Source organism: Bradyrhizobium sp. SZCCHNS3052, from assembly GCF_032484495.1.
In the GTDB taxonomy this organism is placed as follows: domain Bacteria; phylum Pseudomonadota; class Alphaproteobacteria; order Rhizobiales; family Xanthobacteraceae; genus Bradyrhizobium.
Genome location: NZ_JAUETB010000008.1, coordinates 168853 through 226523 on the forward strand (window position 1 = coordinate 168853; position 57671 = coordinate 226523).

Sequence of the window (57671 nt, forward strand, 5' to 3'; positions counted from 1 at the left end):
CGATCAAGCAGCTGGCGGACCTCGCGATCGGTAGGAAGGTCTTCCTGCACATCAACAACTCCAATCCGGCGTGGCTGCACGCCTCACCCGAGCGGCAAACGTTGGAACGCGAGGGATGGGAAATCCCCGCTGAAGGGATGGAGATCGTACTGTGAGTGAGGTCAATCTGAGCGGAATGACGGCGCTGTCGATCGGACACGGCGTGACGCTGAACAGTGCAAGCGAATTGGAAGCAGCACTTCGCCATATCGGCGCGACGCGCTATCACAACCACCACCCGTTTCATAAGCTGCTGCACGGCGGCAAGCTCAACAAGGGCCAGGTGCAGGCCTGGGCGCTCAACCGCTACTACTACCAGTCGACGATCCCGCTGAAGGACGCGATGGTGATGACGCGCTTCCGCGACCGCGCCACGCGGCTGGAATGGCGGCACCGCATCGAGGATCATGATGGCGATGTCGGCAGCGAGGGCGGCATCGAGCGCTGGATCAAACTGACCGAAGGCCTCGGCCTCGACACGGCCTACGTCGAATCGACCGAAGGCATCCTGCCGGCCACCCGCTTCGCGGTCGAAGCCTATGTGCATTTCTGCCGCGACCGCTCGCCGCTGGAGGCGATCGCCTCGTCACTGACCGAGCTGTTCGCGCCGAGCATCCATGAAGAGCGCATCTCCGGCATGCTCGAGCACTACGATTTCGTCAACAACGATACGATGAGCTACTTCAAGCGCCGTCTCACCCAGGCGCCGCGCGACGCGAACTTCGCGCTGCATTACGTCAAGGAGCACGCCACCACGCCGGAGCAGCGCGCCGCCGTGTGCAACGCGCTGATCTTCAAGACCAACGTGCTGTGGGTGCAGCTCGACGCGCTGTATCACGCCTATGTCGAGGGCCACATCCCGCCCGGCGCCTTCGTGCCGAAGGAGGGCTGAGCGTGGTCTTCGCGGCTCTCTCAAGGGTACCGGTGCCACCCTCCCCTGGAGGGGGAGGGTCGGCTCGCGCAAAGCGCGAGGCGGGGTGGGGTGAAGCCACCTGCCGCGGTGCGTATGGAGAGATCACCCCACCCCGTTGCGCATCGCGGGCGATGCGCAACGACCCTCCCCCTCCAGGGGAGGGTGGGCACCGCCGATGCCGCGGCATCGGACAGAACGCAACAATCATCGGCTAGAGACCCGCCATGGCCCCGCGTCACATCCAAGTTGCCGAGACCAGCCGCGTGGTGCTGCCGCGGCATGCCAAGCTGAAGTTCGACGAGACCCGGCAGGTCTGGGTGATCCTGGCGCCGGAGCGCGTGCTGGCGCCGGACGAGATCTCAGTCGAGGTGCTCAAGCTGTGCGATGGCGCGCGCAGCGTTGCTGATATCATCGACGAGCTCGCGGCGAAATATGCCGCGCCTCGCGACGTCATCGCGACCGATGTGGTTGCCATGCTGCAGGATCTCGCCGACAAGGGATTCCTGACCGAGGTTCGGGAGACGACATCATGACCGAGCTGACCGACACCTCACCGCCCATCGACAGCAATGACGGCCTCGCCGTGCTGGAGCGACGCGGTTCCGTGGCCGAAACCTACGGCATTCCGCTCGCCGTACTGCTCGAACTCACGCATCGCTGTCCGCTGCAATGCCCCTATTGCTCCAACCCGCTGGAGCTAGATCGCGCCGGACAGGAGCTGACCACCACGGAATGGAAGAAGGTGCTGTCAGAGCTCGCCGAGATCGGCGTGCTGCAGATCCACTTCTCCGGCGGCGAGCCGACCGCGCGCAAGGATCTGGTCGAGCTGGTGCAGCATGCCAACGACGTCGGCCTCTACACCAACCTGATCACCTCGGCCGTGCTGCTGACGCGGGAGCGGCTGAAGGAGCTGGCCGATGCCGGGCTGTCCCATGTCCAGATCAGCTTCCAGGGCAGCGAGGCCGGCATCGCCGACCGCGTCGGCGGCTACAAGGGCGGCCACGTCAAGAAGCTCGAGGTCGCGCGCTGGACCCGCGAGCTCGACCTGCCGCTGACGGTCAACGCCGTGATGCACCGGCAGAACCTGCATCAGCTGCCCGACATCATCCAGATGGCGGTCGATCTCGATGCCGACCGGCTCGAGGTCGCCAACGTGCAATATTACGGCTGGGCGCTGAAGAACCGCGCCAGCCTGATGCCGACCTATGCCCAGCTCGAAGAGACCGACCGTCTGGTCGAGGAGGCGCGCGAGCGGCTGAAGGGCACGCTGACGATCGACTACGTCGTGCCGGACTACTACGCGCTGCGGCCGAAGAAGTGCATGGGCGGCTGGGGCCGGCAGTTCTTCAACATCTCTCCCTCGGGCAAGATCCTGCCCTGCCACGCCGCCGAGAGCATCACCGGGCTCGACTTCATGTCCGTGCGGTCGAACCATTCGATCGCCTGGATCTGGCAGAACTCCGAGGCCTTCAACCGCTACCGTGGCACCGGCTGGATGAAGGAGCCGTGCAAGTCCTGCGAGTTCCGCGAGATCGATTTCGGCGGCTGCCGCTGCCAGGCGTTCGCGCTGACCGGCGATGCAGGGAATACCGATCCGGCCTGCACGCTGTCGCCGCTGCACGAGAGCATCTTCAAGCAGGCCGAGCGTGACGCGGCCTCGGGCCAGGACCGCTTCCTCTATCGCAACTTCGCCGGCGGCACGCCTGAGAGCAATGATGCCTGACGCCGAAGCCGGCCGCGCGTCCGCGCGCCGCAGCGATCCGTTCGCGCCGCTGACGTCGGAATGGCTGGATGTCTCCGGCGGTCACCAGATCTATGTCGAGAGCAGCGGCTGCGCTGGCGGCATTCCCGCGGTCTATCTGCATGGTGGGCCGGGCTCCGGATGCCAGCCGGATCACCGCCGACTGTTCGATGCCGAGCGCTTCCATGCCGTGCTGTTCGACCAGCGCGGCGCCGGCCGCTCGCGTCCTGCGCGCAGCCGCGACAACAACACCCTGCCCGACCTGATCGCCGACATGGAGGCGATCCGCGAAAAGTTCGGTTTCGACCGCTGGATCGTCGCCGGCGGCTCCTGGGGCGCCACCTTGGCGCTGGCTTATACGCAGGCGCACCCGACGCGCGTCACGGGGCTGGTGCTGCGGGCGACGTTCCTCGGCACCCGTGCGGAAGTGGAGACGGCATTCGGCGAGACGCTGGCGCGCTTTCACCCTGCCCTGCACCGCGACTTCCTGGAGATGCTGCCGGAGAACGAACGCGCCAACCCGTGCGACGCCTATTTCCGCCGCATCCTCGATCCCGATCCGGCGATTCATGGCCCGGCTGCGCGCGCCTGGCACGACACCGAGCGGGCGCTGTCCGAGATCAAACCCGCCCGCGCCCATCTGGATCGGCTCGCCATCCGCTCCGGCACCGCCTTGCCGGCGACGCCGTTCATGGAGGCGCATTACTTCTCGCAGGACAGCTTCATGGCGAAAGGCCAGTTGCTGCGTAATGCGAGCAGGCTGAGCGGGATTCCCGGAATCATCGTGCAGGGCCGCTATGACCTGCTCTGTCCGCCCTCCACCTCCGCGCGCCTGGCCGAAATCTGGCGCGACGCCGAAATCCGTGTCGTCGAAGCCGCAGGTCACAATCTTTATGATCCCGGCATCCGCGATGCGGTCATGAAAGCCATCTGCGATATGGCGACGCGCACGACTGCGCCTTAAACACATGGTCATCTCTCCTCATCCTGAGGAGCCATGCGCGGCATGGCGTCTCAAAGGATGAGGCCCCAGACATCCCCCCGCCTCATGGTTCACCGGGCAATGCGCAGCATTGTCCGGGAGACGCGCCAAGTGACGCCCTCACCATGAGGAATTGGCCGCTGAACAAGGACATCTGCAATGCCCATCGCCGGGAAAGGCATGCTTTTGACATCGATGAACATCGATGCTGAGCATGAAGCCGATTTCAACAATTGGTATGACAGCGAACATCTCGAAGAGCGCGTGGCCATCCCCGGCTTCATCGAGGCGCGACGCTATGTCGCCGAGCAGGGCAGCCCGAAATATCTCTGCCTGTATTCGACCGAAACGATCGACGTGCTCGACAGCGCGGCCTACCGCGCCCGGCTGGAGTCGCCGACGGAATGGTCGAAGGCGGTGATGGCGCGGTTCAAGAACATGATCCGCAGCGTCGCGCGCATCACGATCTCGATCGGCGCCGGTCGCGGCGCCGTGCTGGGCATCATCCGCCTGCGGCCCAAACCCGGGCAGGACAAAGCGTTGCGCGACGCGCTGCAGATCGAGCTCGACCCAAGCAAGCTGAGGGGCATCATCTCGATGCATCTGCTCGAAGGCGATGCCGACCTCTCCGGTCCCGCCGCTGGAGTTCCTGCGAGCTCGCGCGATGCCGACTGGTTCATCCTCATCGACGGTACCGACAGTCATGCCATCGCCACCTTGATGACCACCCGCTTCGCGGCGATCGACGGTCCGCTGGCGACGCAGATCTCGGCCGGCATCTATCGCCTGATGTGGGACTTGAGCCGCGCCGACATCGCGGCGGCGAAGTGAGTTAGATCCCGCCTCTCTCCACATCGTCATGGCCGGGCTCGTCCCGGCCATCCACGTTGTGCGGCATCCTGGGAACGACGTGGATGCCCGGGACAAGCCCGGGCATGACGGCGGAGTGCGTGGCAGCCCGCGTGCTCCACCCTCCATTCTTTAATTTATCGTCATCCTCGCAATCTATCGTCACCGAAAATGCCGCATCGCAACACGTGGCAGCATCAGGCCGGCAATGCGGCGCCGCACACTGTGCATGAGGGGCAGCTTTGCAAATTTGCCTTTGTGCGCGCCTTGGAATGGCTCTAGTCTGATAAGACTATTCAATTGAGCCATTCAAAAAACAGAAGGGCGACGAACAGGACCTGCTCCGGACCCACATCGATCCCTAGCCGATCCTGAACAAGCAGTCGTCCTCACGTCAGGAAGGCCGCGCGCTCATGGTTCGCCGCGCGGACAGGGTATGAATGAGAGCGACTGATATCTCGGCCCCCGACTACTTTCACAAAGTGGTCGACTGCCAATGGGCTTGTCCCGCACACACTCCGGTCCCTGAATACATCCGCCTGATCGCTGAGGGTCGCTACAGCGACGCCTACATGATCAATTGGAAATCGAATGTATTCCCGGGCATTCTCGGACGCACCTGCGATCGCCCTTGCGAGCCCGCCTGCCGACGGGGGCGTGTCGAGGAAAGCCCGGTCGCGATCTGCCGCCTGAAGCGCGTTGCGGCCGATTTCAAGGACGACATCCATCAGCGCCTGCCGCGCCCTGCCCCGAAGAACGGCCGGCGCATCGCGCTGGTCGGCGGCGGCCCGGCCTCGCTGACGGTGGCGCGCGATCTCGCGCCGCTCGGCTATCACTGCACCGTGTTCGATGCCGACCCAAAGCCCGGCGGCATGATGCGCTCGCAAATCCCCAAATTCCGCCTGCCCGACAGCGTCATCGACGAGGAGACGGGCTACGTGCTCGGCCTCGGCGTCGACTACAAGGCCGGCCATCGCGTCGACAGCCTCAAGACGCTGCTGGCCGAGAACTATGATGCCATCTTCATCGGCTCCGGCGCGCCGCGCGGCCGGGAGCTGAACATTCCCGGACGCAAGGAAGCCGCCGCGAACATCCATCTCGGCATCGACTGGCTCTCCAGCGTCTCGTTCGGACACACCGACAAGATCGGCAAGCGCGTGATCGTGCTCGGCGGCGGCAACACCGCGATGGATTGCTGCCGCACCGCGCGACGGCTCGGCGGCGAGGACGTCAAGGTCATCGTGCGCTCCGGCTTCGAGGAGATGAAGGCGTCGCCCTGGGAGAAGGAGGACGCGCTGCACGAGGACATTCCGATCCTCAACTATCTCGTGCCGGTCGCCTTCAATCACGACAATGGCAGGCTCACCGGCGTCACCTTCCAGAAGGTGAAGGCCGAATATGACGCCAGCGGCCGTCGCTCGCTGGTGCCGTCGGGCGAGCCCGATGTGACCTATGACTGCGACGACGTGCTGGTCGCCGTCGGCCAGGAGAACGCGTTCCCCTGGATCGAGGCCGATTGCGACATCGCGTTCGACAAATGGCACATGCCGGTGGTCGATCCGACAACCTTCGTCTCGACCAACCCGAAAGTGTTCTTCGGCGGCGATGCGGCGTTCGGTCCGAAGAACATCATCTGGGCGGTCGCCCAGGGCCACGAGGCCGCGCTGTCGATCCACCGCCTGCTGTCCGGCGAGGACATCACCGAGCGGCCGCTGCCCGAGGTGCATGTCTCCTCGCAGAAGATGGGCATCCATGAATGGAGCTATGACAACGACGTTTCGTCCGAGAAGCGCTTCAAGGTGCCGCACCGCGACAAGGTGGTCGCGCTGAAGGACATCCGCGCCGAGGTCGAGCTCGGCTACGACGTCAAGCTTGCGCTCGGCGAGGCGCATCGCTGCCTGAATTGCGACGTGCAGACGGTATTCTCCGACACGCTGTGCATCGAATGCGACGCCTGCGCCGACATCTGTCCGATGGACTGCATCACCTTCACCGACAACGGCGAAGAGGCGGATCTGCGTTCGCGCCTGAAGGCGCCGGCGCCGCATCCCGACCAGAGCCTCTACGTGTCCTCGGATCTGAAGACCGGGCGGGTGATGGTGAAGGACGAGGACGTCTGCCTCCATTGCGGCCTGTGCGCCGAGCGCTGTCCCACCGGTGCGTGGGACATGCAGAAATACTTCATCGAGACGACTCACGCAGGTAACGCATGTCCCAGCAAGCGCCGCTCAGCAGCGTAAACGACTTCGTCGTCCGCTTCGCCAACGTCAACGGCTCCGGCTCGGCCAGCGCGAACGAACTCTTCGCGCGCGCCGTGCTCCGCCACGGCGTGCCGGTCAGCCCGCGCAACATCTTCCCGTCGAACATCCAGGGCCTGCCGACCTGGTACGAGGTGCGCGTCACCGAAGCGGGCCATCTCGGCGCCCGCGGCGGCGGCACTGATCTGATGGTGGCGATGAACCCGCAGACCTGGGACAAGGACGTCGCCGGTATCGCGCCGGGTGGCTATCTGTTCTACGATTCCACCAAGCCGATGCCGGCAACCAAGTTCCGCGACGACATCACCGTCATCGGCGTCCCGCTGACCGCGATCACCAACTCGACCTATTCGGATCCGCGCCAGCGCCAGCTGTTCAAGAACATCATCTATCTCGGCGCGCTCTCAGCGCTGCTCGACATGGATCCGAAGCTGATCGAGCAATTGATCGGTGAGCAGTACAAGGGCAAGGAGAAGCTGCTCTCCTCCAACGTCCACGCGCTGCATCTCGGCCGCGACTGGGCGCTGCAGAATTTGAAGTGCCCGATCGGCCTGCGCATCAAGAAGGCCGACAAGGTCGGCGACCGCATCTTCATCGAGGGCAACAACGCCGCCGCGCTCGGCGCCGTCTATGGCGGCGCCACGGTCTGCGCCTGGTACCCGATCACGCCGTCGTCGTCGCTGGCCGAAGCGTTCAGCAACCACTGCAAGAAACTGCGGCACGATCCGGAAACCGGGCAGGCCAAATACGCGATCGTGCAGGCCGAGGACGAGCTCGCCTCGATCGGCATGGTGGTTGGCGCGTCCTGGAACGGCGCCCGCGCCTTTACCACGACATCGGGCCCCGGCGTGTCGCTGATGACCGAGTTCATCGGCCTCTCCTACTTTGCCGAGATCCCGGCCGTGATCATGAACGTGCAGCGCGCCGGCCCCTCGACCGGCATGCCGACGCGGACGCAGCAATGCGACCTGATCGCCTGCGGCTATGCCTCGCACGGCGATACCAAGCATGTGATGCTGTTCCCCGAAGATCCGGCGGAGGCGTTTGAGTTTGCCGCTGCGGCGTTCGACCTCGCCGAGCGGCTACAGACCACGATCTTCCTGATGCTCGATCTCGACATCGGCATGAACCAGCGGCTGTCCCGGCCGCTGAAGTGGGACGACGCCAAGCAGTATGACCGCGGCAAGGTGATGACGGCGGAAATGCTCGACGAAGGCCGCGACTTCGGCCGCTATCTCGACGTCGACGGCGACGGCATTCCGTTCCGCACCTACCCCGGCACGCATCCGACGAAGGGCTCCTACTTCACCCGCGGCACCTCGCGTGACCGCTACGCGCGCTATTCCGAGGAAGGCGCCGTCTATGCCGACAACGTGCAGCGCCTGCTGCGCAAGTTCCAGACCGCGCAGGACATGGTGCCGCGGCCGCTGCAGGCCAATGCGAGCAAGCCGACCAGATATGGCGTGATCTATTTCGGCTCGACCGCGCCGGCGATGGACGAGGCAATCGGACTGCTAGAGGCGCGCGGCTGTCAGCTCGACCGCCTGCGCATCCGCGCCTTCCCGTTCCATTCGAGCGTGGCGAGCTTCATCGCCGAGCACGACTTCGTCTATGTGGTCGAGCAGAACCGCGACGCGCAGCTGCGCCAGCTGATCGTCACCGAGAACGGCATCGACCCGGTCCGGCTGGTGCCGATTCTGCATTATGACGGCACGCCGATCACGGCGCGCTTCATCGCCGATGCGATCGGCGACCACCAGGACCACATCAAGGTCACACCGCTGCGCAAGGCGGTGTCATGACTTTACAGCCACTCTCTCCACGGTCATGCCCGGGCTTGTCCCGGGCATCCACGCCTCTCTTTCCTCGGACTCCCACGTGGATGGCCGGGACAAGCCCGGCCATGACGGCACTGGGCGACAGGGTGCTCTCATGACCTACATCGCAAAGCCGAAATTCCAGCATCCCGGCATCAAGAAGAACGCACTCGGCTACAGCCATCGCGACTACGAGGGCAAGATCTCGACCTTGTGCGCCGGCTGCGGCCACGATTCGATCACGGCCTCGATCATCGAGGCCTGCTTCGAGCTGTCGATCGAGCCGCATCGGGTGGCAAAAATCTCCGGCATCGGCTGCTCGTCGAAGACACCGGACTACTTTCTCGGCAATTCGCACGGCTTCAACACCGTGCACGGCCGCATGCCCTCGGTGCTGACCGGCGCCAACCTCGCCAACCGCGAGCTGATCTATCTCGGCGTCTCCGGCGACGGCGATTCCGCCTCGATCGGCTTCGGCCAGTTCGCCCACGCGATCCGGCGCGGCGTGAACATGACCTATATCGTCGAGAACAACGGCGTCTACGGCCTGACCAAGGGCCAATTCTCGGCGACCGCCGACCGCGGGTCGAAGTCGAAGAAGGGCGTCACCAACACCGACAATCCGATCGACCTGGTCGGCATCGCGCTGCAGCTCGGGGCCACCTATGTGGCGCGGTCGTTCTCCGGCGACAAGAAGCAGCTGGTGCCGATCATCGAGGGCGCCATCCGGCACAAGGGCGCGGCGTTCATCGACGTCATCAGCCCGTGCATCGCGTTCAACAATCACGCCGGCTCAACCAAGAGCTTCGACTATGTCCGCGAGCACAACGATGCCGTGAACCGGTTGGACGTGCTGACCGGGCGCGATCCGATCGAGATCGACCAGGATCCGGGCACGGTGCAGATCGTCGAGCAGCACGACGGCTCCAGGCTGGCGCTGCGCAAGATCGACGCCGACTACGACCCGCACGACCGGCTCGGCGCCATGACCTTCCTCCAGAAACATGCCGCGCAAGGCCAGATCGTGACCGGCCTGCTCTATGTCGACCCTGAGGCCGACGATCTGCACAGCCACCTCAACACGGTGGAGCGACCGCTCAACCGGCTGGAGGCAGCGGATCTGTGCCCTGGGCAGGCCGCGCTCGACAAAATCAATGCGAGTCTGCGCTAGGCAGACCGCTGCGTGGAAAGCGTGTGCTCTGTAGCCGTCCATCGAGACGCCCGCCTCCGGCGGGCTCCTCAGGACAAAGGTGGAGTGCATTGCGCCCGCTTCTGGCGGGGCTATCGCATTTCACAATCGGAGCTTTGCGCTTGTCTATCTCCACGTCATGGCCGGGCTTGTCCCGGCCATCCACGTCGTTCGGCACGCTGATAACCACGTGGATGCCCGGGACAAGCCCGGCCATGACGGAGTAACTAACTGTCAGATCGTTCGTTGCGACAGCTCGGCATATCCTGGTGAGCCGCGCCCTCGCTCCTCATCATGAGGAGCGCCGCAGGCGCGTCTTGAACCATGAGGCCCGTCATCGTTGATGACGATTACGCCCGCAACGCGCTTGCCCAGACGCGATCGAGCTGCGCGATCGCCTCGCGCAGCGGCAGCGCGGACAGCGCGTCATCTCCGCCGGTCACAAGGCCGAACTCCCGCAGCCTGATCAAGGCCTCCTCGACATTGAACGCGCGGCTCAATCCAAACATCTGCTGCAGCAACTCCTCGACATGGCTGCACAATGCTGCACGCGAGAGCGGCACCGACGCCAGCAGCAGGCCGCCATAGGCCAGCATCGCTTCCTTCCAGTCCTGGTCCTCGGCCTCGCCGATCAAATAGTTGAAGATGCCGGAATTGTTGTTGACGTTGCGGAAGTAGATGTTGTCGGTGACCTGCTTCTGATGGATCAGCGACTGGCGATGGAAGTTGCCCCATTGCCGCAGGATGAAGGCGCCGAGCGCGAACAGGCCCGACAGCGCCGCCAGCGCCTGCTCCGTATCGTTGTCGTGCACGGTGCCGCTGAGGCCGAGATAAAAGCCGGCGACGATGAACAGCACGGTGAGCGTCGAAGCCAGCTTGAGCAGGATCGGTACGCCGCCGACCAGCGCCGGCACGCCCAGCGTCAGTTGCTCGCGCAGGCCCATGACGACGCGGACGTTCGGCAGCAGCGCCTCGAGGTCGAAGCGCGCGATGTGGCGGAAATATTTGAACAGCACCGCGCCGCCGCGGATCTTGTTGCGGCCACGCCAGGCGGCGGTCTTGCGCTTCTTCTGAGACGGCTCGTCTGGCCTGGTCGCGACCATCAGGATGATGTCGTCGTAGACCTCGATCTCCTGCTTGCGCCTCCGCAGGCCATACAGCATGGGGACCTCGATGGTCTCTTGATGCGTGCCGCGCCGGAACATGCGGACGGCGCGAAAGTCGGAGACCGGCGCCCTCAGCTTGACCCTGACAAGCGCGTGCTCGGCGAAGGCGCGCTCGATCTCATCGTGGCTGATCTCGATGAAGTTCGCTTCGCTCAGCACCCGGACGAATTCGTCGGTGAGGTTGCAATAGGCGGTGTCGAGCTCCTGAGCGGAGCGATGGCGGCCGGCGGGGACCTCGGGATCGAAGTCGAAATAGACGTCGCGCAGCCGATCGAGCTCGTCGAAATATTCGTGGTGCAGGATGGCGCCGAGCATGTGCGCCAGCTGGCGCAGGTCGGCCGCCAGGGCGTCATCCAGGCCGCCATGCGAAATGACGGTGTCCAGGACGTCGGACTTGCGTATCGGAATGAACCGGTCCCGCCGATCCGTTGCCGCCGTCTCCTTTGGTCCAACCACGCGCCTTACGCCCGAGCTTTGATCATCGTCCGCAACGGCCGGCTGCAACCACCCGGCCAACGGCGGGCACCATAGCGGGCTCATCAGCCTTGCGCCACTCGACGCGGGATGGAAAAGCTTGGTGAGGCCGGCCGGGAGGGAGAGATCGTGACCAATGATGTAAAGAGGGTGTCCGCATTTCGCGCCATTCGCGCCATCGACTACACGGTGATCCTCGCCCGCGACTGGGACGTCATGCGGCAGTTCTACGAGGAGGTCCTGGGCTTTCCGCTGCTCCGGGAACTGTCGCAGGGGTGGATCGAATTTCAGATCGGCTCCAACACGCTCGCGCTCGCTCGGCCGCAGCGGCTGACATCGCACCAGCCGACACCGCCGGGAAGCGCGGCGCTTCAACTCGCCTTCAAGGTGGGACGCGTCGACGTCGACCGCTGCGCGGCCGAGCTGACGGAGAAGGGCGTCGCGCTCCTGGAGCAGCCGAGGGACCAGCCCTTCGGCCATCGGACGCTGTTCTTCAGGGATCCCGACGGCAATCTGCTGGAGATCTTCGCGGAAATCTGACGTCGCTCAGGGCTTGGCGGCCGCGCTAGGCGGCCGCCGGTTGTATCCGGGGATTGAGCACGTACTCCTTCAGCACCTTGTCGGTGGCGGCGTCGACTTCGACCAGCGACACGTCGTAGCTCCAGAGATCGGCGAGATGCTGCAGCACGCGCTTGGTGTCGGTCTCGTTGAGCTGGGCGCCCTTGACCACCGTATGTCGCAGCATCAGGCGGCGATCGCCGGCGAGATCGACATCGACCACCTCGATGTTCGGGTCGATGTAGCCGACATCGTACTGTTTCGACAGCTCGCGCCGGATGCGACGATAGCCGCGCTCGTCATGGATGGCGTCGACCAGGATGCCGGCGCGTTCGGCCGGATCGTCATGCAAATGGAACAGCTTGAAGCGCCGGATCAGGTTGGGGCTGAGGAACTGGCTGATGAAGCTCTCGTCGCGATAATTCGCCCAGACGTCACGCAGCACCGCCATTTCGTCGCCGGTGCCGGCGATGTCCGGAAACCATTCGCGATCCTCGTCGGTCGGGTCCTTCACGATGCGCTCGATGTCCTGCATGATCGCAAAGCCGAGCGCATATGGGTTGAAGCCGGAGAAGCGCGGATCGTCGAACTCCGGCTGGAACACGACGTTGGTGTGCGACTGCAGGAACTCCAGGAAGTTGCCGTCGGTGAGGCGGCCGTCCTGGTGCAGCCGGTTCATGATGCGATAGTGCACATAGGTCGCCGTGCCCTCGTTCATGACCTTGGTCTGGCCCTGCGGATAGAAATACTGCGCGATGTGGCGAACGATGCGCAGCAACTCGCGCTGCCAGGGCGCCAGCCGCGGCGCGGTCTTCTCCAGGAAATAGAGCAGGTTCTCCTGCGGGAGGCCGAGCAGCGCGCGGCGCCGCTCGACGTTCAGCATCGCATTGGTCTTGACCGGGCCGGTCGGCACCGTGCGCCAGAGATCGTTGAACTGGCCCTCCTCGTAGAGCCTGCGCTTGCCGGCGCGCTTCTCCTCCTCGCGGAAGTCGAGCTTCTTCTTGCCCGGATAGCGGTCGACGCCGTGCGACATCAGCGCATGCGCCGCGTCGAGCGTATGCTCGACCGCGAGCCGGCCATAACGCTCCTCGCATTGCGCGATGTAGCCGCGGGCGAAATCGAGATAGTCGAGGATGCCGTCGGCGTCGGTCCACTGCTTGAACAGATAGTTGTTCTTGAAGAAATGGTTGTGGCCGAACGCCGCGTGCGCGATCACCAAGGTCTGCATCGTCGCCGTGTTCTCCTCCATCAGATAGGAGATACAGGGCGAGGAGTTGATCACGATCTCATAGGCGAGGCCCATCAGGCCCTTGCGGTACGAGGCCTCGTGATAGGCGAAGTGCTTGCCAAACGACCAGTGTTTGTAGAACAGGGGCATGCCGACCGAGGAATAGGCGTCGAGCATCTGCTCGGCCGTGATCACCTCGATCTGGTTGGGATAGGTGTCGAGCCCGAGCTCCTTCTCGGCGACGGCTTCGCAGGCATCGTGGATGCGCTGCAGGGTGAGGAAATTCCAGTCTGCGCCCTCGAACAGCAACCCGCTCATGACGCCGCCCTCTCCTGCGTGGTGCCGCGACGCTGAAACAGGTCGTGGAACACCGGGAAGATCTCGCTGCGGTCGCGGACCTTGCGCATCGACAGCGGCTCGCCATTGGCGCGCAGCCGCTCATACAGCGACCACAGCGCCGAGTCGGGCATCTCGAACGAATAGGTGCCGGATTCGCCGACCTCGAGATAGGCGAAGAACTGCGACACCGGCAGGATGTTGTCGGTCAAGAGCCGCGCGACGTTCTCGGAATCCGAGGTGGCGTTGTCGCCGTCGGAGGCCTGCGCCGCGTAGATGTTCCAGTCCGACGGGCGGAAGCGCGAGCGGACGATGTCGTGCATGCATTGCAAGGCGCTCGACACCAAGGTGCCGCCGGACGCCGGTCCGTAGAAGAACGTCTGCTCGTCGACCTCCTCGGCGCGATCGGTATGGCGGATGAAGACGATCTCGACATGGCGGTAGCGCCGGGTCAGGAACACGTAGAGCAGCATGTAGAATCGCTTGGCGAGGTCCTTCATGTGCTCCGACATCGAGCCGGACACGTCCATCAGGCAGAACATCACGGCCTGTGCGATCGGCTTCGGCACGGCCTCGAAGCGCCGGTAGCGGATGTCGATCGGGTCGATGAAGGGGATGCGCTTGGCCTTCGCCTTCAGCGCCTCGATCTCGGCCAGAAGCGCGGCGCGCTTGTCGTCGTCGGTCTCCTGCTCCAGCTGGGCTTCGAGCTCGGCAATCGCCTCCGGCCGCGGACGGCGCAGCGCGACGCGGCGGGCCAAGGCGCGGGTGACGGTGCGGCTGATCGAGATATTGGCCGGCGAACCCGAGGTCGAATAGCCCGCGCGTACCAGCCCCTCGCTCTCGGCCTCGGCGAATTTGCGCTTGGCGAGATCGGGCAGTTCGAGATCGTCGAGGAAGAGGTTGACGAACTCCTCCTTGCTCAGCACGAAGCGGAACGCGTCCTCGCTGTCGCCTTGTCCGGGCGCCGACTTGCGGCCGCTGCCGTCGCCGGAGCGCGGCAGGATGTCGCCTTCGACGAACTTCTTGTTGCCGGGCAACACCATGTCGCGGGTGCCGCCCTCGCGGCGGAAGCGAGGCTCGTCCATGCCGTCGAGCGGGATCGAGACCTCGCCGCCCTCCAGCACGTCCTTGATGTCGCGGTCCTGCGAGGTCTTCTTGACCGCTCCCTGAACCAGGGCCTTGGCGCGGCGCAAAAATCGCTGGCGATTTTCGAGACTTTTGCCGCCCGGATTCAGGCGCCGATCAATGATGTGCATGACCACGTTCCATACGCCTCCTGCTGCAGCGGCTTCGACTCCTGCTCTCCCCCGCCGCGATGCCGCGGTGCAGTATCGGACCCGACACTGCAACGGCACCCTCTGCCTGTCCGACGCCTCCCAGCGAAGCTCAGCGTCGAACGTTTCGCTCGTTTCGTAGCCCTGGCGCCGACGTCAGACCGATGGCCTGCCGCACCTGCAGTGAACATCGGCGCCGGACCACGATCAACCCGCCTGCTTCACGCGCATGTACCACTCGACCAGCCGGCGGACCTGCCGCTCGGTGTAGCCGCGTTCGACCATGCGCGCGACGAAGTCGTCGTGCTTCTTCTCGGTCTCGCCGTCCTTCTTGGTACCGAACGAGATGACCGGAAGCAGATCCTCGACCTGCGAGAATATCCTCTTTTCGATGACTTCGCGGATCTTTTCGTAGGAGGTCCAGGACGGATTTTTGCCACCATTCTGGGCCCGGAAGCGCAGCGAGAACTTGACAACCTCGTTGCGGAAATCCTTCGGGTTGGCGATCCCGGCCGGCTTCTCGATCTTGGTCAGCTCCTGGTTCAACAGCTCGCGATTGAGCAGCTGTCCCGTATCGGGATCCTTGAAGTCCTGATCTTCGATCCAGGCGTCGGCGTAGTCGACGTAGCGGTCGAACAGGTTCTGGCCGTAATCGGAGTAGGATTCCAGATAGGCCTTCTGGATCTCGTGACCGATGAACTCGGCGTAGCGCGGCGCCAGATCCGCCTTGATGAATTCGAGGTAGCGCTTCTCGATCTCCTCGGGCAGTTGCTCGCGCTTGATCGACTGTTCCAGCACGTACATCAGATGCACGGCATCGGCCGACACTTCCGCCGTGTCGTGATTGTAGGTCGCAGCCAGCACCTTGAAGGCAAAGCGGGTGGAGATGCCGTCCATGCCCTCGTCGACGCCGGCGGCGTCGCGATATTCCTGCACGCTGCGCGCCTTCGGATCGGACTCCTTGAGGCTCTCGCCGTCATAGACCCGCATCTTGGCGTACAACGTCGAATTCTCGTGCTTGCGCAGGCGCGACATCACCGAGAATCTGGCGAGCGTGTCCAAGGTCGCGGGCGCGCACGGCGCGGCGGAGAGCTCGGAGCCCTGGATCAGCTTCTCATAGATCTTGCGCTCCTCGGTGACGCGCAGGCAGTACGGCACCTTGATGACGCAGATGCGGTCGATGAAGGCCTCGTTGTTCTTGTTGGTCTTGAAGCTCTGCCACTCCGCCTCGTTGGAGTGGGCGAGGATCACGCCATTGTAGGGAATCGCGCCGATGTTCTCGGTGCCGATATAGTTGCCCTCCTGCGTCGCCGTCAGCAGCGGATGCAGCATCTTGATCGGCGCCTTGAACATCTCGACGAATTCGAGGATGCCCTGGTTGGCGCGGTTGAGGCCGCCCGAATAGGAGTAGGCGTCGGGATCGTTCTGGGCGTAGGTTTCGAGCTTGCGGATGTCGACCTTGCCGACCAGCGAGGAGATGTCCTGGTTGTTCTCGTCGCCGGGCTCGGTCTTGGCGATGCCGATCTGGCGCAGCCGCGACGGCTGGATCTTGGCGACGCGGAACTGCGAGATGTCGCCGCCGAAGGCTTCGAGCCGCTTGTAGCACCACGGGCTCATCAGGCCCGACAGGCGGCGGCGCGGAATGCCGTATTTCTCCTCGAGCATCGGGCCCAGCGTGTCGGGATCGAACAGGCCGAGCGGCGACTCGAACACGGGGCTCAACTCATCTCCCGCCTTGAGCACGTAGATCGGATGAGTTTCCATCAACTGCTTCAGCCGTTCGGCGAGCGACGACTTGCCGCCGCCGACCGGTCCGAGCAGATAGAGGATCTGCTTGCGCTCTTCGAGACCCTGCGCGGCGTGCCGGAAGAAGCCGACGATGCGCTCGATCGTGTCTTCCATGCCGTAGAAGCCGGCGAACGCGGGATACAGCCGAACCGTCCGGTTCAAAAAAATACGGCCAAGGCGTGGGTCCTTGGCCGTATCGATCATCTGAGGCTCACCGATCGCAGCTAGTAGTCGTTCAGCGGCGTTCGCGTATCGCATCGGGTCGGTTCGACACGATTCTAGATATTCCTGCATCGACATGTCGGTCTGGCTGCGTGCCTCGAACGACCTTGCGAACGCGTTGAACAACGAATCGTTGTACATGATCCCTCTCCACGTAGGTTCCGCTGCACTGCTGCAACGGGCCGAGATCCAAGTACGTTCCTGCTGATCCCGAACCGACTCAGAGTGAAGCGCGCTAGCCCCCATTGGGCACCGTCTTCGTCCTTTTCCGCAACGCAAAGTGCATGCAGCATATGCCCTATCAACATGCACTTCGCTCAATAGTTCGGCAAAAGCCGGCCGACTCTCTCCATTTGTACCCCATTGTCTCTGCTTCGCAACATCCGCAATACCCCGGCACCGTAGTCTTCCTGCGCCGCACAAGGTGTTGTGAAAGCCACGTGAACTGGCGGCGAAACAGCACCGGGATCAGTCTGTCTTCCGGAAGTGAACCGCGAGTGAACGCCAACGGTCGCGCAGCTGCGCCAGGCAGCGAATGTCTCATTCGTGGCGCGACATGATGCGCGCCGGCCACGGTGGTCGAACAGATGGCCCCGCTGCGCGCACGTCAACCATCGCTCACGCGACGTCATCGTGATCAGGCGAGCGATGAACGCGCGCATCTCACAGCCATCCGCACACATGTTCACCGCTAGAATCGAATGCCGTGACGTAACGCGCGGCCGAAACCGGACGGATCACTCGATGCTGATCATTGCCATGATCAGGTTGCGGCTCGCCACCGAATGTCTGCAAGCAGAAAGCATCATGGGTTATCCGCCGATCACGAGCCGCAGCCGACGCGACAATCGCAAGACGCTCGCCTTGATCCGTGACGTGAGGCACCATTACCCAGAACACATGTGGCCGCTTTCCGGCATTGCAAGGCGGAGAAGGTTTGATCGACGGCATTTGCTCGCGACGATGGGAGACCTCCGGCGCGCGGGTGTCGCGGAGGCCGACGCGAGCCGAACGCTGGCCGCGCTTGGCGAACCTTCGCCACGCCTTGGTCGAACGGTCGGCAGCAGGCTTCAGGCTGCCTGCACGTCTCCCGCGGGGCGCGCGCCGCCGGCACGTCGAGCCCGGCGCGAAGCTCTTGGGATTCCAGAGGGATCAATCCATTATGAATGGCGTTCTCCTGTGGGCTGGCGCATAGTTGTTCATGTGAGGTCCACGACCTGGCAGGCCGCCAGGCGGGAACCCGAAAAAGCAAGCCGACGCACATAGATAGGCATCATGAATCCGGTCAAAGCTCTCGAAGAACACGGCCAGGCGGTCTGGCTCGATTTCCTCGCACGCGGCTTCGTCGCCAAAGGCGACCTGAAGCGGCTGATCGATGAGGATGGCGTCAAGGGCGTCACCTCGAATCCCGCGATTTTCGAGAAGGCGATCGGCAGCTCCGATGAATATGACGCGCCGATCGCCACGGCGCTGAAGAACGGCGATCGATCGCCGACGCAGCTGTTCGAGGCCGTCGCCGTCGAGGACATCCAGAATGCTGCCGACGTGCTGCGGCCGGTCTACGACCGCTTCGATGGCAATGACGGCTTCGTCAGCCTCGAAGTCTCGCCCTATCTGGCGATGGACAGCAAAGCGACCATCACCGAGGCCGAACAGCTCTGGAAGGCGGTCGACCGCAGGAATCTGATGATCAAGGTGCCGGCGACCGACGCCTGCCTGCCGGCCATCCAGCACCTGATCTCCAAGGGCATCAGCGTCAACATCACCTTGCTGTTTTCGCAAGACGTCTACCGGCAGGTCGCCGAAGCCTACATTGCCGGCCTCGAGGCCTACGTCGGCGCCGGCGGCGATCCGTCGCATGTCGCCAGCGTGGCGTCGTTCTTCGTCAGCCGCATCGACAGCGTGGTCGACAAGCAACTGGACGAGAAGATCGCCCAGGCCAACGATCCCTCGGAGAAGGAGCGGCTGGCGGCGCTCAAGGGCAGGATCGCCATCGCCAACGCCAAGATGGCGTATCAGGATTACAAGCGGCTGTTCGCAGGCGCGCGCTGGGAGCGGCTGGCCGAGCAAGGCGCCAAGCCGCAGCGGCTGCTCTGGGCCTCCACAGGTACCAAGAACAAGGATTACAGCGATGTCCTCTATGTCGAGGAGCTGATCGGGCCGAACACCGTCAACACTGTGCCGCCGGCCACGCTGGACGCCTTCCGCGATCACGGAGAGGTGCGCGACAGCCTGGAGGAAGACGTCGATGCCGCCCAGGCCGCCCTGGAGGATCTGGCGAAGACCGGCATCTCGCTCGACGACATCACCGCAGATCTCGTGGTCGACGGCGTCAGGCAGTTCGCGGACGCCGCCGACAAGCTCTACGGCGCGGTTGCGCACAAGCGCGCCGTCGTGCTGGGGACAGGACTTGGGCAGCAGACGATCGCCGTTGCTGCTGATCTCGAGAAGAAGGTCGCCTCCGCGACCGAGGACTGGCGCAAGGACGCCAGGATCCGCCGGCTCTGGCACAAGGATGCGACGGTCTGGACCGGCCATGACGAGCACAAATGGCTGGGCTGGCTGACCAGCGCGGAGAAAGCCGATATCGCCGATTATGAGGACTATGCGCAACGGGTGAAGGGACAGAAGTTTTCCGACGCCGTGGTCCTCGGCATGGGCGGCTCCAGCCTCGGGCCGGAAGTGCTCGCCGAGACGTTCCCGCGCAGGGCCGGCTTCCCCAGGCTGCACGTGCTCGATTCCACCGATCCCGCGCAGGTGCGCGCGATGGAGAAGGCGATCGACATCACCCGTACGGTGTTCATCGTCTCCTCGAAGTCGGGCGGCACCACCGAGCCGAACGCGATGAAGGACTACTTCTTCGCGCGCGTCTCCGAGGCGATCGGGCCGAAGAAGGCCGGCCATCGCTTCATTGCCGTGACCGATCCCGGCTCGTCGCTGGAGAAGGCGGCCAAGGCGCAAGGCTTCGCCCGCATCTTCCACGGCGAGCCGACCATCGGCGGCCGCTATTCGGTGCTGTCGCCGTTCGGCCTGGTGCCGGCCGCCACCGCCGGCATCGACGTGCGCAGGCTGATTACGCAGGCGCTGTCAATGGTGCGCTCCTGCGGGCCCGACGTGCCGCCGCTGCAGAACCCGGGCGTTCAGCTCGGCTTGGCGATGGGTCTCGCCGGCCTCGAAGGCCGCGACAAGATAACGATCTTCGCCTCGCCCAAGATCGCCGATTTCGGTGCCTGGGCCGAGCAGTTGATCGCGGAGTCCACGGGCAAGGAAGGCAAGGGCCTCATCCCGATCGATGGCGAGCCAGTCGCCTCGCCCGAGGTCTACGGTCATGATCGCTTCTTCATCGACATCAGGATCGGCGGCGACGACGTGGCCGGCCATGATGCAAAGCTCGCCGCGCTCGAGGAGGCCGGCCATCCGGTCGTGCGCATCGTCATGAAGTCGATCGACCAGCTCGGCCAGGAATTCTTCCGCTTCGAAATGGCGACCGCCGTTGCCGGCGCCGTGCTCGGCATCAACCCGTTCGACCAGCCCGACGTCGAATCGGCCAAGATCAAGACCCGCGAACTGACGGCGGCGTTCGAGCAGAGCGGCGCGCTGCCGGCCGAGGAGCCGGTGGTCTCGATCAAGGGCTGCGAGCTCTACACGGATGCACAGAACGTCGAGAGCCTGCGCGAGCATGGCGCCGACGGCACGCTCGCGTCCTGGCTGAAGGCGCATCTCGGCCGCGCCGGCGACGGCGACTACATCGCCCTGCTCGGCTATATCGACCGCAACGCAGGCAATATCGACACGCTGCAGCGGATCCGGCTGAGGCTGCGCGATGCCAAGCACCTCGCCACCTGCGCCGAGTTCGGTCCGCGCTTCCTGCACTCGACCGGCCAGGCCTACAAGGGCGGCCCGGACAGCGGCGTGTTTCTCCAGATCACGGCCGACGATGCCCAGGATCTGCCGATCCCCGGGCAGAAGGCGAGCTTCGGCGTGATCAAGGCGGCGCAGGCGCGCGGCGACTTCGACGTACTCACCGAGCGCGGGCGCAGGGCTCTTCGGGTCCATCTCAAGGGCAATCTGAAATCGGGCCTGAAGATGCTCGACAGCGCGATCAGTGAAGCGCTGAGCTAGGAAGGGCATCGTCGATGCAATTGGGAATGATCGGTCTCGGGCGGATGGGCGGCAACATCGTGCGCCGCCTGATGCGCGCCGGACACGCCTGCGTGGTCTATGATCGCGACGCAAAGGCCGTCGCCGCGCTGGTTTCCGAGGGCGCCACCGGCGCCGCGAGCCTCGAGGAGTTCGTCGGCAAACTCGCCCTCCCGCGGCACGCCTGGGTCATGCTGCCGGCCGGCAAGATCACGGAAGCCACCGTCGAGCAGCTCACCAAGCTGATGAGCCGAGACGACGTCGTCATCGACGGCGGCAACAGTTTCTGGCAGGACGACGTCCGCCGCGGCAAGGCGCTCAAGGAGCGCGGTCTGCACTACGTCGACGTCGGCACCTCCGGCGGAGTCTGGGGCCTCGACCGCGGCTACTGCATGATGATCGGCGGCGACAAGCCGGTCGTCGACCGGCTCGATCCGATCTTCGCGACGCTAGCGCCAGGCATCGGCGACATCCCGCGCACACCGGGCCGTGACGGCCGCGACCCGCGCGTCGAACAGGGCTACATCCATGCGGGGCCGACTGGCGCCGGCCATTTCGTCAAGATGATCCACAACGGCATCGAATATGGCCTGATGCAGGCCTATGCCGAGGGCTTCGACATCCTCAGGAATGCGAACAGCGCGGCGCTGCCCGAGGCGCATCGCTTCGACTTCGATCTCGCTGACATCGCCGAGGTGTGGCGCCGCGGCAGCGTCATTCCGTCCTGGCTGCTCGACCTCACCGCCAGCGCGCTCGCGCGGCAGCCCGGTCTGGAGAAATATTCCGGCTATGTCGAGGATTCCGGCGAGGGCCGCTGGACCGTGAATGCGGCGATCGACGAAGCGGTGCCGGCCGAGGTGTTGACCGCCGCCTTGTTCGCCCGTTTCCGCTCGCGCCAGGAGCACACCTTCGCGGAAAAGATTCTCTCGGCGATGCGCGAAGGCTTTGGCGGGCACAAGGAGCCTGAACAGCACCCAGACCCGGCGCGCCAGAGCGCGCCCGAGATCGTCAAGCCCAGGGACGACCGCGCGTGACCCCGCTGCATCCGCACCAGCCGCAACATCAGAAGCCTGACGCTTGCGCCTTCGTGATCTTCGGTGTGACCGGCGATCTGACCCATCGGCTCGTCTTGCCATCGCTTTACAATCTCGCGGCCAATCATCTGCTGCCGGACAGGTTCTGCATCGTCGGCATTGCCCGCAAGGGCATGTCGAGCGAGCAACTGCGCGACAATCTCATGGAAGGCCTACGCAAATACGCCACACGCCCGATCGAGGATGAGATCGCGCAGCGCCTGTTGCAATGCGTGACTGCGATCGAGGCCGATCCGAAGGAGCCGGAAAGCTTCGATCAGTTGAAGGCGAAGCTGGAAAAGCTGGAAGCCGCGCGGGAGACCCACGGCAATCGGCTGTTCTATCTCGCGACGCCGCCGAGCGCCTTTGCGCCGATCGCGCAACAGCTCGGGCGCGTCGGGTTGCTGCGCGAGGACGGCAAGGCTTGGCGCCGCCTCGTGGTGGAAAAGCCGTTCGGCACCGACCTCGCCTCGGCCAAGAAGCTGAACGACGAGCTTCTGCAGCTCGTGACCGAGCACCAGATCTACCGGATCGATCATTACCTCGGCAAGGAGACGGTGCAGAACATCCTGGTGCTGCGTTTCGCCAATGGCATGTTCGAGCCGATCTGGAACAGGCATCACATCGACCACGTGCAGATCACCGTCGAGGAGAAGCTCGGCGTCGGCACGCGCGGCAGCTTCTACGACGCGACCGGCGCGCTGCGCGACATGGTCCCCAACCATCTCTTCCAATTGCTGTCGCTGGTGGCGATGGAGCCGCCGGCACGGTTCGATGCGCATACCGTCCGCTCCGAGAAGGCGGAGGTGCTGTCGGCGATCCAGCCGTTGAGCGAACGGGAGGCGCTGCTCAATTCGGTGCGCGGCCAGTACACGGCTGGCATGATCGGCGACGCCGAGCTGCCCGACTATCTGAGGAGCAAGGACGTCCGCCCCAACAGCACCACCGAGACCTATGCCGCCTTCAAGCTCACGATCGACAATTGGCGCTGGGCCGGCGTTCCGTTCTATCTGCGCACCGGCAAGGCGCTCGGCGCCAAGCGCACCGAGGTCGCGATCAAGTTCCGCCAGGCGCCGTTCGCGATGTTCAGTTGCACGCCGATCGAGACCTTGGCCGAGAACTATCTGGTCATCGGCATCGAGCCGACCCAGAGCATCACGCTGCAGTTCAACACCAAGGTGCCCGGCCCCACCATCCGCACCGATGGCGTGCAGATGAAGTTCAATTACAAGGACTATTTCCAGGCCGAGCCCGCCACCGGCTACGAGACGCTGATCTATGACTGCATGATCGGCGACAACATCCTGTTCCAGCGCGCCGACAGCGTCGAGGCCGGCTGGAAGGCCGTCGAGCCGTTCATCGGGGCGTGGAAGAAGGCCGGCCGCGATGGCCTGCATTCCTACGCGGCCGGCAGCGAGGGACCTGAGGCGGCGGCCGATCTCCTGGCCCGCGACGGCCGCAGCTGGCGCAAGCTGGTTTAGCCGTGGTCGGGCCGCAGAACCGCAAACTCGTGCGAGTCGCGGACCAGGCGACGATGGCGAGGGTCGCGGCCGAACATCTCCTGGCCCGCATCGACGCAAATCCGGGGACCATAGCCGTCTGCCTCACCGGGGGATCGAGCCCGAGGCAGCTTTATCAGCTGCTGGCGACGGACGCCTATCGCGAGCGGATTGCATGGCCGCGCGTGCACTGGTTCATCGGCGACGAGCGCTATGTTCCGGCCGGAGATCCCCTGCACAACATGACCATGGCCCGCCACGCGTTCCTCGATGCCTGCGCGCCGGCCGCCAACATCCACCCGATCGCGACCGATAGGTCGGACCCGGAGGCCAGTGCCCGCGACTATCAGCGCACGCTGGAAGCGTTCTACGGCGCCGGGCGGCTCGCCCCCGCGCGGCCGCTGTTCGACCTTGTGCTGCTCGGCATCGGCCCCGACGGCCATGTCGCGTCGCTATTCCCCGGTTTTCCCGCCGTTGATGTCGCCGATCGCTGGGTCGTCGGCGTCGACAAGGCTCACGTCGCTCCCTTCGTGCCGCGGATCAGCCTGACCTTGCCTGCGCTCGCCTCCTGCCGAACCATGCTGTTTGAGATCGCCGGTACCGACAAGCGCGCGATCATGACGCGGGTGCTGGCCGGTGAGGACCTGCCGGCCAATCGCGCCCGCTCAAATCGGGAGACGATCCTGCTCATCGACAGCGAGGCCTGGCCGGAGGGGCGAAGTGGCGACATCTGACCTGCCCCATGCGCTCGTCATCATGGGCGTGTCCGGCTCCGGCAAGAGCACGATCGGGAAAACATTGGGGCAACGCCTCGGCTGGCGCTTCGAGGATGGCGACAGCTTTCACCCGCCCGCAAACGTCGCCAAGATGAGCGCCGGCCACCCGCTCACGGACGAGGATCGCTGGCCCTGGCTGCAGGCGATTGCCCAGGAGATCGCGCGTTGCCGTACTGCGGGCCAGCACATCATCATCGCCTGCTCTGCACTCAAGAAGGCCTATCGCGATATCCTGGTCGGCGGCTGTAACGATGTCCGCATGGTCTATCTCCAAGGCAGTCAGGAGCTGATCGGCAGACGGATGAGCCATCGCAAGGGGCACTTCATGCCGCCGGGCCTGCTCGCCAGCCAATTCGCCACCCTGGAACCACCTGACGCCGCCGAGCGTCCCATTACAGTCTCGGTCGACGCGCCAGTCGCGGCGATCGTGGACGACATCATGCAACAGCTTCACGCCGGTCGGGGCTGCGCCTGACCCGCGAACAGGAAGGGCTCATGACCCGCATCGCTCTCGTCGTATCCGACGTCGACGGCACGCTGCTGACCAAGGACAAGGTTCTGACCGAGCGGGCCGCGAAGGTGGCGCGACGGCTGCACGAATGTGGCGTCGCCTTCACGCTCACCTCGAGCCGCCCAGCGATCGGAATGCGCTTTCTGATCGAGCCGCTGCAGATCAGCCTTCCGGTCGGCCCGTTCAACGGCAGCTCGATCATCGACGCCGATATGCGCCCGCTCGAGCAGAGCCTGATCCCGCCCGCCGCCGCCGCGCGCTGCGTCGATCTTCTCCAACAATCCAGGGTCGACATCTGGGTCTTCACCAATGATGCCTGGCTGACGCGCAATCCGGACGGCGAATACGTCCCGAACGAGCGGCGCGCGATACGCGCGGAGCCGACGATCGTCGACGATTTCTCCCCCTATCTGTCGAACGCCTGCAAGATCGTCGGCGCCAGCAGCGATTTCGAGCTGCTGGCGCACTGCGAGAGCCAGATGCAGCAGACGCTGGGGACCGAGGCGACGGCGGTCCGCTCGCAGAGCTACTATCTCGACATCACTCCGCCCGGGCGCAACAAGGGCACCTTCGTCACGGCGATGGCCAAGCGGCTCGGCGTTCCGCTCGACCAGGTCGCGACCATCGGCGACATGCACAATGATGTCGCGATGTTCGAGGTGAGCGGATTGTCGATCGCCATGGGCAATGCCAGCGACGAGGTGAAGAGCAAAGCCAAGCGCATCACCACGTCCAACCAGGACGAAGGCTTTGCCAATGCCATGGAGATGATCCTGGCGGAAAACGCGCAAGGCTCATCCGCAGGCTGACGCGCGGCAGCTCAGGCTCCCGACCGCTGCCTTGCGGGTTTGTCGCTGGCCTTCTTGGCGCTGCTCAGATTTTGCGCCGTGTTGATCAGCGCGATATGGGTCAGCGCCTGGGGAAAGTTGCCGGTCTGCCGCCGTGCCTCGGTGTCGTATTCTTCGGCCAGCAGTCCAACGTCGTTGGCGATGTTCACCACGCGGCGGAACAGCGTCTCGGCCTTCTCCGTATCGCCCGCCAGGACATGGGCGTCGGCCAGCCACAGCGTGCAGGCCAGGAACGCGCCTTCGATCGGCTGCTGCTCGTCCGGCGGGACCTCGCGCGGATCGTGCCGGAGCACGAAGCCGTCCCGCAGCAGATGCTCCTCGATCGCGTCGACCGTGCCGCGAATGCGCGAATCGGAGCACGGCAGGAAGCCGACCGCCGGCAACAGCAGCAGGCTGGCATCGAGCAGCCGCGAGCCATAGGACTCGACGAAGCTACCGAGGCTTTCGTCGTAGCCCTTGGCGCAGACATCGCGATGAATCGTCTCGCGCAGCCGCCGCCAGCGCTCCAGCGGCGCCTTGAACCCGAATTTCTCCGCGCTCTTGATCGCGCGATCGAACGCCACCCAGGTCATCACCTTGGAGAACACGTAGTGACGGCCATCGCCGCGGCGTTCCCAGATGCCGTGGTCGGGCTGGTCCCAGACGTCGGTGAGATGGTCGAGCACCGCGCATTCCAGGTCCCAGGTGCCGTCGTCCAGCTTGAGCTTGGTCATGCGGGCCTGATGGAAGGCATCCATCAGCTCGCCGTAGACGTCGAGCTGGAGCTGCGCATGCGCGGCATTGCCGATCCGCACCGGCTGGGCACCCTCGTAGCCCGGCAGCCACTCGGCCTCCCACTCCATCAGCCGCCGCTGGCCCATGATGCCATACATGATCTGCATGTAGGCGGGAGCGCCCGCCGCGGCGCGCAGCAGCCAGTTGTGCCAGGCCAGCGCTTCCTCGGTGTAGCCCGAGTTCATCAACGCGAGCAGCGTGAACGTCGCGTCACGCAGCCAGCAGAATCGGTAGTCCCAATTGCGCCGGCCGCCGAGCTTCTCCGGCAGTGAGGTGGTCGGCGCCGCGACGATGCCGCCGGTCGGCGCGTAGGTGAGCGCCTTCAAGGTGATCAGCGAGCGCATCACGAGTGCGCGATGCTCGCCCTGATAGGTGCAGCGCCGCGACCAGTCGGCCCAGAATGTTTCGGTGTCATCCAGCGCCTGATCCGGATCGATCGCCTTGGGCGCCGGCAGATGCGACGGACCGTAGGTGAGCACGAAAGGCACGGTTTCGCCGGCAGCGACCTCGAACTCCGCCACCGTGGTCATGTCCGCGCCGCGGGTCGCGACGGGCGTATGCAGCACCGCCATGTCCTGGCCGCAGATGGCGAGCAGCGCGGAGCGATCCTCGGAACGCTTGACCCAGGGAATCTCGATGCCGAACCCGAAGCGGATGATCAGCTCCATCCGCATGGCGACCCGGCCGGAGACGCCGCGGACCAGCCGAACGACATCGGAGGCCCTGCCCCGCGGCGGCATGAAATCGATCATCTCGACGGTGCCGGTCGCAGTTTCGTATCGTGTCTCTAGGATGAGGCTGTCGCCGCGATAACGTCGAGACGTCGATCGGACGTCGCCGCGCGGCTCGATCAGCCAGCGGCCGTGGCTGCTATCACCCAGCAGGCCGGCGAAACAGGCGTCGGAATCGAACGCCGGCCAGCACAGCCAGTCGATCGACCCGTTCCGGCTCACCAGGGCAGCCGTCTCACAATCGCCAATCAGGGCGTAGTCTTCGATCCTGCAGGACATTTGGCATCCGCGTGCAACTGCCCCCCAGCAATCCCCCCGTTCTAAACGCCGGCCGGGCTGATCCGTTCGGCGGTCGCCGCCTTCAACGCCGCGACGCTGGTCGCACCGGCGATGTCCTCGAGCTTGATCGGCATCTTGCGGCGCCAGTTCGGATGCTCGTCGATCGTGCCGGGAATATTGGGCTGATCGACCACCTCCAGCAGATCCTCCAGGGAAATCACCAGCAGCCGGGACCGCGTCCGCGACAGGAAGGCGATCGCTGAGTGGACGTCGTTGGCTTGAATGCCGTGTTGGCGGAGCACCTCGTCCCAGAGCCCCAACGCATCCCAGCGATCCTGGTCGCTTTCACCGGGATCGATGCCCAGCCCGCGTTTGGTCTTGAGATCGCCGAACGAGCGCCAGCCGGCGTAGGTCGAGAGGTCGTGGGTATTCAGCGTCACCAGCGCGTTCGGCGGATAGAAGTCGACATCGCGGAAGCGGCCGTTGTCGTCGCGTTCGAAGATCATCACCTTGTAGGACCACAATCCCCAATCGGCCATCTGTTCGCGAAAGCCCTCCGGCACGGTGCCGAGATCCTCGCCGATGACGATGCATTCATTGGCGACGCTCTCGATGACGGTCGCGGCCAACAGCGCCTCGAACGGCATCTGCACGTACGCGCCCTGCTTGGCCGGAAATCCGTGCGGCACCAGATAGAGTCGCTTCAAACCGAGCACATGGTCGAGCCGGATCGCGCCGGCATGCCGCATCGACGCCCGAACCATCTCCCGGAACGGCTCGAAATTCTTCAGCGCCAGTCCGGGCGCGTTGAACCCGGCGAGCCCCCAGTTCTGCCCGACCGTGTTCAAGGGATCGGGGGGCGCCCCAACCGAGAGCGTGCGCGAAATGGCGCCCTGCTCGTTCCAGGCATCGAAGCCGTCGGATTGAACGCCGACCGCGACGTCGAGATACAAGCCGACCTTCATTCCCAGCCGATGCGCGAGATCCCGGCAATGGCGCAATTGTCGCTCGGCGAGCCATTGCACATAGGCGATGAACTCGGCCTCCCTCCGGTCGGGGCCGCTGAGCAGCGCCGCGCAGCGCGCAGCATCGGGCTGCCGCCACTCCTCGGGCCAGTCCCACCAGGGCTTCAGGAAGCGATGCCGCAACACCTCGAAGCAGGTGAAGCGGGCCAGCAGCTCGCCACGCTCGGCCCGATAGGCCTTGAACTCCGCAGCGGCCGCGGCGTCGGGCGCAGCCATGAAAGCGTCGAAGGCGGCACGCAGGGCCGGCCATTTCAACGCCGCCACACCCTTGTAGTCCACCAGCTCGGCCTGCCGCAGCGGCTCCAGCACCTTGCTGCCGGGCCCCTTCGCGAAGCCCGGGGCCTGCTCGACATCGACATAGAGCGCATTCAGGAACAGCCGGCTGTTCGGCGCATAAGGGCTGAAATCGCCCGGCCGATCGTCGAACAGCGCGTGCAACGGATTGAGGCCGACGCCATCGGCGCCGAGTTCGGCGCAAAGCGTGATGAGATTGGCAAGGTCGGTGAAATCGCCCATGCCCCAGTTGCGGCCGGATCGAATGCCGTAGAGCTGCACCGCCAGCAGCCAGACACGGTCGAAATCACCGGCGAAGGCCTTCGCCGGTGCGACGAGCAGCGGCAGCTCCTCGCGGTACGACGACGCATCCGCCAGCTCGAGGCGGTAGCTGCCGACCGGCAGATCACCCGGCCACTCGACCAGGGCCTCGCCGGCGTCTCCCTTCGCGATCTCAGCGTCGCCACGCCTGATGGTCCACCTGACCGGCAGCTTCGCCGCCTCGGTCAGGCGGCTGCGCGCGGGCTGCCCAGAGCGAATCACCACCGCATCGCTCAGCAGCCGATGCGGCGTGGGCCGGGGAAAGGCCTCCACGATGATCTTGAGGGCCGCTTCGTCGGTCACACGACGGTGCCCCTGACCATCGTAGAATTCTGTCAGGATTCCGAGACTATGGGCTTCGCTGTAGAGATCCATTCGGCACGCGATCTGGACGTAACGGCAAGTCGTACGTCGTAAAATTGTTGTGGGACGGCAAGAGGATAAGCCCCTAACGCCGCGGCAAGGCCGTCGTTCCCCGGGGAACAAAACGAGCCTTGCGGCTTTGTAATTGGGGTCGTCTCGGTTTCTAGCGAACCGGGACGCCGTTTTATTGTCAATGGCATCACCGTGAACAAATTTGCGCACACGTTCGAGAGCGTCGCCCTCAAAGACGCTTTCTCCCCTATTCTGCCCTCTTTTGAGGAGAGCCGCATCTGTCGAGGCCGAGACATCTTTCGAGACGCCTCCGATCGCAGCCGCATCATCATCCTCTCTCCTAGGTGAGGGCCTCATGAACCTGATGTCATCCCTGGATTCGCCCAGCCTGCAGACCGAGCCCGACGGCGACGGTCTCTGGTACAAGGACGCGATCATCTATCAGCTGCACGTCAAGGCGTTCGCCGACAGCAACAATGACGGCGTCGGCGACTTCGCCGGCCTGACCGACAAGCTGGACTATCTGCAGGACCTCGGCGTCACCACGCTGTGGCTGCTGCCGTTCTACCCCTCGCCTGGCCGCGACGACGGCTACGACATCGCCGATTACGGCAGCATCAATCCCGATTTCGGGACGATGAAGGAGTTCAAGCGCTTCATCCAAGAGGCCAAGCGGCGCGGCCTGCGGGTGATCACCGAGCTCGTGGTCAATCACACCTCCGACCAGCATCACTGGTTCAAGCGCGCCCGGCGCAGCCCGCCCGGCTCCAGCGCCCGCAACTGGTACGTCTGGAGCGACACCGACCAGAAATATCTCGGCACCCGAATCATCTTCACCGATACCGAGAAGTCCAACTGGACCTGGGATCCGGAGGCCGGCCAGTTCTACTGGCACCGCTTCTTCTCGCACCAGCCGGACCTCAACTTCGACAATCCGCGCGTGGTCAACGCGATCATCCAGGTGATGAAACGCTGGCTCGATGCCGGCGTCGACGGCTTCCGGCTTGACGCCATCCCCTACCTCTGCGAGCGCGACGGCACCAACAACGAAAACCTCCCCGAGACGCATGCGATCATCAAGCGCCTGCGTGTCGAGCTCGACAATTACGCCAAGGACAAGCTGCTGCTGGCGGAAGCCAATCAGTGGCCGGAGGACGTTCAGGAATATTTCGGCCAGGGCGACGAATGCCATATGGCCTATCACTTCCCGCTGATGCCGCGCATCTACATGGCGATCGCCCAGGAGGACCGCTTCCCGATCACCGACATCCTGCGCCAGACGCCCGACATTCCCGCGACCTGCCAATGGGCGCTGTTCCTGCGCAATCATGACGAGCTGACCCTGGAGATGGTCACCGACGTCGAGCGCGACTATCTGTGGTCGACCTACGCCAACGATCCGCGTGCGCGCATCAATGTCGGCATCCGCCGCCGCCTCGCGCCGCTGATGGACAATGACCGGCGCAAGATCGAGCTGATGAACTCGCTGCTGATGTCATTCCCCGGCACGCCGATCATCTATTACGGCGACGAGATCGGGATGGGTGACAACATCTATCTCGGCGACCGCAACGGCGTACGAACGCCGATGCAATGGACGCCCGACCGCAATGGGGGCTTCTCGCGCGCCGACCCGGCGCGGCTCTACGCGCCGATGATCATGGACCCGGTGTACGGCTACGAGGCGGTCAATGTCGAGGCGCAGTCGCGCAGCCTGTCGTCGCTTTTGAACGCCACCAAGAAGCTGATCTCGGTGCGCAAGTCGACGCTGGCCTTCGGCAGGGGCACCATGACCTTCATCCGCCCGGCCAACCGGTCGGTTCTGGCCTATGTCCGCCAATACAAGGACGAGGTCATCCTCTGCGTCGCCAACCTGTCGCGCTCGGCGCAGGCGACCGAGCTCGATCTCTCGCCATTCAAGGATCGCGTCCCGATCGAAATGCTCGGCCGCTCGCGCTTTCCCGCCATCGGCGAACTGCCTTACATGATCACGCTCGCGCCCTACGGATTCTACTGGTTCCAGCTCAAGGAGCGCGAGAAGTCGGAGCCCATCATCCAGCGCGCGGTACCGGAGTTCGAGACGCTGGTCGTGCCGCTCGGCTCGACCTGGGTATCGCTGGCTCGCACTCGCAGCGTGTTCGAACGCGACGTTCTGCCCGGTCATCTGGCGCGCGCACGATGGTACCCCGAGCGCTCGGCGGACGCGATCCATCCGACGCTGACCTCGGCGATCCCGTTCTGCGACATCGGCGACAACCGGCCCTGGCTGATCTTCTTCAAGGCCGCCGAGCGCGACGAGAAGCGGCGCTATCTGCTGCCGATGCAGATCGAGTGGGTGCGTTTCGATCGCGATCGCTACAATCCGCAGGCCTTCGCCGCCGTGCGCCAGGGCGCCCGCGAGGGAACGCTGCTCGATGCAGCGACGAGCCCGATCTTTCTTGCGCTGCTCCTGCACAATATGAAGCAAGCGTTGACGGTCGAGGAAAACGGGGTGCGCCTCGAATTCCGGCCGACGTCGCGGTTTCCCGACAAGCAGATCCGCGAATCGGAGCAGGTGCGCGTGATCGAGACCGACCGCTGCAGCAGCAAGGCGGTGGTCAACAACGAGTTCTTCATCAAGCTCCGCCGCGAGCTGGAGGCTGGTCCGCACCCGGAGATCGAGATCGGCGGTTTCCTCACGGAAACCGTAGGCTTCGCCAATGTCCCGCCGCTGCTCGGCAGTGTCGAGGTGATCCAGGAGGGCGAGCGGCAGACCGTCGGCTGCGTCCACGGCTTCGTCGAGAACCAGGGCGACGGCTGGACCGTCAGCGCCGCCTATCTCGATCGCTACGTCGACGACCAGCGCGTGTTCGCCGCGAGCGGCGACGAGCGGCAGAGCGAGGAGCTGTCGCCCTATCTGCGCTACATGGCGCAGGCAGGCCGTCGCGTCGGCGAGTTGCATGCGGCGCTCGCCTCGCGCAGCGACATCGTCGATTTCGCGCCCGAGCCCACGAACGCAGATCATCTCGATCACTGGATCGACCGGCTGCGCGGCCAGGCTGACCGGATCCTCACGGGCCTGAGCGAGCGCCGCGATCACCTCAAGGATCCGGAACGAGGGCTGGTCGACCAGGTGCTCGCCAGGCGCGGCGAGCTGTCGGAGCGCCTCAGCAGCCTGATCCCGCACCATATCGGCGGCTGCGACATCCGGCTGCATGGCGATTTCCATCTCGGCCAGATCCTCATCGTCAAGGACGATATTTTCATCATCGACTTCGACGGTGACGAGGAGCAGCCGCTTGCCGAGCGTCGGCGCAAGGCGCCGCCGGCGCGCGACATCGCAGGCTTCCTGCGCTCGATCGATTGCTCGGTCCGCGTCGCCCAGGAGCGCGCCCTGAGGGCGAGCCAGGACGATCACGGCCGTATCGCCGCCGCGCTGTCGGAATGGCGCGACCAGGCCGCGACCGCCTTCTTGGCTGGCTATCGCGAAATCAAGGCCAGTCAGCGCCTCTGGCCGGACGATCCGCATACGGCGGAGGCGCTCCTTAACTTTTTCATGCTGGAAAAAGCCCTCGGAGCGCTCGAATATGATCTGGCTCACCGGCCGGACTGGTTGCGCATCGCATTGAGCAACCTGCTTCGCGTCCTGTCCGAGCCAGCATCAGCCAGCGAGACCTCATGACCCATCTTTCTCCCGAGGCGTTTGCGATCATCGAAGGTCGGCATGCCGACCCGTTTCGCTATCTCGGTCAGCACAATGTCGACGGGCGGGCCGTCGTGCGCGCGTTCCTGCCCGAGGCCTCCCGCGTCGAGGTGGTCGGTGAGCACGGCGACGTCGCCGCGCTGACGCGCATCCATGATGCCGGCCTGTTCACCGGGACCATGCCGTCGCTGCAGCGCTATCGGCTTCGGGCGACATTCGGCGACCACGTCACCGACCTCGAGGATCCCTATCGTTTCCTGCCGATCCTGAGCGATTTCGACCTGCATCTGCTCGGCGAAGGCAACCATGAGCGGCTTTACGACAAGCTCGGCGCGCATCCGATGGTGCTCGACGGCGTCGATGGCGTCGGATTCGTCGTACTCGCGCCCAATGCACGTCGCGTCAGCGTGGTCGGCGATTTCAACTTCTGGAATGCGCGGCGCCACCCGATGCGCGTCCGCGGCAACGGCTATTGGGAGCTGTTCATTCCCCGCGCCAGGGCCGGCGACCACTACAAGTTCGACATCATCGGTCCGCAGGGCGAGCACCTGCCGCTGAAATCGGATCCGATGGCCTTCGCGGCCGAGATGCGTCCCAAGACCGCATCGATCGTGGTCGACGAGTCCAGCCTGCCGCGACCTCGGCCGGCGCCGCATGACATCAACAAGCTGAACAGGCCGGTCTCGATCTATGAGGTGCATCTCGGCTCCTGGCGGCGCAAGGACAATAACCAGTGGCTGACCTATCGCGAACTCGCCGAGCAACTGCCGGCCTATGCACGCGACATGGGCTTCACGCACATCGAATTCCTGCCGGTCAGCGAGCACCCGTTCGACGGCTCCTGGGGCTATCAGCCGACCGGCCTGTTCGCGCCGACCAGCCGCTTCGGCAGTCCTGAGGACTTCTGTGCGCTGGTTGATGCGTGCCACCGCGAGGGCCTCGCGGTGTGGCTCGACTGGGTGCCAGGCCATTTCCCGGATGATCCGCACGGCCTCGGCCATTTCGACGGCACCGCGCTGTACGAGCACGCCAACCCGATGCAGGGCCGGCATCTCGACTGGGGCACGCTGATCTACAATTACGGCCGCACCGAAGTCGCCAATTTCCTGCGCTCGAACGCGCTGTTCTGGCTGGAGCGCTACGGCATCGACGGTCTGCGCGTCGATGCCGTCGCCTCGATGCTCTATCTCGACTACAGCCGTCCGTCCGGCGGCTGGATTCCGAACAAATATGGCGGGCGCGAGAACCTCGAGGCCATCGAGTTTCTGCGCCGGACCAATATCGACGTGTTCGGCCATTTCCCGCAGGCGACCACGGCTGCCGAGGAATCCACGGCGTGGCCGCAGGTGTCTCGCCCGGTCGACATGGGCGGGCTCGGTTTCGGCTACAAGTGGAACATGGGCTGGATGCACGACACCTTGCGCTACATCAGCAAGGACCCGATCCACCGCAAATATCACCACGGCGAGATCCTGTTCGGCCTGCACTACGCCTTTTCAGAAAACTTCATCCTGCCGCTGTCGCATGACGAGGTCGTGCACGGCAAGCGCTCCATCCTTGGCCGGATGCCGGGCGACGACTGGCAGCGTTTTGCCAACCTGCGCGCCTATTATAGCTTCATGTTCGGGCATCCCGGCAAGAAGCTCCTGTTCATGGGCTGCGAGCTCGCCCAGGAGCGCGAGTGGAATCACGATACCTCGCTCGACTGGCATCTGCTCGGCGACGCCAAATATGCCGGCATCCAGGCCCTGATCCGCGACCTCAACCACCTCTACCGCAACGTGCCGGCGCTGCATGAGCGGGACTGCGAGCCGGACGGCTTCGAGTGGTTGATGACCGACGACTCCGACCGAAACGTCTTCGCCTGGGTGCGCAAGGGCTTCGATGAGCACGCGCGCTGCGTCGTGGTCGTGAACTTTTCGCCCAACGTGTATTACAATTACCGGGTCCGCGTGCCGTTCGGCGGCAGATGGAGGGAAGCTTTCAATTCCGACTCCCTGCATTATGGCGGCAGCAATGTCGGCAACGTCGGCCAGGTCCATGCCTCTGAAGAACACCAGCTCAACCTCATCCTCCCGCCCATGGCAGCGGTATTTCTCCTCCCGGAAGCCTGACGCAATGCGCCTGGCCGCTGGAAGCCACGCCCGTCTCGGAGCAACCTGGGACGGACGGGGGACCAATTTTGCCCTGTTCTCCGCCAATGCCGAGAAGGTCGAGCTCTGCCTGTTCGACAGCCAGGGCCGGCGCGAGATCGAGCGCATCGAACTGCCGGAGCGGACGGAGGATGTCTGGCACGGCTATCTCAACGATGTCTCGCCGGGGCAGCTCTATGGCTACCGTGTCTACGGTCCTTACGAGCCGGAGCAGGGCCACCGCTTCAATGCCAACAAGCTGCTGCTCGACCCCTATGCCAAGCGGCTCGCCGGCCGGCTGGTCTGGAGCGACGCCCATTTCGCCTACCGCGCCGGCTCGCCGCGCGAGGATCTCTCGTTCGACCGGCGCGACAACGCCCGCGGCATGCCCAAGGCTGTCGTCATCGACGAGACCTTCAACTGGGGCCGGCGCGAAATGCGGCCGCAGATCCCGTGGGAGGACACGATCATCTACGAGGCCCATGTCAAGGGCCTGACCAACAAGCGCGACGACGTCCCACCCAATCTGCGCGGCACCTATGGCGGGCTGTCGTCGCCGGCGATGATCAAGCATCTGAAGCGGCTCGGCGTCACGACGATCGAGCTGCTTCCCATCCACGCCTTCATCGACGACCGCATGCTGGTCGAGAAGAAGCTGGTCAACTACTGGGGCTACAACACGATCTCGTTCTTCGCGCCGGAGCTTCGCTACGCGCAGGACAATCCGCTCGATGCCTTCCGGACGACGGTGGCAAGGCTGCACGATGCCGGCATAGAGGTCATGCTCGACGTCGTCTACAACCATACCGCCGAGGGCAACCATCTCGGACCCACCCTGTGCTATCGCGGCATCGACAACGCGTCCTACTACTGGCTGAAGCCCGACAATCCGCGCTTCTACGACGATTTCACCGGCTGCGGCTCGTCCGTTAACCTGACGCATCCGCGTGTGCTCCAGATGGTGATGGACTCGCTGCGCTACTGGGTCGAGGTCTGCCACGTCGACGGCTTCCGCTTCGACCTTGCCACCACCCTGGCGCGCGAGAAGCACGGCTTCGACCGGCGCAGCGGCTTTCTCACCGCGATCCGCCAGGACCCGGTGCTGGCGAGCGTCAAGCTGGTCGCTGAGCCCTGGGACGTCGGTCTCGGCGGCTATCAGGTCGGCGCATTCCCCTCGCAATGGTCCGAATGGAACGACCGCTATCGTAGCGCCATGCGTCGCTACTGGAGTGGCGAAGGCAGCCTGATCGGCGAGGTGTCGAGCCGCATGACCGGCTCGTCCGACATCTTCAACCATGACGGCCGCACCCAGCGCGCCAGCGTCAATCACGTCACCGTCCATGACGGGTTCACGCTGGCCGATCTCTTCAGCTACAACAGCAAGCACAATGAAGCGAACGGCGAGGACAATCGCGACGGCTCCAACGACAACCACAGCAACAATTTCGGTCATGAGGGGCCGACCGACGACGTGACGATCACGGCGCTGCGGCGGCAGTCGCGCAAGAACCAGCTCGCCTGTCTGTTCCTCGCACAGGGCCTGCCGCTGCTGCTCGCAGGCGACGAGGTCGGCAACTCGCAGCATGGCAACAACAACGCCTATTGCCAGGACAACGAGGTCGGCTGGGTGGACTGGAGCGGCATGGGCCGCGAGGGCGATGATCTCATCGACTTCATCGCGCACATGACCGAGCTGCGCCGCCGCTTCGGCCAGATTCGCGCGCGCCGCTGGCTCGATGGCCGCCGCCCGGACGGCAGCTTCGGCGTGCTGTGGCTGACGCCTTCGGCGGAGGAGATGACGCAAACCGACTGGACCTTTCCTGACGGACGATTTCTCGCCTACGTGCTCGCCCCGGTGGAACAGGAGCAGGCTCCGATCTTTATCGTTCTGAACGCGGCCCCTGAAGAGATCGGATTCAAATTGCCCAAGCTTGCCGAGTACAAGACGTGGCAACAGGTCCTGAACACCACCGAAGCCCAGCAGACGCCGATCGACTTCGCGTCCGGTGCGGACCTCAAGGCCCCGTCCCGCTCCGTGCTGGCGTATGCGGGCCAGTCATGAACGGCCGTCAATTCGGACCTCGGCTCACGCAGGACGGCACGACGTTCCGGCTGTGGGCGCCTGCCGCCAGGCGCGTCGATCTGATCCTCGACGTCAAGCATGAGATGCAACGCGGGGATGGCGGTTGGTATTCGCTCGACGTCGCCGGCGTCGGCGCCGGCACGCGGTATAAGTTCCGTATTGACGACGAGCTCGACGTTCCAGATCCCGGCTCGGATTTCCAGCCGGAGGATGTCTCCGGCCCGAGCGAAATCATCGACCACCGTACCTACACCTGGCGCTCCGAAAGCTGGCGCGGTCGTCCATGGCAGGATGCCGTGTTCCTCGAAAGCCATGTCGGCACCTTCACGACGGAAGGCACCTACCGCGCAATGATCGACAAGCTCGATCATCTCGTCGAAACCGGCATCACCGCGCTCGAACTGATGCCGCTGGCGGACTTCGCCGGCTCCCGCAACTGGGGCTATGACGGCGTGCTGCTCTACGCGCCGGACAGCGTCTATGGGCGTCCCGATGATTTGCGCGCGCTGATCGACGAGGCGCATCTGCGTGGCATCATGGTGTTTCTCGACGTCGTCTACAATCACTTCGGCCCGGAGGGAAACTACATCGGCCGCTATGCGCCGACCTTCTTCACCGACGCGCATACGCCGTGGGGCAGCGCGATCGACTACCGGTGCTCCGAAGTGCGCGCCTTCGCGATTCAGAACGCGTTGCATTGGCTGACGGACTATCGCTTCGACGGCCTGCGCTTCGACGCCGTGAATCACATCCTGTCCAACGAGGGTGAGATCCCGATGCTGCACGATCTCAGCGCCGCCGTGGGCAAGCTGGTCGAAGCAACCGGGCGGCACATCCATCTCGTGCTGGAAAACGGCGACAACCGCGCCAGCATGCTGGATTCCGCAGAGGAGCCGCCGCGCGGCAAATTTCGCGCGCAGTGGAACGACGACTATCATCACGCCTGGCACGTGATCCTGACCGGCGAGAGCGGCGGCTATTACGGCGACTACCAGCAGGCGCCGCGCCGCGATCTCGCTCGCGCGCTCGCCTCCGGCTTCGTCTACCAAGGCGAACCCGCGGCATTCTGGGGCGGCGATCCGCGGGGCGAGCCGAGCGGTCATCTGGCCCCCGGCGCGTTCGTCAACTTCCTGCAGAACCACGACCAGATCGGCAACCGCGTGTTCGGCGACCGCCTGGAGGCGCTGGCGTCGCCGGAAGGGATCGCGGCGGCACTCGCGGTGACGCTGCTCGCGCCCACCGTCCCGATGCTGTACATGGGCGAGGAATGGGGCTCGAAGCAGCCGTTCCCGTTCTTCTGCGACTTCCAGGGCGACCTCGCGCTTGCCGTGCGCAACGGACGCCGCAGAGAGTACGAGTGGGCGTACGCCAAATATGGCGACGAGGTTCCCGATCCGCTCGACATCGAAACCTTCCAGTCCGCAATCATCGACTGGGACTCCCGCAATGAGTCGCCGGGGCGCGAGCGTCTCGCGCTGGTGCGCGCGCTCCTTGCGGTGCGTCACAAGGAGGTTGCGCCGCGGCTTCCGGGAGCGAAATTCGGCGAGGCGGACGTGACCGATGACGGTCGCCTGAGCGCGCATTGGCTGATGGGCGATGGCAGCCGGCTAAATCTGCTTGCCAACGTCTCCGACAAGGAACTCGCGGCTTCGCCGACCGGCGTCCCGGGCACCCCGATCTGGGGCGGCACGCCTGGAGACCGCCTGCCGCCGTGGTCGGTGTTCTGGAGCATCGGGGGATAGCATGCCTCCGGCCATTCCCCTCGCGACCTATCGCCTGCAGCTCACGGGTGATTTCAACTTCGAATCGGCCGCACGCGTCGTGCCATATCTGAAGGCGCTCGGGATCAGCCACGTCTACGCTTCGCCCTTCATGACGGCGCGGAAGGGCTCGACGCATGGCTACGACATCACCGATCATTCCAAGCTCAATCCCGAGCTCGGCGGCGAGGACGGCTTTGCGAAACTGTGCGCGGCGCTGAAGCAGCACGATCTCGGCCTCATCCTCGACTTCGTGCCGAACCATGTCGGCGTGCATTTCGACGACAATCCATGGTGGCTCGACGTGCTCGAATGGGGCCAGGCTTCGCCGCACGCCGCCTCGTTCGACATCGACTGGGACCAGTTGCCGTACCGCGCGCGCGGCGGCGTGCTGCTGCCGATCATCGGCACCTCCTACGGCCACGCGCTCGAACATGGCGACATCGAGCTGCGCTATGATCCGGACGAAGGCTCGTTCTCCTGCTGGTACTTCGAGCATCGGCTGCCGATCGCGCCCGAGCGCTATGGCGAGGTATTGCGCATCATCGTCAAGGAGGCCGGTGAGGAGAGCAGCGAGGCCGGCAAGGCGATCCTCGACCTGGCGTCGCGCTATCGCGGCTTGCGCCATCCGAACCGCAAGGAAGCGCCGGTGCTCAAGGCGGCCCTCAAGGCCATTCCCGGCGCGGCCGACGTCATTGCCCAGGGGATCGCAGCCTATAAGGCCGGCGACCGTGGTGCGCAGACGCTCGCTCTGCATCATCTGCTGGAGCGACAGCACTACAAGCTCGGCCATTGGCGGCTTGCGTCCAGCGACATCAACTACCGCCGCTTCTTCGACGTCAACACGCTGGCGGGCCTGCGCGTCGAGGATGCCGGCACGTTCGAAGCGATCCACCGGCTGGTCAAGAAGCTGATCGCGGATGGCCAGTTGCAGGGTCTGCGGCTCGACCATATCGACGGCCTGCGCGATCCCGCACAATATTTCCAGCGCCTGCGGCGGCTGATCCGCGACGCTCGGGGGCCTGCAGCCGGGCCGTTCTACGTCGTCATCGAGAAGATTCTCTGCGAGCACGAGAAGCTGCCGGGTTTTGCCGGCGTGCACGGCACCACCGGCTACGAGTGGATGAACGTCATCACCCAGGTCCTGATCGAGGGCAAAGGTCTGGAGCCCTTGGACGAGATCTGGCGCCAGATCAGCAACAAGCCGCCAAAGCTCGCGCCTGTGATCAAGGAGGCCAAGCGGCGCGTGCTGGAGACTCTGCTGACCAGCGAGTTCACCGTGCTGACCCGCCTGCTGGCGCGCATCGCCAACGGCCACTACTCGACGCGCGACTATTCGGAAGACATCCTGCGCCAGGCGCTCGAGCTGTATGTTCTTCACTTCCCGGTCTATCGCACCTATCTCACCACAGCCGGCCCGACCGAGACCGACCGCAAGCTGATCGACCACGCCATCGCAGGCGCCCGGGCCGAATGGTTCGCCTCCGACGGCTCGATCTTCGAGTTCCTGCGCGATGCGCTGACCATGGATCTCATCAAGCGCGACCGCAGCACCAACCACAGCGTCCCGCGTGTGCGCCGCTTCGCCCTCAAGGTGCAGCAGCTCACCGGGCCGATGATGGCGAAGTCGCTGGAGGACACCGCCTTCTACCGCTTCCACCGACTGCTCGCGCTCAACGAGGTCGGTGGCGATCCAGCGGCGCATGCTCTGGCGATCGCCGACTTCCACAAGCTGATGCGGGACCGCGCCAGGCATTGGCCGCACGGCATGACCGCCACTGCTACCCACGACACCAAGCGCGGCGAGGATGCGCGCACGCGGCTCGCCGCCATCACCGAGCTGCCCAACGATTGGACGTCCGCGATGGCGCGCTGGAAGACCTTGAACGCGCCGCACGTCATCACGGATGGCAAGATGCGCGCGCCCTCGGCGGCGTTCGAATACATGCTGTACCAGACGCTCGTCGGCATCTGGCCGGCAAGCGGCACCGATGGCACCCTGCCCGAGCGGCTGCAGGCCTATGCGCTGAAGGCCGCGCGCGAGGGCAAGGAGGAGACCAGCTGGCTCAATCCGAACGAGGCCTATGAGAACGGCCTGCGCGCCTTCATCGACCGCATCCTGGATCGCGACCGCTCGCCCGAGTTCCTGCAGTCGCTGGAGACGCTTTCCAGGCGGCTGGCTTTGCTCGGCGCGCTGAACTCGCTGACCCAGCTCACGCTGAAGGCGACGATGCCCGGCGTGCCGGATTTCTATCAGGGCACCGAGTTCTGGGACCTTTCGATGGTCGATCCCGACAACCGCCGACCGGTCGATTTCGCCGCGCGTGAGCACGCGCTGCGTGCATGCGAGACTCCCGACTGGGCCCACCTCGCGGACCATTGGCCGGACGGCCGCATCAAGCTCGCCTGGACGCGGGAGCTGCTGAAGCTTCGCAACCAGATGCCCGCCGTGTTCACCAACGGCTCCTACGAGCCGCTCGAGGTGAGCGGACGTCATGCCGATCACATCATTGCATTCGCACGACGGCGTGGGCGCGACGCCGTCATCGTCGTCACCGTGCGCAACTTTGCACCCTTCACCGACGGTGGCCGGGTGTGGCCTCACGCAGATGGTTTCGAAGCCGAGGTTCATGCCCGCGGCTACATACCGGCGGACATGCAGGACGGCATCCTGGCGGTGTCCTCCATCTTCACGCATTTGCCTGCAGCGGCGATCCCGGCGCGGACCGACGCGGCAGCCCACCCGCCTGGTCGACGTCGGACAGCAGCGGCGCCGACCTGATCAGCTCTTCTTCGTCAACAGCAGCTGGCCGCGGCTGCGGATCGCGGATTGCGCCGCCTCGGCAAAGCGCTGCAGCAGCCAGGGCAGCACGACCTCGACACGCACGTGATCGTCGGCGACGTCGACATGGCCCGACGCTGCCTGACCGAGCGCGCGAACGCGAAAGATCATCTTGTCGCCCTCCCAGCGCTCTTCGTCGACCTTCAGGACCGGAACGCTGGTCGCGGCGCGGCTGAGCCCGGCCTGGAGCCGGCGCACGGCCTCGTCCTTGCCGAGGCGATGCGGAATGGAAACGACAAGCGGTCTTGACATCGCGATCTCCTGACTAACAACCCTCTCTACGTAGTCATCGGTGGCTACGACCGCAAAGACACACGCTGCATTTTACTTGTTCCCACGCGGAACTTTCGAAGTTCCAACCAGTTTCCTCGGCGAAGGCAGAGCACGTTGTCGCCCCGCTGCCGGGCACTGGAGGGAAGCACATGTCCATCGGAACTATCATCCTCATCATTCTCATCATCGCCCTGCTCGGCGGCTTTTCCGGCATCGGCGGCGGTCCGTTCTACGGCACCGGCTACTACGGCGGCGGCGGCCTCGGCCTGATCATCGTCATCGTGCTGATTCTCGTCCTGCTCGGACGCATCTGATCCGATCGATCTCATAGCCATCCAACTGATCAGCTCGGGCTGACGTGGCCGCGCCACGTCGGCCTGGCCTTGATTGCGCCCCCGCATCGCATCCCTTACACTTCGTTCGCGAGCTTCCTCATCGCCGGCTTGATCGCGCCGGCCGCGTCGTCATAGCCCTCCCACGCCTTGGTCTTGGGCAAGAGCGCCGGCGCGGTTCGGACCGTGTACCGCTCGGGTTCGAGCCCGTTCTTCACCTGCGCCCAGGTCAGCGGCATCGACACGGTGGCGCCTTCGCGAGCGCGCGGCGACAGCACGGCGACCGCCGTCGACATCCGGTCGTTGCGCAGATAGTCGAGGAAGATCTTCCCCTTGCGCAGCTTCTTCGACATGTTGAGCAGGTACTGCTCCGGGCGGTCGTTCGCCATCCATTGGCACACGCCCTGTGCAAACGCCTTCGCTTCGGGCCAGCTCACCTCGTCGCGCGCGCCGTGCAGCAACGGCGTCACCACATGCAGACCCTTGCCGCCCGTGGTCTTGCAGAAGCTCTCGAGTCCGAGGCTCTTCAAGCGCTGGCGCATCTCCTTGGCGGCCGCGATCACCTCCTCGAACGCGACGTTCGGCGCCGGATCGAGATCGAACACCAGCCGACCCGGGACGTCATAGGCGTCCGGCGCGCAATTCCATGGATGCAGCTCGACGGCGGCGACCTGGGCCACCGCGATCAATCCCTCGACGCGGTCGATCTGCAGATACGGTTTGCGGTCGCCCGAGACCTTGACCAGCTCCAGCAGGTCGGACATGCCCTGCATGCCGTGCCGCTGGAAGAATTTTTCGCCACCGATGCCATCAGGCGCACGCACGATCGAGCACGGCCGCCCCCTCAGATGCCCGATCATCCAGTTGCCGACGGCTTCCAGATAGGTCGCAAGATCAAGCTTGGTGACGGGCTCGCCGTCGCCGGCGTCCGGCCACAGCGCCTTGTCGGGCTTGGAGATCGCAACGCCCATCACGGTCGCCGAGCCCTTCGTGCGTGACGGCGTCTTGTGCAGCGTGGTGCCCACGGTCGCGACGCTCGCGGCGGCCCGCGCCACCGGCCTGGCAACCTTCGTCGTCACCACCGGCGCCTCGGCAACGACCTCGCGCGCCGGCTTGTCCTCACGCAGTCCCTTGAACGAGGCCTGCCTGACATTGCCGTCGCCGGTGAAGCCCGCAAACTCGATCTCGGCGACCAGCTCGGGCTTGAGCCAATGCACGTCACGCGTCTTGCGCGGCGCGTTCTTGCCGCTGAACGGGCTCTTGTCGGATGCCGCCGCCTTCAGCGCCGGCATGATCTCCTTCACCGTGTCCTGGCCGAAGCCGGTGCCGACGATCCCGACATAAGCGAGATGATCGTCCTTGTTGACGCCGACCATCAACGATCGGAATTTGCCGTTGGTCGTCTTCCAGCCGCCGATGACGACCTCGTGGCCGGGCCTGGTCTTGGCTTTGGTCCAGCTCTCCGTCCGTCCCGAATGATAGGCCGAGTCCAGCTTCTTGGAGACGATGCCCTCCAGCGACAGCTTGCGCGCCGACTCCAGCACGGCTTCGCCGTCGCTCTCGAAATGCTCGACGTAGCGGATCCGCGGTGTCTTGCCCTTGATATGCGCCTTCAATAGCTTCGCCAGCCGTGCCTTGCGCTCGCGCAACGGCTGGCGGCGCAGGTCGAACTCCTCGGCGAACATCAGGTCGAAGGCGAAGAAGATCAACTCGTCGGTTTCACCCGCCGAGATCGCCGCCTGCAGGGCGGAGAAATTCGGATTGCCGTCCTTGTCGAGCGCGACGATCTCGCCGTCGATGATCGCGTCCGGCAGCTTCGCAGCCTCCTCCGCAATCGCGCCGAACTTGGCGGTCCAGTCCAGGCCCTTGCGGGTCTTCAGGGTTGCCTCGCCGCCCTCGACCCTGATCTGCACGCGGTAGCCGTCGAACTTGATCTCGTGCCCCCAGCCCTCGCCGCTCGGCGGTTGCGCGACCGACGTGCAAAGCTCGGGCGGCACGAAGTCGGGCAGCGACGATACCGTCTTCGGCGCAACGCGGGCCTTGGTGCCGTTTGCCTTCGCGGCCCTCGCTTTCGGTGATGAGGCCTTCGTAGTCGGCTTGGTTTCGCTGTCACTGCGGTTGGAGTGCCACACCGCATCCGCGTTCATGCGCTGCGTCTTGGCGAGCATGAACGGCTTCGGCGCCTTGCCCTTGCCGGCCGCGATCTGCTCCATCGTGCGGCCCGAGGCGACCGACTTGTCGGCATCCAGGATATCGTTGGCCTCGCCTTCCCGGGCAAACTCGTCGCGATGCTTGATCAGCAGCCAATTGGTCCGCTTGCCGCCGGTGCGATCGTGGCGCATCCGCACCAGCACCCAGCTGCCATGCAGCTTTTCGCCCTCGAGAGTGAATTTGAGATCGCCCTTCTTGAACCCGCGCTCCGGGTCCTCGCTGTCCCAATAGCCGCGGTCCCACAGCATGACGGTGCCGCCGCCATACTCGCCTTCCGGGATCGTACCTTCGAAATCGCCGTAGTCGAGCGGATGATCCTCGACCTCGACCGCAAGTCGCTTGTCGTGCGGATCGAGCGACGGCCCCTTGGTGACGGCCCACGACTTGAAGACGCCGTCGAATTCGAGCCGCAGGTCGTAGTGCAGGCGCGTTGCGTCATGCTTCTGGATGACGAAGCGCGGCCGCGCCGTACGCGCGACCTTGGCGTCGCCGGACGGCTCCGCCGTCTTGTCGAAATCGCGCTTCTTGCGATAGGTGGAAAGCTTCCCGAGCGCCACGGTGATCCCTCGCGTTGAGTGGTAGCGTAGCAAAGCCGGCGAACTCGTGGAACCGGCCGCATCGGCAGGATAACTTCGGGCAAAGTTCCGCGTTCCCGCGGCTCATGGAGGGCCCAGGCTGTGCTGGCGTCCGCCCTCTGCCAGTCGAGAGGGCGCGCAGGGAAGGCCGGGAGCTCGCCGCCCCCATGGCCCGCCTGCAGAAAGAAATGCAGGCGGCAGGTACCACAGGTGCAGCCGAGACATCCCGGCCCTCCCTGCGCGACGGCTTTAACGGCTGCTTCGCGTTCTCCCCGGTGCGCCGGGCTTGTTGGCCACCGTGTCACGACAATGCGCCTGCGCGCATTGCGCTGGATACCAGCATCGGGGTATCAGGACCGCGCGACTTGACCGTGCATGCCGGATTGTTCGTCGGCGCGACTGAATCACGCTGCAACCCGGCACACCCATCGCATTCCGCTGCCGACGTCCGTGACGACCGCGATACGTCCCCTCCGACGCAACGGAACGGTCCGGACCATAATGCTGATTTTACGAAGTCGTCAAGCGAATTATTTTTTCCCGAAGCGACCTTCGCCGGGCTCATGGAACCCACACCGATGCTTGCCCGTTGCAGCCTCGTTCGGATTGTCCAAGGAGACCACGATGGCCCCCCGCGCCTACTGGAAAGGCTCGCTCAAACTCTCGCTCGTCAGCTGCCCCGTCGTGCTCTATCCGGCGTCGACGTCGGTCGAGAAGACGCGCTTCCATCTGATCAACCGCGAGACTGGCAACCGGCTCAAGCAGCAGATGGTGGACGCCGAGACCGGCGACATCGTCGAGGGCGACCAGAAGGGCCGCGGCTATGAACTCGCCAAGGGACAGTATGTCGAGATCGAGCCGGAGGAGCTCGAGGCGGTCCAGATCGAGAGCAACCATACGATCGACATCGATAGCTTCGTGCCGCGCGACGAGATCGACCAGCGCTATCTCAACCACCCCTATTACATCGCCCCCGACGGCAAGGCGGCGCTCGACGCCTTCGCGGTTATCCGCGACGCCATGAAGGACCAGGAGCGCGTGGCGCTGGCGCGGATCGTGCTGACCAACCGTGAGCACGTCATCGCCATCGAGCCGATGGGCAAGGGCATGCTCGGCACCACGCTGCGCTTTCCCTATGAGCTGCGCGACGAAGCCGAGTTCTTCGACGACATCAAGGCGCCGAAGATCAGCAAGGACATGGTCGAGCTGGCCGGCCACATCTTGCAGACCAAGGCAGCCCATTTCGACCCCTCGGAGTTCAAGGATCAGTACGAGACCGCGCTGAAGGCGCTGGTGAAGCGCAAGGCCTCGGGCAAGCCGATCAAGCTGCCGGAGCCGGCGGAGCGGCCCGACAACGTCGTCAGCCTGATGGATGCGCTGAAGCAGAGCCTGAACGGCAAGAGCCGAAAAAAGACAGCGCGTGCGGCGTCGCGGCGGACGAGCACGCATCGACGCCCGGCGAAGAAGGCGCATCGGTCGGCGGCGCGGCAGAGGAAGGCGGGGTGAAAGCCAGCAGCTGCCTGCGTGGCGCAAGCGGCCTCCACACCCACCGCCGTCGTCCCGGCGAACGCCGGGACCCATACTCCGCGGCGGGTGTTGTAAGACAAGACTTGTCCCACATCCCGCGCAATAACATCTCCCTGGGGTTATGGGTCCCGGCGTTCGCCGGGACGACAGCGGAGAATTTTGCGACGGCTGCGGGTCATGGCGTGCGCGATGATCGTAGCCCGAATGATCGCCTCGTCAGCTCTTCTTCGACTTCTTCTTCGTCGTTTTCTTGGTAGTCTTCTTCGTGCTCTTCTTGCTCGCCTTCTTGGCCGTCTTCTTCGCCGAGGCCCTCGCGCTCTTTTTCGCGGGCACCTTCTTGCCTTCGCGGCGCGCCTCCGACAGGCCGATCGCGATGGCCTGCTTGCGGCTCTTGACCTTGCGACCGGAACCGCCGCTGCGCAGCGTGCCGGCCTTGCGCTTCTTCATGGCCCGGCCGACCTTGGCCGATGCCTTGCGCGAGTATTGTCGTGCCATGAACATCCTCCCGATTGCGACACGTAAACCGCGTCGGCGAGACGAAAGTTCCAAAGCGCAAGCTGATGCCGCGTACCTCCACCCATGCTTTCACGATCGCGGGAATCGAAGCCCGCCGATACATCGAGATTCCAATGCAGCTTCGCGCTCGTCGTTTCGATGACGGATAGACCGAGAAGCCAATCAGACGTTCTGATCCGCCGCATGAGGCGCAACTGGACAAGGCGACGTTCCGAATGATGCGTCCCTGGCCTCTTCCTCAGTCAGCAATTTCAGGAGCACCGTCCGCTTGGACTCATCGTTGAATTCAGCGAGACGTTTCCTGAACAGGATGAGGTTCTGCAGATGAATGTATTCTTCCATGACCGACCTCACTGATGGGAGCCAAGAACGACGTCGATGGACGAACGGCAAACGAAATCCAGGTGTGCAATATCTTTGATCTCATCGGGTCTTCCGAACCCGTCAAGGTCTGGATCTTGTGCTGCGATCTCGAACAGTCCCTGCAGGCTGAAAGATCGAACGCGCAGAACCCCTCACCGGGACATAGGCCGGCCTTCATGCCGAAGCGGCACTGCAACGCGTCGGGCTGACCTTGATTGAGATGAATTTCAGGCATGATGCTCTTCCCGGTATCGCCGATGACAATCTCTGCGCCGCAGTCGGCAGCCTCGTCCCCCCAAATTCAGATCGTGTTCTGACAAGCCGAGACATGGCACGTCCCGTGTTTACACCGTCGTGCATGCAAACGCACGATCAGCTGCGCCGATGAGGTGGCACGACCGCGGTCTCGATCATCCGTTGATCCAGAGAACGGGCGCCAGCGGACGTACTGTGCCGCAGCGCGAGATGACCGGCTGGTCAAAATTGCTCGAAAATATAACGAAACGAGCTGATGCCGCCCGCGGGACACGCAAGCTCGCCCATCGAATGGCGATGCCAACGCCCCTGACACACAGGACCAGTCGGCCGATACGGCCAAAGCTCAGTCCGGCGCGCGCAGCCGATAGCCGATGCCGGTCTCGGTCAATACGAATTGCGGGCGCTCGGGATCGGCCTCGATCTTCTGCCTGAGCTGACGCACATAGACGCGCAGATATTGCGCGTCGGTCAATTCGTCCCACAGCTCCTTGAGCAGGAAGCGGTGCGTCAGCACCTTGCCGGCGTGCTGCACCAGGACGCGGAGCAGATCGTACTCCTTGGGCGACAGCTTGATCTCGCGGTCGCCGACCTTGACGATGCGGCGGACGAGATCGACGGAGAGATCGCCGGTGCGGAACACCGGACGCTCGCCCTGCACCTGCAACTGATGCCGCAACGCCGCGCGCAGCCGCGCCAGCAGCTCATCCATGCCGAACGGCTTGGTGATGTAGTCGTCGGCGCCGAGATCGAGCGCCTGGACCTTGCCCGCCTCGTCGCCGCGGCTGGACAGCACCACGACCGGCACGGCCTCGTTGCGGCCACGGATGGTTCGCAGCAGCTCGAGCCCGTCGACGTCGGGCAGGCCAAGGTCGAGAATGATCAGCGCCGGCTCCTGGCCCAACAGCTCCAGCGCGATCCTGCCGTTCGAGGCTTCGAGAATCTCGTAGCCCTGCGTGGTCAGGCCCATCCGCAGCAGCTTGCGGATCGGCGGCTCGTCGTCGATCACGAGCACCTTGATCGGAGCGCCGGTCATGCGGCCGTATCCAGCGGTCTGGCCTGCGCCGGCACGGGCAGGCGGATGGTGAGGACCGCGCCGGGCCGATCGGTGCGGTTGCCGGCGAAGATGCGGCCATGCATCGCCTCGATGAAGCCGCGCGAGATCGCGAGCCCCAGACCGGTGCCGGGCCGCACCTGGTCGCCCTTCTGCACGCGATAGAACTTGTCGAACACGTGCTCGACCTCCGCGGCGGGAATGCCGTCGCCTTCGTCACGGATCTCGAGCATGACCCAGTTGTTGTCGCGGGCCGCGCGGATCGCGATCGAGGTCTCGGGAGGCGCATATTTGGCGGCGTTGTCGAGCAGATTGAATAGCACCTGCTCGAACAGCACCGCGTCGACCTCGACCATCGGCAGATCGGGGGCCAGCTCCAGCGAGACATGATGACCGGCGAGGATCTTGCTCGCGCGCCGCAGCGCGCTGCCGACGATCTCGCCGACGTCGTGGCGCGCGGCGTTCGGCACGATTGCGCCGGATTCCAGCTTGGTCATGTCCAGGAGATTGGCGATGAAGCGGTTGAGCCGTTCGGATTCGTCGATTACGGTGGCGAGCAGGTCGAGCTTCTCCTTGTCGGACAGCCGGGCCGCGAGATCGCGCATCGTCGAGGCCGCGCCGAGCACGGAGGCGAGTGGCGTCTTCAGATCGTGCGAGATCGAGGTGAGCAGCGCCGAGCGCAGCCGGTCCTGCTCCATGGTGCGCTTGACCTTGTCCATGTCCTCGACCAGCAGCACGCGCTCGATCGCGAGCGCGCCCTGGTCGACCAGGGCATCGAGCAGCCGGCGCTGGTCCGGCGTCAGCAGCGGCCCGGTGCGATCGTCATCAATGCCGATGACGCCGATCGAGCCGCGCCCGGTGCGCATCGGCAGGAACAGCCGCTTGGCGCCCGGCAGCGTGTCGGAGCCGCGCCCGGCGGCGCGGTCGTTGCTCCAGGCCCAGCTCGCGGCGGCGAGGTCGGCGTCGTCGAGCTGATCCTCCGGCGGGTAGCCGGTCATGACCGTGAGCTTGCCGTCCTGCGGCAGCAGCAGCACGACCCGTACCTTCAGCATCAACGCCGCCTGATAGGCCGTGGCCCACAGCACGTCATCGAGGGTCGCGGTGCCCGCAAGCTTGCGGCTGAAGGCATAGAGCTGCTCGGTGGTCCGGACGCGGTGGGTGGCGGCGTCAGCCTGAACGCGAACGCGCGCGGCGACGTTGGACACCAGGATCGCGATCAGCATGAAGAAGAAGAACGCGCCGATGTTGGTCGGATCGGTGATCGTGAACGTATACAGCGGCGGAAGGAAGAAGAAGTTGTAGCAGAGCGAGGCGGCGAGGCTCGCCAGCAGTGACGGCCACAGGCCGTAGCGTGCGGCGACGCCGACCACGGCCGTGAGGAACACCAGATCGACGTTCTCGATGCCGAAGACGGGCTGGATCAGCTCGGCGAGGCCAAGGCCGACAGCCGTGATCAGCAGCGCCTTCAGATAGGGCTTCGGCTGCAGCGGCTCGTTGCGTGCTCGCGTCTGCACCGAGCTGCTCGTGGTGTCCGGCGCCTCCTCGCCGGCGATGACGTGGATACTGATGTTGCCGGCGCGCCTGACGAGGTCGTGGACCACGGAGCCCCTGATGATCTCGAACAGGCGCGAGCGGCTCGACTTGCCGATGATGATCTGGGTGACGTTGTTGGCCTGCGCGAAGTTGATGAGGTCATCCGCGATACGCCGGCCGACGCCCGGAATCGTCAGCGCCTCGCCGCCGAGGGTCTCGGCCAGCCGCAGCGTATCGGCGAGCCGGTCGCGCTGCTTGTCCGTGAGCTGCAGGTTGCGCCGGGTCTCGATGGTAACGGCGGTCCACGGCGCGTGGACACGGTCGGCGAGCCGCTTGGTGTAGCGCACCAGCCCTGTCGCCCGCGGATCCTCCGACACGCAGACGAGGATGCGCTCGCCGGCTGCCCAGGGGCCGGCGATGGCATTGGCTTGCATGTGGGTGAGCAGTTGCTCGTCGACGCGCTCGGCCGTCCGGCGCAGCGCGAGCTCGCGCAGCGCGGTCAGGTTGCCGGGCGAGAAATAATGCTCCAGCGCCCGCTCCGCCTGCTTGGGCACATAGACCTTGCCCTCCTTCAGTCGCTGGATCAGATCGTCGGGCGTGAGGTCGATCAGTTCGATGGCGTCGGCGCGGTCGAGGATCGAGTCCGGTACGGTCTCGCGCACGCGCACATGCGTGATCTGGGCGACGACGTCGTTGAGACTCTCGATGTGCTGGACGTTGACCGCCGTGTAGACGTCGATGCCGTGCGACAGCAGCTCCTCGACGTCGAAATAGCGCTTGGGGTGGCGGCTGCCCGCCGCATTGGTATGCGCGAGCTCGTCGACGATCGCGAGCTTGGGGCGGCGCGCGATCACGGCATCCAGATCCATCTCCTCGACGATCTGGTCCTTGTAGGAAATACGTTTGCGCGGGACGATCTCCAGGCCGCGCACCAGCGCCTCGGTCTCGGCGCGGCCATGCGTCTCGACGAAGCCGATCACGACGTCGACGCCGGCCCTCAGCTTGGCATGCGCGCTCGACAGCATCTCATAGGTCTTGCCGACGCCGGGGGCGGCGCCGACGAAGATCTTGAGCTTGCCGGCAGGACTGTCCTCCCGCCGGGCCGCTTCGAGCAGGGCCTCCGGCGAGGGACGTTGGTCGGGATCGCGGCGTTGACTGGCCATGCGGCATTATAGACGGAGGGACCTCGGCGCCAAGACCAAGACCTTCAAGGCGTCATTGCGGTTTGGCAGCATCGAGTGCCAGGTTGAGCGCAAGCACGTTAACGCGGGGTTCGCCGAGCAGTCCGAGCAGACGGCCCTGGGTCTGCCGCGCGATCACGGCCTGGACGCTCGCCTCCGGCAAGCCGCGTGCCTTGGCCACCCGCGGCACCTGGAACAGCGCCGCCTCCGGCGAGATGTCCGGATCGAGCCCGCTCGCCGAGGTCGTCACCAGATCGACCGGCACGGCCTGCGCGGGATTCTCCGCCTTGAGCTTGTCGACGTCCTCCTTGACGCGGTCGGCCAGCGCCTTGCTGGTCGGGCCGAGATTGGAGCCGGACGAGTTGGCGGCGTTGTAGGGCGCAGAAACCGTCTTGGTGGAGTCGTTCGGATCGGCGGCCGAGGTCGCCGACGGACGGCCGTGGAAATATTTGTCGTCCTTGAACTCCTGACCGATCAGCGCCGATCCGATCACCTTGCCGTTGCGCGTGATCAGGCTGCCCTCGGCCTGCGCCGGAAAGATGGTACCGGCGACGACGGTCATGGCGAGCGGGTAGAGCAGCCCGGTGATCAGGGTCAGCGCGAGCAGGACCAAGATGGCGGGACGGATTTCTTTGAGCATGTGAGTCTCCTGTGTCTCTCCCGTCATTGCGAGGAGCGAAGCGACGAAGCAATCCAGCGTCGTGAGGGCGGAGACAGTCCTGGATTGCTTCGCTTCGCTCGCGATGACGGGGTTTGTGGTGTCAGGCCAGATTCAAGGCGGTCACGATCAAGTCGATCGCCTTGATGCCGATGAAGGGAATGATGATGCCGCCCAGCCCGTAGATCATCAGGTTGCGGCCGAGCAGCGCGCCGGCGCCGATGGCGCGGTAGGCGACGCCCTTCAGCGCCAGCGGGATCAGCGCGATGATGACGAGCGCGTTGAAGATGATCGCCGACAGGATCGCGCTCTGCGGGCTCGCCAGGTTCATGACGTTCAGCACGTTGAGCTGCGGGTAGAACGCCAGGAACATCGCCGGGATGATCGCGAAATATTTGGCGACGTCGTTGGCGATCGAGAACGTCGTCAGCGCGCCGCGCGTCATCAAGAGCTGCTTGCCGATCTCGACCACCTCGATCAGCTTGGTCGGGTTGGAGTCGAGATCGACCATGTTGCCGGCTTCGCGCGCGGCCTGCGTGCCGGTGTTCATGGCAACGCCGACATCGGCCTGCGCCAGCGCCGGCGCATCGTTGGTGCCGTCGCCGCACATCGCCACCAGCTTGCCCTTGGCCTGCTCGTCGCGGATGAGCTTGAGCTTGTCCTCGGGCGTCGCCTGCGCCAGGAAATCATCGACGCCGGCTTCGGCGGCAATCGCCGCCGCGGTCATCGGGTTGTCGCCGGTGATCATGATGGTGCGGATGCCCATCCGACGCAGCTCGGCGAAGCGTTCGCGGATGCCGCCCTTGACGATGTCCTTGAGCTGGACGACGCCGAGCAGGCGCCCGTCCCTGGCGACCGCGAGCGGCGTGCCGCCGGATTTGGCGATGTCGTCGGAGATGGCACGGATCTCGCGGACAAGCTCGCTCTCGACCGGCTGGACCGCGCGCACCGTGCTGCCGGAGACGGGCTGGGTCGGGCCGCCGCCGATGGAATTGAGGATGGCGTCGACCGCACCCTTGCGCACCGAGGAGCCGCCGGCATCGACGCCGCTCATGCGGGTCTGCGCCGTGAACGGCACGAAGGTGGCGCCGAGCTCGGCCATGTCGCGGCCGCGGATGCCGTATCTGTCCTTGGCCAGCACCACGATCGAGCGGCCCTCCGGTGTCTCGTCGGCGAGCGAGGCGAGCTGCGCCGCGTCGGCGAGCTCCTGCTCGCTCACGCCCTTGACGGGACGGAATGCAGTCGCCTGGCGATTGCCGAGCGTGATGGTGCCGGTCTTGTCGAGCAGGAGCGTATCGACGTCGCCAGCGGCCTCGACCGCGCGGCCCGACATCGCCAGCACGTTGAAGCGCACCAGGCGGTCCATGCCAGCGATGCCGATCGCCGACAGCAGCGCGCCGATCGTGGTCGGGATCAAGGTCACGAACAGCGCCACCAGCACCACCACCGAGATCGAGCCGCCGGCATAGGCCGCGTAGCTCGGGATCGTCACCGTCGCGAACACGAAGATGATGGTGAGGCCGGCGAGCAGGATGTTGAGCGCGATCTCGTTCGGCGTCTTCTGCCGCTCCGCGCCCTCGACCAGCTTGATCATGCGGTCGATGAAGGTCGAGCCTTGCGCGGCCGTGATCCTGACGCGGATCCAGTCCGACAGCACCTGCGTGCCGCCGGTCACCGCCGAGCGGTCGCCGCCGGATTCGCGGATGACGGGCGCGGATTCGCCGGTGATCGCAGCCTCGTTGACCGAGGCGACGCCCTCGATCACCTCGCCGTCGGAAGGGATGGTGTCGCCGGCCTCGACCAGCACGAGATCGCCGACCTTCAGGCTGGTGCCGGGCACGAGCTTGTAGGTGTGATCGGCCGGGTTCGTGCCCATCAGCAGCTTGGCCTGGCTCTCGGTGCGCGTCTTGCGCAGCGAATCCGCCTGTGCCTTGCCGCGGCCTTCGGCGACGGCTTCGGCGAAATTGGCGAACAGCACGGTGAACCACAGCCAGAGAATGATCTGGAAGGTGAAGCCGAGATCCGCTCCGCCGGTCACGACGTCGCGCAGAAAGATCACCGTGGTGAGCGCGGCGACGACCTCGACCACGAACATCACCGGGTTTCTGATCATCAACCGCGGGTCGAGCTTGACAACCGCGGCCTTGATGGCCGGCAGCACGATCTTCGGGTCGAGCATCGTCGACATCGACGAGCGCTTCTGCAGTTTCATGGTGTCCATGGAGGTTGCTCCGAGATCAGAACACGGTGCCGGCGGCCATCGCGAGATGCTCGACGATCGGACCGAGGGCGAGAGCCGGGAAGAAGGTGAGGCCGCCGATGATCAGGATGACGCCGACCACGAGGCCGACGAACAGGCCGCCCGTGGTCGGGAACGTGCCGGCCGAGGGCGGGATCGACTTCTTCCCGGCGAGCGAGCCCGCGATCGCCATCGCCGGAATGATCATGAAGAAGCGGCCGACGAACATCGAGGACGCGAGCGTGAGGTTGTAGAAGAAGGTGTTGCCGGTGAGGCCGCCGAAGGCCGAACCGTTGTTGGCGGTCGCCGAGGTATAGGCATAGAGCACCTCGGTGAAGCCGTGCGGACCGGCATTGGCCATCGACGCGACGGCCGAGGGCAGCACCACCGCGACCGCGGTCCAGCCGAGATACATCAGCGGCAGCACCAGGATTGCCAGCATCGCCATCTTGACCTCGCGCGCCTCGATCTTCTTGCCGACATATTCCGGCGTGCGCCCGACCATCAGGCCGGCAACGAAGATCGCGAGCACCACGAACAGCAGCATGCCGTAGAGGCCGGCACCGACGCCGCCTATGATGATCTCGCCGAGCTGCATGTTGATCAGCGGGATCATGCCGCCCAGCGCGGTGAAGCTGTCATGCATGGCATTGACCGCGCCGCAGGAGGCGGCCGTCGTGATCACGGCGAACAGTGACGACGCGACGATGCCGAAGCGGACCTCCTTGCCTTCCATGTTGCCGCCCGTCAGTCCGAGCGCGTTCAACGTGGTCGTACCGTTGGCCTCGGCCCAGTAGGTGATGGCGACGCCGGCGATGAACAGGACGCCCATCACGGCGAGGAGCGCCCAGCCCTGGCGCTGGTTGCCGACCATGCGGCCGAACACGTTGGTCAGCGCGGCACCGAGCGCGAAGATCGAGAGCATCTGGATGAAGTTCGACAGCGCGTTCGGGTTCTCGAACGGATGCGCGGCGTTGGCATTGAAGAAGCCGCCGCCATTGGTGCCGAGCATTTTGATCGCGACCTGCGAAGCCACCGGGCCGACCGCGATGGTCTGCTTCGCCCCTTCCAGCGTCGTGGCCTCGACATAGGGCCCGAGCGTCTGCGGGATGCCCTGCCAGACCAGGAACAGCGTGTAGACGATGCAGAGCGGCAGCAGCACATAGAGCGTGCATCTGACGACGTCGACCCAGAAATTGCCGACGGTCCGCGCCGAGGCGCGTGAGAAGCCGCGGATCAGCGCGATCGCGAGCACGATGCCGGTCGCGGCCGACAGGAAGTTCTGGTGCGTGAGCCCGAGCATCTGCACGAGATAGGAGAGCGTGCTCTCGCCGCCGTAGTTCTGCCAATTGGTGTTGGTCAGGAAGCTGATCGCGGTGTTGAAGGAGAGATCCTCGGCGACCGCAGACTGTCCCGCGGGATTGAACGGCAGCACGGCCTGCAGCCGCATCACGCCGTAGATGATCAGGAAGCCGCCGACATGGAACAGCAGCATCGCGACCGTGTAGGTCAGCCAATGCTGCTCGCGGCGCTCGTCGACGCCGCCGATCCAGTAGATTGCGGACTCGACCGGCCGCAGCACCGGCGACAGGAAGGTGCGCTCGCCATTGAAGACGCGCGTCATGTACCAGCCGAGCGGCTTGGCAAGCGCGACGATGACGGCGCAGTAGAGCAGGATCTGGATCCAGCCGATCACAGTCATGGGGATGTTGTCCTTGAAGGTGCGACGGTGGCGGTCAGAACCGCTCGGGCCGCAACAGCGCGTAGGTGAGGTAGATCAGAAGGCCGAGCGATACCGCGCCGGCGAGCGAATAGTCGAAGATCATGGCTCGTCTCCTAGAGCCGCTCGCAGGCGTAGGTGTAGCCGATCGCCAGGGCGAACAAGCCGGCGGCCAGCGCCAGCATCAGGATGTCCAGCATGGTGTGCTCCTCATGCGCGCGAAAGACGCGCAACGCTTGGAGCGGCCGGGAGCGCCGGTGCGGCCACGGTCCGTTCCATGGCGGACAGATGGCATCCGGCCTCATAGGTTTTCGAGACAGCACTGCCGACAGAGTTATAGGAAACTCATAAAGACCGCGGCGTTCTCGCGCCCCCCGGCAGAACCGCGCGGCCGCAGCCGCATATGAACCGGCCATGCCGCCGCGGCGTCTTTATGCGCCGGCTATTTCTTCCCGCCTTCGCCCCTCTCGCATTCCTACGCCGCCGTCGACCACATTGCCGATCAAGGCCCATCGGGCCATCGCTCACTGACGACGGGAGGCCGGCATGGCTGCCTTGACGACACGACCGGATGTGCCCGAGCGGGTACAACTCGCGCAGACCACGACGGCGATGCTGACGGCCCTGCTTGGCGAAGACGAGGGCGTCTCACCGTTGTCGGCGCGAGGGCGACGCCGGCTGCGGATCGCACGATTGCTGGAGACCGACGCGCGGATCGATGCCGCGCTGGAGCTGGCCGCGCTGCAATTGCCACGATGGCAGCTCCGGCGCATCGCCTATGATGACGGCGAATGGCACTGCGCATTGTCGCAACAGCGCGAATTGCCGGACTGGCTCGATCATTGCGTCGAAGCCCGCCACGCCGATCTCGCCCTCGCCATTCTCCACGCAGCCGCCGAGGCCCGCCGTCTCGAGCCCGGCGTCTCGCAGACTGACGCAAGGCGCGGCGTCCAGGCCGAACCCGGGCTTGCCGACCTGCTCTGCTGCGACAACTTCTGAGCCGGTATTACCTGCGCGATGCTCATCCCCACCGACAGGCCCGCTGAGCTTCCGGCGGCCAGGGTCCTGCTGCGATTTGTGCTGCGACTAGCAATCCTCATCCTGTTCGCCACGTTCGGCCGCATCGGCTTCGGTCGCAGCCTCGCCGCCCTGCTCTGGATGACCATGATCCTGTGTGCCATGCTTGCGGTGCTGCGCCGCGAGGGCGTGTTCGCCGCAGGCCTGAACCATTGGGACGAGATGATCGGCTACACCGCGCTCTTTTGCGCGGCGATGG

General features: G+C 64.9%; 42 protein-coding genes (2 of these 42 only partly in view). 26 read left to right on the plus strand and 16 right to left on the minus strand.

The features are described from left to right. The 9 genes from pqqB to QX073_RS23575 form a co-directional block, all read left to right on the plus strand. On the plus strand, window positions 1-155 hold the end of the coding sequence (pqqB, locus tag QX073_RS23535) for a pyrroloquinoline quinone biosynthesis protein PqqB (protein ID WP_315718025.1). Its footprint begins 775 nt before the window's first position; the window shows 155 of its 930 coding nt (coding positions 776-930); its start codon lies off the left edge, out of view; it ends in the stop codon at window positions 153-155. 20 nt (window positions 156-175) lie between these two features. After that, window positions 176-931, plus strand: a complete 756-nt coding sequence (gene pqqC, locus QX073_RS23540) for a pyrroloquinoline-quinone synthase PqqC (protein WP_410052385.1) — start codon at window positions 176-178, stop codon at window positions 929-931. Between the two features lie 245 nt (window positions 932-1176). Then, window positions 1177-1485: a pyrroloquinoline quinone biosynthesis peptide chaperone PqqD gene (gene pqqD / locus QX073_RS23545; protein WP_315718023.1), complete on the plus strand. Its 309-nt coding sequence runs from the start codon at window positions 1177-1179 to the stop codon at window positions 1483-1485. After that, the gene (gene pqqE, locus QX073_RS23550; protein ID WP_315828311.1) at window positions 1482-2675 is read left to right on the plus strand and encodes a pyrroloquinoline quinone biosynthesis protein PqqE; all 1194 of its coding nucleotides are present in this window, start codon (window positions 1482-1484) and stop codon (window positions 2673-2675) included. The genes pqqD and pqqE overlap by 4 nt, the downstream gene beginning before the upstream one ends. Continuing rightward, window positions 2668-3657: a prolyl aminopeptidase gene (pip, locus tag QX073_RS23555; protein WP_316226452.1), complete on the plus strand. Its 990-nt coding sequence runs from the start codon at window positions 2668-2670 to the stop codon at window positions 3655-3657. The genes pqqE and pip overlap by 8 nt, the downstream gene beginning before the upstream one ends. Window positions 3658-3834: 177 nt before the next feature. Continuing rightward, window positions 3835-4506, plus strand: a complete 672-nt coding sequence (locus QX073_RS23560; protein ID WP_316226453.1) for a DUF4286 family protein — start codon at window positions 3835-3837, stop codon at window positions 4504-4506. Between the two features lie 458 nt (window positions 4507-4964). Next, window positions 4965-6764 (plus strand): FAD-dependent oxidoreductase, encoded by a 1800-nt coding sequence (locus QX073_RS23565; RefSeq protein WP_316193161.1) that lies wholly within the window; start codon window positions 4965-4967, stop codon window positions 6762-6764. Next, window positions 6734-8584, plus strand: coding sequence for a 2-oxoacid:acceptor oxidoreductase subunit alpha (locus tag QX073_RS23570; protein ID WP_315718017.1), 1851 nt, complete (start codon window positions 6734-6736; stop codon window positions 8582-8584). Before QX073_RS23565 ends, QX073_RS23570 begins: the two co-directional genes overlap by 31 nt. Window positions 8585-8714: 130 nt before the next feature. Beyond that, entirely contained in the window at window positions 8715-9770 is a 1056-nt protein-coding gene (locus tag QX073_RS23575) for a 2-oxoacid:ferredoxin oxidoreductase subunit beta (protein WP_315718016.1), read from the plus strand. Window positions 9771-10138: 368 nt separating this feature from the next. Here the strand turns inward: QX073_RS23575 and QX073_RS23580 are convergent, their stop codons facing one another. Then, complete coding sequence (locus tag QX073_RS23580) at window positions 10139-11410, minus strand: TMEM143 family protein (protein WP_315750209.1); 1272 nt, start codon at window positions 11408-11410, stop codon at window positions 10139-10141. Between the two features lie 147 nt (window positions 11411-11557). Between QX073_RS23580 and QX073_RS23585 the strand changes: the two genes are divergently transcribed. After that, window positions 11558-11968 carry a VOC family protein gene (locus QX073_RS23585; protein WP_315750208.1) on the plus strand — a complete coding sequence of 137 codons (411 nt, stop codon included), beginning with the start codon at window positions 11558-11560 and terminating at the stop codon, window positions 11966-11968. Window positions 11969-11993: 25 nt separating this feature from the next. On the opposite strand, the gene QX073_RS23590 is transcribed toward QX073_RS23585, so the two are convergent. From QX073_RS23590 to QX073_RS23600, 3 genes are all read right to left on the minus strand, one after another. Further along, window positions 11994-13532 carry a SpoVR family protein gene (locus QX073_RS23590; RefSeq protein WP_315750207.1) on the minus strand — a complete coding sequence of 513 codons (1539 nt, stop codon included), beginning with the start codon at window positions 13530-13532 and terminating at the stop codon, window positions 11994-11996. After that, complete coding sequence (locus QX073_RS23595) at window positions 13529-14806, minus strand: YeaH/YhbH family protein (RefSeq protein ID WP_315718011.1); 1278 nt, start codon at window positions 14804-14806, stop codon at window positions 13529-13531. The genes QX073_RS23590 and QX073_RS23595 overlap by 4 nt, the downstream gene beginning before the upstream one ends. 225 nt (window positions 14807-15031) lie before the next feature. Further along, window positions 15032-16975 (minus strand): PrkA family serine protein kinase, encoded by a 1944-nt coding sequence (locus QX073_RS23600; protein WP_315718010.1) that lies wholly within the window; start codon window positions 16973-16975, stop codon window positions 15032-15034. 603 nt (window positions 16976-17578) lie between these two features. On the opposite strand from QX073_RS23600, the gene QX073_RS23605 reads away from it, so the two are divergent. From QX073_RS23605 to QX073_RS23635, 7 genes are read left to right on the plus strand one after another with little or no spacing between them, the layout of a single operon-like run. After that, window positions 17579-18100, plus strand: coding sequence for a hypothetical protein (locus QX073_RS23605; protein WP_315750206.1), 522 nt, complete (start codon window positions 17579-17581; stop codon window positions 18098-18100). A 9-nt stretch (window positions 18101-18109) separates the two neighbouring features. Further along, the gene (locus QX073_RS23610) at window positions 18110-20956 is read left to right on the plus strand and encodes a bifunctional transaldolase/phosoglucose isomerase (RefSeq protein WP_316172472.1); all 2847 of its coding nucleotides are present in this window, start codon (window positions 18110-18112) and stop codon (window positions 20954-20956) included. Window positions 20957-20970: 14 nt separating this feature from the next. After that, entirely contained in the window at window positions 20971-22008 is a 1038-nt protein-coding gene (gene gnd, locus QX073_RS23615; RefSeq protein ID WP_315718007.1) for a phosphogluconate dehydrogenase (NAD(+)-dependent, decarboxylating), read from the plus strand. After that, window positions 22005-23528, plus strand: a complete 1524-nt coding sequence (gene zwf / locus QX073_RS23620) for a glucose-6-phosphate dehydrogenase (RefSeq protein WP_316172473.1) — start codon at window positions 22005-22007, stop codon at window positions 23526-23528. Before gnd ends, zwf begins: the two co-directional genes overlap by 4 nt. A 2-nt stretch (window positions 23529-23530) precedes the next feature. Beyond that, complete coding sequence (gene pgl, locus QX073_RS23625; protein WP_316172474.1) at window positions 23531-24280, plus strand: 6-phosphogluconolactonase; 750 nt, start codon at window positions 23531-23533, stop codon at window positions 24278-24280. Between the two features lie 22 nt (window positions 24281-24302). Next, window positions 24303-24797: a gluconokinase gene (locus QX073_RS23630; protein WP_316166626.1), complete on the plus strand. Its 495-nt coding sequence runs from the start codon at window positions 24303-24305 to the stop codon at window positions 24795-24797. Window positions 24798-24817: 20 nt separating this feature from the next. Then, complete coding sequence (locus QX073_RS23635; RefSeq protein ID WP_316226454.1) at window positions 24818-25642, plus strand: HAD family hydrolase; 825 nt, start codon at window positions 24818-24820, stop codon at window positions 25640-25642. Between the two features lie 11 nt (window positions 25643-25653). Here QX073_RS23635 and QX073_RS23640 read toward each other — a convergent pair whose 3' ends face one another. Then, window positions 25654-27465: a glycoside hydrolase family 15 protein gene (locus tag QX073_RS23640; RefSeq protein ID WP_315828319.1), complete on the minus strand. Its 1812-nt coding sequence runs from the start codon at window positions 27463-27465 to the stop codon at window positions 25654-25656. A gap of 41 nt (window positions 27466-27506) precedes the next feature. Then, window positions 27507-29459, minus strand: coding sequence for a 4-alpha-glucanotransferase (gene malQ, locus QX073_RS23645; RefSeq protein ID WP_316226455.1), 1953 nt, complete (start codon window positions 29457-29459; stop codon window positions 27507-27509). 355 nt (window positions 29460-29814) lie between these two features. Between malQ and treS the strand changes: the two genes are divergently transcribed. From treS to treY, 5 genes are read left to right on the plus strand one after another with little or no spacing between them, the layout of a single operon-like run. After that, window positions 29815-33120 (plus strand): maltose alpha-D-glucosyltransferase, encoded by a 3306-nt coding sequence (gene treS / locus QX073_RS23650; protein ID WP_316172477.1) that lies wholly within the window; start codon window positions 29815-29817, stop codon window positions 33118-33120. After that, window positions 33117-35255, plus strand: coding sequence for a 1,4-alpha-glucan branching protein GlgB (gene glgB, locus QX073_RS23655; RefSeq protein WP_316172478.1), 2139 nt, complete (start codon window positions 33117-33119; stop codon window positions 35253-35255). Before treS ends, glgB begins: the two co-directional genes overlap by 4 nt. Window positions 35256-35259: 4 nt before the next feature. Beyond that, the gene (gene glgX, locus QX073_RS23660; RefSeq protein ID WP_315750201.1) at window positions 35260-37335 is read left to right on the plus strand and encodes a glycogen debranching protein GlgX; all 2076 of its coding nucleotides are present in this window, start codon (window positions 35260-35262) and stop codon (window positions 37333-37335) included. Then, on the plus strand, window positions 37332-39098 hold the full coding sequence (gene treZ / locus QX073_RS23665) for a malto-oligosyltrehalose trehalohydrolase (RefSeq protein WP_316226456.1): 1767 nt from the start codon (window positions 37332-37334) through the stop codon (window positions 39096-39098). Before glgX ends, treZ begins: the two co-directional genes overlap by 4 nt. A gap of 1 nt (window position 39099) precedes the next feature. Further along, window positions 39100-41898, plus strand: coding sequence for a malto-oligosyltrehalose synthase (treY, locus tag QX073_RS23670; RefSeq protein WP_316226457.1), 2799 nt, complete (start codon window positions 39100-39102; stop codon window positions 41896-41898). Here treY and QX073_RS23675 read toward each other — a convergent pair whose 3' ends face one another. After that, entirely contained in the window at window positions 41899-42210 is a 312-nt protein-coding gene (locus tag QX073_RS23675; RefSeq protein ID WP_315717996.1) for a polyhydroxyalkanoic acid system family protein, read from the minus strand. A gap of 170 nt (window positions 42211-42380) precedes the next feature. Between QX073_RS23675 and QX073_RS23680 the strand changes: the two genes are divergently transcribed. Further along, on the plus strand, window positions 42381-42545 hold the full coding sequence (locus QX073_RS23680; RefSeq protein WP_006614022.1) for a DUF3309 family protein: 165 nt from the start codon (window positions 42381-42383) through the stop codon (window positions 42543-42545). A 95-nt stretch (window positions 42546-42640) separates the two neighbouring features. Here QX073_RS23680 and ligD read toward each other — a convergent pair whose 3' ends face one another. Continuing rightward, the gene (gene ligD / locus QX073_RS23685) at window positions 42641-45331 is read right to left on the minus strand and encodes a DNA ligase D (RefSeq protein ID WP_316226458.1); all 2691 of its coding nucleotides are present in this window, start codon (window positions 45329-45331) and stop codon (window positions 42641-42643) included. Window positions 45332-45973: 642 nt separating this feature from the next. Between ligD and QX073_RS23690 the strand changes: the two genes are divergently transcribed. After that, the gene (locus tag QX073_RS23690) at window positions 45974-46855 is read left to right on the plus strand and encodes a Ku protein (protein ID WP_316226459.1); all 882 of its coding nucleotides are present in this window, start codon (window positions 45974-45976) and stop codon (window positions 46853-46855) included. Window positions 46856-47092: 237 nt separating this feature from the next. On the opposite strand, the gene QX073_RS23695 is transcribed toward QX073_RS23690, so the two are convergent. From QX073_RS23695 to QX073_RS23730, 8 genes are all read right to left on the minus strand, one after another. Then, complete coding sequence (locus QX073_RS23695; protein ID WP_315750196.1) at window positions 47093-47371, minus strand: DUF6496 domain-containing protein; 279 nt, start codon at window positions 47369-47371, stop codon at window positions 47093-47095. Window positions 47372-47554: 183 nt separating this feature from the next. Further along, window positions 47555-47734 carry a hypothetical protein gene (locus QX073_RS23700; RefSeq protein ID WP_315738670.1) on the minus strand — a complete coding sequence of 60 codons (180 nt, stop codon included), beginning with the start codon at window positions 47732-47734 and terminating at the stop codon, window positions 47555-47557. A gap of 622 nt (window positions 47735-48356) precedes the next feature. Then, entirely contained in the window at window positions 48357-49046 is a 690-nt protein-coding gene (locus tag QX073_RS23705; RefSeq protein ID WP_315717988.1) for a response regulator transcription factor, read from the minus strand. Continuing rightward, the gene (locus QX073_RS23710; protein WP_316226460.1) at window positions 49043-51760 is read right to left on the minus strand and encodes a sensor histidine kinase KdpD; all 2718 of its coding nucleotides are present in this window, start codon (window positions 51758-51760) and stop codon (window positions 49043-49045) included. The genes QX073_RS23705 and QX073_RS23710 overlap by 4 nt, the downstream gene beginning before the upstream one ends. Before the next feature lie 52 nt (window positions 51761-51812). After that, entirely contained in the window at window positions 51813-52418 is a 606-nt protein-coding gene (locus QX073_RS23715; RefSeq protein WP_315717986.1) for a K(+)-transporting ATPase subunit C, read from the minus strand. Window positions 52419-52539: 121 nt separating this feature from the next. Beyond that, window positions 52540-54657, minus strand: coding sequence for a potassium-transporting ATPase subunit KdpB (gene kdpB / locus QX073_RS23720; protein WP_316226461.1), 2118 nt, complete (start codon window positions 54655-54657; stop codon window positions 52540-52542). A 16-nt stretch (window positions 54658-54673) separates the two neighbouring features. Further along, a complete protein-coding gene (gene kdpA, locus QX073_RS23725) occupies window positions 54674-56377 on the minus strand; it encodes a potassium-transporting ATPase subunit KdpA (RefSeq protein ID WP_316226462.1) in 1704 nt (567 codons plus the stop codon). A gap of 34 nt (window positions 56378-56411) precedes the next feature. Continuing rightward, a complete protein-coding gene (locus QX073_RS23730; RefSeq protein ID WP_042340291.1) occupies window positions 56412-56501 on the minus strand; it encodes a K(+)-transporting ATPase subunit F in 90 nt (29 codons plus the stop codon). Window positions 56502-56941: 440 nt separating this feature from the next. On the opposite strand from QX073_RS23730, the gene QX073_RS23735 reads away from it, so the two are divergent. Further along, window positions 56942-57394: a hypothetical protein gene (locus tag QX073_RS23735; protein WP_315828327.1), complete on the plus strand. Its 453-nt coding sequence runs from the start codon at window positions 56942-56944 to the stop codon at window positions 57392-57394. Window positions 57395-57412: 18 nt separating this feature from the next. Then, window positions 57413-57671, plus strand: partial view of a hypothetical protein gene (locus QX073_RS23740; protein WP_316193168.1) — the 5' portion only. The gene runs 104 nt beyond the window's last position; only the first 259 of its 363 coding nucleotides appear in the window; it begins with the start codon at window positions 57413-57415; the stop codon falls past the right edge of the window.

Excerpts from the sequence above, each read along its gene's own strand:
- pqqC (WP_410052385.1), top strand. The coding sequence starts at position 176 with ATGACGGCGCTGTCGATCGGACACGGCGTGACGCTGAACAGTGCAAGC.
- pqqD (WP_315718023.1), top strand. The coding sequence starts at position 1,177 with ATGGCCCCGCGTCACATCCAAGTTGCCGAGACCAGCCGCGTGGTGCTG.
- pqqE (WP_315828311.1), top strand. The coding sequence starts at position 1,482 with ATGACCGAGCTGACCGACACCTCACCGCCCATCGACAGCAATGACGGC.
- pip (WP_316226452.1), top strand. The coding sequence starts at position 2,668 with ATGCCTGACGCCGAAGCCGGCCGCGCGTCCGCGCGCCGCAGCGATCCG.
- QX073_RS23560 (WP_316226453.1), top strand. The coding sequence starts at position 3,835 with ATGCCCATCGCCGGGAAAGGCATGCTTTTGACATCGATGAACATCGAT.
- QX073_RS23565 (WP_316193161.1), top strand. The coding sequence starts at position 4,965 with ATGAGAGCGACTGATATCTCGGCCCCCGACTACTTTCACAAAGTGGTC.
- QX073_RS23570 (WP_315718017.1), top strand. The coding sequence starts at position 6,734 with ATGTCCCAGCAAGCGCCGCTCAGCAGCGTAAACGACTTCGTCGTCCGC.
- QX073_RS23575 (WP_315718016.1), top strand. The coding sequence starts at position 8,715 with ATGACCTACATCGCAAAGCCGAAATTCCAGCATCCCGGCATCAAGAAG.
- QX073_RS23590 (WP_315750207.1), bottom strand. The coding sequence starts at position 13,532 with ATGAGCGGGTTGCTGTTCGAGGGCGCAGACTGGAATTTCCTCACCCTG.
- QX073_RS23595 (WP_315718011.1), bottom strand. The coding sequence starts at position 14,806 with ATGCACATCATTGATCGGCGCCTGAATCCGGGCGGCAAAAGTCTCGAA.
- QX073_RS23600 (WP_315718010.1), bottom strand. The coding sequence starts at position 16,975 with ATGTACAACGATTCGTTGTTCAACGCGTTCGCAAGGTCGTTCGAGGCA.
- QX073_RS23605 (WP_315750206.1), top strand. The coding sequence starts at position 17,579 with ATGCTGATCATTGCCATGATCAGGTTGCGGCTCGCCACCGAATGTCTG.
- QX073_RS23610 (WP_316172472.1), top strand. The coding sequence starts at position 18,110 with ATGAATCCGGTCAAAGCTCTCGAAGAACACGGCCAGGCGGTCTGGCTC.
- gnd (WP_315718007.1), top strand. The coding sequence starts at position 20,971 with ATGCAATTGGGAATGATCGGTCTCGGGCGGATGGGCGGCAACATCGTG.
- QX073_RS23630 (WP_316166626.1), top strand. The coding sequence starts at position 24,303 with ATGGGCGTGTCCGGCTCCGGCAAGAGCACGATCGGGAAAACATTGGGG.
- QX073_RS23635 (WP_316226454.1), top strand. The coding sequence starts at position 24,818 with ATGACCCGCATCGCTCTCGTCGTATCCGACGTCGACGGCACGCTGCTG.
- QX073_RS23640 (WP_315828319.1), bottom strand. The coding sequence starts at position 27,465 with ATGTCCTGCAGGATCGAAGACTACGCCCTGATTGGCGATTGTGAGACG.
- malQ (WP_316226455.1), bottom strand. The coding sequence starts at position 29,459 with ATGGATCTCTACAGCGAAGCCCATAGTCTCGGAATCCTGACAGAATTC.
- treS (WP_316172477.1), top strand. The coding sequence starts at position 29,815 with ATGAACCTGATGTCATCCCTGGATTCGCCCAGCCTGCAGACCGAGCCC.
- glgB (WP_316172478.1), top strand. The coding sequence starts at position 33,117 with ATGACCCATCTTTCTCCCGAGGCGTTTGCGATCATCGAAGGTCGGCAT.
- glgX (WP_315750201.1), top strand. The coding sequence starts at position 35,260 with ATGCGCCTGGCCGCTGGAAGCCACGCCCGTCTCGGAGCAACCTGGGAC.
- treZ (WP_316226456.1), top strand. The coding sequence starts at position 37,332 with ATGAACGGCCGTCAATTCGGACCTCGGCTCACGCAGGACGGCACGACG.
- treY (WP_316226457.1), top strand. The coding sequence starts at position 39,100 with ATGCCTCCGGCCATTCCCCTCGCGACCTATCGCCTGCAGCTCACGGGT.
- QX073_RS23675 (WP_315717996.1), bottom strand. The coding sequence starts at position 42,210 with ATGTCAAGACCGCTTGTCGTTTCCATTCCGCATCGCCTCGGCAAGGAC.
- QX073_RS23680 (WP_006614022.1), top strand. The coding sequence starts at position 42,381 with ATGTCCATCGGAACTATCATCCTCATCATTCTCATCATCGCCCTGCTC.
- QX073_RS23690 (WP_316226459.1), top strand. The coding sequence starts at position 45,974 with ATGGCCCCCCGCGCCTACTGGAAAGGCTCGCTCAAACTCTCGCTCGTC.
- QX073_RS23695 (WP_315750196.1), bottom strand. The coding sequence starts at position 47,371 with ATGGCACGACAATACTCGCGCAAGGCATCGGCCAAGGTCGGCCGGGCC.
- QX073_RS23700 (WP_315738670.1), bottom strand. The coding sequence starts at position 47,734 with ATGGAAGAATACATTCATCTGCAGAACCTCATCCTGTTCAGGAAACGT.
- QX073_RS23705 (WP_315717988.1), bottom strand. The coding sequence starts at position 49,046 with ATGACCGGCGCTCCGATCAAGGTGCTCGTGATCGACGACGAGCCGCCG.
- QX073_RS23710 (WP_316226460.1), bottom strand. The coding sequence starts at position 51,760 with ATGGCCAGTCAACGCCGCGATCCCGACCAACGTCCCTCGCCGGAGGCC.
- QX073_RS23715 (WP_315717986.1), bottom strand. The coding sequence starts at position 52,418 with ATGCTCAAAGAAATCCGTCCCGCCATCTTGGTCCTGCTCGCGCTGACC.
- kdpB (WP_316226461.1), bottom strand. The coding sequence starts at position 54,657 with ATGGACACCATGAAACTGCAGAAGCGCTCGTCGATGTCGACGATGCTC.
- kdpA (WP_316226462.1), bottom strand. The coding sequence starts at position 56,377 with ATGACTGTGATCGGCTGGATCCAGATCCTGCTCTACTGCGCCGTCATC.
- QX073_RS23730 (WP_042340291.1), bottom strand. The coding sequence starts at position 56,501 with ATGATCTTCGACTATTCGCTCGCCGGCGCGGTATCGCTCGGCCTTCTG.
- QX073_RS23735 (WP_315828327.1), top strand. The coding sequence starts at position 56,942 with ATGGCTGCCTTGACGACACGACCGGATGTGCCCGAGCGGGTACAACTC.